The organism is Mesorhizobium sp. YR577 (genome assembly GCF_900116595.1).
In the GTDB taxonomy this organism is placed as follows: Bacteria; Pseudomonadota; Alphaproteobacteria; order Rhizobiales; family Rhizobiaceae; genus Mesorhizobium_M.
In genome coordinates, this window is sequence record NZ_FPBI01000033.1 from 1 (window position 1) to 53022 (window position 53022).

Below are 53022 nucleotides of genomic sequence, written 5' to 3' on the forward strand. Positions count from 1 at the left end.
CATAGCTCCAGACGCGTCCGCCCGTCGCCAGGATAAAGGCAGCATTGCGATCGACAGCCGCTTTGCGGATGGCGTCGAACAGGTGATTGCTCATGGGGTGAACTCCGTCGGAAATAGCCGGTGTTCGTCTCACACCATTTTCACGAGATTGACAATCTCCCGATGACCGCTCGCATCGGCCAATTCCAACTCTTCCAAGGCGGATGCGCAGCATCGATCTTGGCGTTTTCGCTGCGACCGGCTAGACGAAGCCGATGACCGATGCCCTTGTCGCAAGCACAACGCCCCCTGCAGAAATTCTAGCGGTTCTGTCGCTGCTCTGCCCGGAGGTCGTGCGTGACATCGAGCAGAACTGGGATGCGCCGGTTTCCGAATATGCCCGCCATCTGTGGCGACCCGTGGCCCGACCCGTATCCACTCCGGCAATCGCCGCCCGCTCGATCCTGCGCGAGGTGTTGCACGATCGTCTTGGCACGCTCATGCAGCCCGAGGAGGCCAGCAGGGCGCTTGACGAGTTCGAACAGAGGCCGGTGATCCAATCCGGCCTGCATTGCCTGCTTCTGATGGACCGGATCACCTTCGATGCCCTCCTGCTTGCCTGGCTCGGGGCGGTCGAAAACGGGCTGTCGGCCTTCGTCGGCTTCACGGGAACGACGATGACCATGGAGACAATCGGCCGGGAAGGGCCGGGCTGGCTCGATGTCGGCGGCGACAAGGTCAATCTGTTCGGCATGGGACGGCACAAGCTGTGCCGTAAAAGCGTGTGCGCGGCGGGGCCAGTCTCGCTGAACAGGCCGGCCCTCGAGGCAGCAGGTGACGAAACCGACGCCAGCCGCTGGCTCGGCACGCTGCTTGCCAGCGCCGACAAAGAATTCCCGACCGCCGCCGATGCGCTGACCAGCCTCAACCAGCATCTGGTGGCCGATTGGGATCGTTCGGCGACCGCCCGGCCGGTTTTCATCGACGACCGGCTTGCGGCTGTTGCCCTGGCCCGACATCTCGAAGACGACGACAGCATTCTCACAAAGCTGCTTACCAACCCCCAACGGCGCCAGCGCCTCGATCATGCCTTGCGGGAGGCCGCATCAGGTCCCTTCGGCAGATTTCTGCCCAATGCCACCGATTATTTCTGGGGCATCCGCGAAGAACGCGTGCGCAAACTCGTCATCGAGAATGGACGCCTGATCGAGCCCGAGCGGCCGAATGGCGTGTCGATCCCGCTTGAGCGGGAGCCTCTTCGGCAGGCGCTACTGGACGGCGTACTGTTGCCGAACCTGTTCCTGATGTTCCTCGTCCTTGCCATAGTGCCTCGCGTGCGGGTTCTGGGCGGCCTGCGGCAGGTTGGTTATGTCGCGCTGTTCCACTCGATTTTGCTGGCCACGCTCGACGAAAATGTGCCCGACGAGCGTGATCTGGCGGTAGAATTACGGGTTCGCGAAAACGCCTGGGGCATGCGGGTCATAGACGAGCAAATCTCCGTACGAGAGCAGCTTGCAAGCCTGCCGGCGGGGGAGCTTTTCCCCCAACTGCTCCGGCAATATCGTTCCCGGACGTTCGCCGAGGTGACGGACAATCTGAAACTGGTCCGGGAGAATGCGAGATGGCGCAAACTTGCCCGAAGCAAGGCAGCAGGAGAGTTCTAGAGCAATTCCAGGAAAAGTGTGTAACGGTTTTCCGTCCGGAATTGCGTAAAAACAAATACTTAGAGCGGTTCAACGATTCTATCAAAAACTGAACCGCTGTAAGCCGCCAGCCCTGCCTCAGGCAGGTGCCGGACTTGACGTCATCGGCTTCGAAACCGCCTGGATGCCGTTTTCGCGGAAGGCGCGATGCACGGCAACCATCACGGCGCGCCGGATCATAGTCTGCTTGCCGGCCTTGGCCTTGAATTTGGCGGTTATGACCAGCGTGCCGTCTTCGACCTCGGCAATGCCTTGGCTCTTGAACGGCTCCAGCAGGTCCTCGGCGACTTCCGGGTCCTCGGCGATCTCCTGGCCGATTTTCTTGAACAGCTTTCGGACAAGTTCGACATCGGTGTCGAAGGCGACGCGGAACATCAGCTTTTCGATCACCCAGTCGCGGCTGTAGTTCTGGATCTTGCCGATCTGGCCGTAAGGTATCGTTGCCAGCGCACCGCGCTGATGACGGAGCGAGACGGACCTGATCGAGATCTTCTCGACGGTGCCCTTGGCACCGGAGGTCTCGATATATTCGCCGAAGCGGAAAGCGTCGTCGATCAGGAAAAACAGCCCGGAAACGACATCCTTCACCAGCGTTTGCGAGCCGAAACCGACCGCCAGGCCAAAAACGCTGAGGCCGGTGATCAACGGCCAGACATTCACGCCGATGGTCACCAGCACGGAAAGCATGGCGAGCGCCAGAATGGTGGATTTGCCGACGCCGCTCAGCAGGGGCACGAGTGTGCCAAGCCGTGAGCGCGGGGCGCTCAGCGCTTCCGGGTTGGCGCCGACTGTTGGAACCTCGGCCAGCAGCGCCCGCCCGGTAATCGTGCCGATGACATTCCACAGGAAAGCCGTTCCCAAGGCGATCAGCGCCATATCGAACACATTGGTCGCGACCGATTGCAGGCCGAAGCCCAGCCCGACAGCCAGAGGCGTTGCCCAGACGGTTTCCAGAAGCGCAAGCATGATGACCAGAATGGCGAAGCGCGCCGTTTGCATACCCGCGGCCACCGCAATCGAGGTGTCTGGCGATTCCAACCCGCGCTGCGCCCAATGGCTGATCATCGTGTCCAGATGCGGCGTGGCGATGAAAATCAGTGCGGTCAAGAGAATGGCCGATCCCGGAATGGGCATCCCCAATGTCTGGGCGGCTTCGGTGGTGAAGAAGGTTACGATGAGGAACGCGATCACGATCGCCGGCCATGCCCTGGCGAGACGGCTTCGCCAATGGCTTCTCGGCCGCGAACCGGCTACCGCAACCACCATTGTGCGTTTGTTGCGCCAGACCGCGACCACAAACAGCAGGAAGGCCGGAATTCCGACCAATCCGCTACCGGTAAGGTCCATAAGACCCGGCCCGGCGCCCCAAAGATGCAGCGTCGTGATCAGCCCGATGCCGACAAGAGCCCAACCAATGGCAATCGACAGACCGCGCACCAGCGCTGCCATATGGTCCGACGGTTTAGGAAAAGCAGGCGGCATCGAAGCCATCAAAACATGTCTGACCGTGAAGAGCGTGATGCCGCCTGCAACGGTCAGGACGGTCCAGACCCGCAGGGTTCGCATCGCCAGGTCAGTGCGGCCGAGCAGGCGTGCAGCGATGAACCCGGCCAGAAGCGCCACGATTGCCGCCGCCACGCCGGCGAAAAATCTGCGCCAGAAACTTCTGTCGGCGGTTGCTCGCCGGAAGCGACGGCTGACCCAGATAAAGACACCAGCAACAAAGGCGACCACAAGAATGATCTGAAAAATCAACAGGAAAGGGGAGACGCCAGCGGCCGAAAACGCATCTCTCAACGATTGGATTTCCGCAGAAATGCCGCTCAGGGCAGTCATTCTGCTGTGGAGACCGGCGACCAGACGGTCGTCGATCTGCCCGACGCCGGTGATCATCGAGGTGACGTCCTTGGCAATCGCAGGCTCGCTATCCACGGCCCTCTCCCATCTTCAGCCTTCGACCGGGAGAGACCATATTCCATTTTCCCCTAATATCAGGTTGCGCCATCGCTTTTTTTGCCGATCGACCGGCCTCTCGGGCGCGTCCGAGATTCGGGTTGATCGAAGGGCTATTGCTCGCCTATGCTTCCCGTACAGTGATCAGGGCATGCGGGGGCGACGAGTGTTTTTCCCAAGAGGCAGCTTCTGGTCTGTCGGCAACAAACCGATCGGGCCATTTTCCGTGGTGACAGAGATGCCGGACACCTTACGTGAAACCCAGCGATTTTACCGCGTCAACGCAGTACTCGGCTCCCATGACCGCACGGCAGTGGATTTGAATGACGAACCGGGCTATATCGCCGCCCTCCGTGGCGACTTGCCCGGCGGCGGTGGCTCCCATCGCCCGTGACCATATTGCATCGGTGAGAGCGGTCCTGTCCGGCGCGCTCTCGCTATCGTCAATTGATAAATACAGGTTTAGGAGCCTGCGGGGCCGTCCATGGCCCTCAAGGGTGAGAATTTAAAGAGGTTCGATAATGACCCAGCGCGCACACGACGCACGAATTCTCATGTACAGCCACGATACTTTCGGGCTCGGCCATCTGCGGCGTTGCCGCACGATAGCGCATTCGCTCGTCGAGGATTTTCGCGGGCTTCAGGTGCTGATCATTTCTGGCGCGACCATTGCCGGCGCCTTCGACTACCGTGCCCGCGTCGACTTCGTGAAGATCCCCAGCGTCATCAAGCTGCGCAACGGCGAATACACCTCGCTGGAGAAGCATATCGACCTGCATGAGACGCTGAAGATGCGCCAGTCGATCATCCGCCACACTGCCGAAACCTTCCGGCCGGATATCTTCATCGTCGACAAGGAGCCGCTCGGGCTGCGCGGCGAGATCGAGGACACGCTGTCCTACCTCAAGACGCGCGGCACCACGCTTGTCCTGGGCCTGCGCGAGGTTATGGACGCGCCGCATTTGCTCGAGGCCGAATGGGCGCGCAAGGACGTGATGCGCAAGATCGGCCTGTTCTACGACAAGATCTGGGCCTATGGACCGCCGGAGTTCTACGATCCGCTGACAGGCCTGGATGTGCCGCCCACTGTGCGGGCCAAGATGAAATTCGTCGGATTCCTGCAACGGAGCCTGCAGCAGGACGAGATGCCCGGCCACCGGCCCGAGGGCGATTATATCCTTGTCACCACCGGCGGCGGTGGAGACGGCGCCGAGCTGATCCACAATGTCATCGACGCCTACCAGCAGGATCCGCAATTGCAGCACAAGGCCCTGATCGTGCTCGGGCCCTATATGCCGGCGCGCAAGCGCAGCAAGCTGCTGAAAAAGGGAGCCAAGATCCCTTACATCAAGATCATCGAGTTCGATAACCGCATGGAAGAACTGATCGCCGGGGCCAAGGCGGTGGTGGCCATGGGCGGCTACAACACCTATTGCGAAATCCTCTCCTTCGACAAGCCGGCGCTGATCGTGCCGCGCGTCAAGCCGCGCGAGGAGCAGCTCATACGCGCCCGCCGGGCGGCCGAACTCGGCCTGATCGAGATGCTTTTGCCGGAAGAGGCCGAGGATGCACAGCGTTTTGCCGATGTGTTGAAGGCGCTGCCTGGCCGTCCGCGCCCGTCGCAGAGCAATCCGGATCTGACGATGGAAGGACTGCCTCATATTTCCGAAATCGTGGCGGAACTGCTGGATCGGCGGGCGGGCCACCATCTTTCGGTCGTTGAAGGTGTGAACTGAGTTGCAGCACCGTAAGATCGTCGTGGTTCTGAAGGGGTATCCGCGCCTGTCGGAAACCTTTATCGCCCAGGAACTGCTCGGTCTGGAACGCGCCGGGCTCGAATTGGCGATCGTCGCGCTACGGCGGCCCACCGACGGCAAGCGGCATCCCGTGCATGACGAGATCCGGGCTCCCGTCCACTATCTGCCGGAATATCTGCATCAGGAGCCGTTGCGGGTGGCTCGCTCGCTGCTGGCCTGTCTTCCGCGGCCGGGCTTCTGGCGCGCGCTCCGGTCGCTGGCGGCGGACCTTCCCCGAGATTTCTCCCGCAACCGCGTGCGGCGCTTCGGGCAGGCGCTCGTGCTGGCCGCCGAATGGCCGGCAGACGCCGGCTGGCTGCATGCGCATTTCGTGCACACGCCGGCATCGGTCACGCGCTATGCAAGCCTGCTTCGCGGGCTGCCCTGGACCTGTTCGGCGCATGCAAAGGACATCTGGACATCGGCGGACTGGGATCTGGCAGACAAGCTTTCCTCGGCGCGCTGGACGGTTACCTGCACGAAAACCGGCTTCGACCATTTGAAGAAGCTCGCCAATGGCAGCTCGCCGGTGCATCTGAGCTATCACGGCCTCGACCTTGATCGTTTCGGCAGTTTCGGTGAGGCGCGCCGCGAGCGCGACGGCTCGTCGGCCGAAGAGCCGGTGGTCGTGCTCAGCGTCGGGCGCGCCGTCGAAAAGAAGGGCTATGATATCCTGCTGAATGCCCTGGCGCTGTTGCCCGGTGATCTGGCGTGGCGGTTCGAGCATATCGGCGGAGGCGAAGAACTCGTCCGGCTTAAGACGCTGGCGCAAAAACTTGGAATTGCCGACCGCGTTTCGTGGAAAGGCGCGCTTGCTCAGGAAGAGGTGCTGGAGCACTACCGCCGCAGCGATATCTTTGCACTGGCTTGCCGGATTACCGCCAATGGCGACCGTGACGGCCTGCCGAATGTTCTGGTAGAGGCTGCGAGCCAGCGGCTTGCCTGTGTTTCGACGGACGTTTCTGGCGTTCCTGAATTGCTGTCGCCCGAAGAGACCGGGTTGCTCGTCCCACCGGAAGATCCCGATGCCCTCGCCAGGGCACTGGAGCGGTTGATACGCGATCCTGTTCTGCGCGTCAGCCTCGGCGAAGCTGCGGAGCATAAAGTGCGCCACCACTTCGATCATGTTTCGAGCATCGATCAGCTCAAGGAACTGTTCGAACGGGAGTGGCAGGCGGCCGAATGAAACCATTGCGGGTCTTCTTCTATGTCCAGCACCTGCTGGGCATTGGCCATCTCGCACGCGCCAGCCGCATTGCGGCGGCACTTGCCGATGACGGTTTTGACGTGATCGTCGTTACCGGCGGAGCGCCGGTTGCTGGGTTTCCTGGGCCAAATGTCAAATCCGTGACCCTTCCGCCTGTGACCTCCGGCGATGAGGGATTTTCCGGGCTGGTCGACCTGGAGGGAAAGCCCATTGACGATGCCTTTAGGGAAAGGCGCTGTGAAATGCTCTTGCAGACGTTCCGGGAATGCCGGCCGGACATCGTCATCATCGAGGCATTTCCCTTCGGTCGTCGGCAGATGCGTTTCGAACTTCTGCCCCTGATCGAAGCTATCGATGCGACATCGCCCAAGCCATTGCTCGCGACGTCCGTCCGCGACATCCTTCAGGAGCGCGTCAAGCCGGGCAGAAACGAGGAAACGGTCGATCTCATCAATCGGCATTTCGACCTCGTATTGGTTCATGGCGATCCCACGTTCGCTACGATCGACAAGACATTCCCGCCGGCCGGCGCGATAGCGGCCAAGGTTGTCTATACTGGCCTCGTCGCCGCGCCGCCACCGCCCGCGACCTCCGAGAACTTCGACGTTCTGGTGTCGGTTGGGGGCGGGGCAGCAGGAAAGAGCCTTGTCAGGTCCACGGTCGCGGCGGCTCAAAAGGCCAACAATGGCTGGAAATGGTGCCTGGTCACCGGCCCCAACCTGCCAACGGGCGAGTTCGAGGCGATTACCCGCGAAGCGACGCCGGGCCTGTCCGTTTTCCGGTTCCGCGAGGACTTCGCCAGCCTATTGACCGGCGCGCGCCTGTCTGTATCGCAGGCGGGCTACAACACCGTGTGCGATGTCCTGCGCGCCGGTTGCCGCTCTCTGCTCGTTCCATTTGCCGCCGGCGGGGAAACCGAACAGACGGTTCGCGCCGAGATGCTCGAGGAACTCGGCCTTGCAACCGTGTTGACCGAGCAGGATCTGACGCCCGAAGGTCTGGTGCAAGCGATCCAGGCAGCGTTTGCCGGACCAGCACCTGCCGCACATCGCCTCGATCTGGAAGGTGCGCAGCGCACAGCGAAGATTCTGCGCGAAAGACTTGGGACTAAACCGACCCGATCAGCATGAAGCGGGTATAGTTCTTCGTCGGCAGTTCGCCGGAGAAACGCACTTCCTTCAACGCCGCCATAGCCTCGAAAGCGGCAAGCGAGGCAACGCAATTGATGTGCGTCGGCTCGCTGAAATAATCGTTCGATTGCAGCAGAACATTCGTGCCCTGCGGAAGGATAGCAAGCCAGGCAGGCAGATCGGCAATGTGCTCGCAGCTCGTATTGACCACCAGATCGGGCCGGTCACTAGCGTAATCGAGCGCGTACATATCGCCGGTCACGGCGCGGAAACGGTCACCTGCTTCGCGGTTGAGGGTTTTTGCGACAGCCGCAACGTCGGGATCGATATCGATGCTGTCGATCGCCGCGATATCGAAGCGGGCATCGTTGAAAAGCATCGCCGGCAGCACGCCATACCAGCCACCGAGAACCCATATGTGCCGATATCGGCCGCCGCAGGTCTCGAAAAGGCTGTCGCGCGCCCACATCTTGCAGGCGACCTGCTTGTGGTTGAAGGCGTTGGCGATATCGGCCTCGGGATGCTTGGAAATGACGCGTGCCAGTCCCGCGACTAGCGGGGAGGCGGCATAGGCCGCGATCCCACGCGTGAGATCGTAGGCTTGCTCGCGCCAGTCCGTGTTGGCATTGCCTGCTTGCGTGACATCCATCATATTCGTCTTGTATGTTGGGATTTCGGGCGACACAACGCAATCTTGCCTTCCGCAAGGCTGTTTGATTCGTGGATGTGATTATGCTGCAAGCCGCTTCGCCATTGCCCGGTGCCGGAGAGGGCCTCCTGCACCTGTCCGGGCCGTCGGCCTCCATCCGTCAGGTGCTCGCGGCGCATTTCGTCCGGGACTGCCCGCATGTGATCGAAATCGGCGGGCATGAACGACCAATCACCGGGTATCTGACGCATAAGCCTTTGTCCGTACTGTCGGTGGATCCGAAGACTGCGGCCTTCGAGGCGGACGAACTCAACGGCCATCCCTGTCGCGTGCGGCATGTTCCGCGCAAGTTCCAGGAAGTCTCTTACGACTACGCGCCGCACAGTTACGGTCTTGTCCTGCTCGGCTATTCCCTGAAGGCTTACGGAAGCCGTGAACCGCTTGGCCAGCTGCTTTTTTCGCTGATCGACAATGCCCGCGTCGTCGTCATCGACTATGCGCCAGAACTGGATCGCGCCGCCTCGCAGGTCCCATCCATCCTCGATCGCGAGACACTTTCAGTGCATTGCAGCTTCGAGCTTGTCCTTGGCGATGAAGAAATCGCCGATACGCCATTCGCCAAAAGACGCTTTTACGTCCTGCATCCTTCCAACTGAACGGTCCGCAGTCGCATATGGAACCCAGCCTAGCCCGCTATATCTGGACGCACACCCGGAAGCAGCAGCTCTGGATAGTGATGATCGTCTTGCTCTCGATGATCCCCTATTTCATGTCCTTCGACCTGCCGAAACTGATCGTCAACGGTCCTATCCAGGGTGGAGGTTTTGAACAGCCGGGCGCGACCCAGCCGTTTATGAAGCTGCATTACGACATTCCCTTCATCGGGGATGTCCAGTTTTTCGATGGTTTCCAGCTCGGCCGCGAGGCGACGCTGTTTGCGCTCAGCATGGTCTTCCTGCTGCTGGTCGTCGTCAACGGCCTGTTCAAGCTCTACATCAATACCTACAAGGGCCGCCTCGGCGAGCGCATGCTGCGGCGCATTCGCTTCGAGCTGGTCGATCGTGTGCTGCGGTTTCCGCCGTTTTACTTCAAGCGGGTGAAATCCGCCGAGGTGGCGACCATGGTGAAGGACGAGGTGGAGCCGCTTGGCGGCTTTATCGGCGATGCCTTCATCCAGCCGGTGCTGCTCGGTGGCCAGGCGCTGACCGCCATGCTGTTCATCATGGTCCAGAACTTCTGGCTCGGAATGATAGCTGCAGTGATCGTTGGCATTCAGATCATTCTTATCCCGCGCATGCGGCGCCGGCTGATCGTCCTCAGCCGCGAACGGCAACTGACGGCGCGCGCGCTTTCGGGCCGCGTCGGTGAAATCGTCGATGGCATTGGCGCGGTCCATATTCACGACACGTCGAACTACGAACGCGCCGACATAGCTGCCCGGCTCGGCCGCATCTTCAAAATCCGCTACGACCTTTACCAGTGGAAGTTCATGGTAAAGTTCCTCAATAATTTCCTCGCCCAGATCACGCCTTTCCTGTTTTACATGATCGGCGGCTATCTCGTCATTCAGGGGCGGCTGGATGTCGGCCAGCTCGTGGCGGTGATCAGCGCCTACAAGGATCTGCCTGGCCCGATGAAAGAACTGATTGACTGGGATCAAGCGCGTCAGGACGTCCAGGTCAAATACCAGCAGGTGGTCGAGCAGTTCACGGTTGATGGTCTCATCCCGCCGCAAATCGAGGCCCTGACGATCGAAGATCCCGGCCCGATGACCAAACCCATTTCGGCAGTCAGCCTGTCCATGACCGACGATGGCGGTGCAATGCTGCTTGACCGTGTATCCCTCCAGGTCAAGCCGGGCGAGACGTTGGCGCTGGTCAGTTCCGCGACGGGTGGAGCCGAGGCGCTTGCGGAAGCTCTCGCGCGGCTTAACCGGCCGGAGAACGGAAGGGTCGTTTCGGGCACCGACGATCTGCTTGAACTTCCCGAAGCCGTGACCGGCCGGCGCATGTCTTACGCCTCGTCGGATGTTTTCCTGTTCCATGCAAGCCTTCGCGAGAACCTTCTCTACGGGCTGAAACATGCGCCGCTTACGCCAGTGACCTATGACGGCAGTGCCGCGGTCCAGCGTCGCTGGGACGTCGATGAAGCGAGCCGGTCGGGCAATCCCGATTTCGACATCCGCAGCGACTGGATCGACTACGCTTCCGCTGGCGCTACCGGCCCGCAGGACCTCTTCGAGGCTGTGCGCCGGGTGCTCGACGCGGTCCTTTTGTCGCGCGATATCCTGGATCTAGGCCTTCGCTCTTCGGTCGACGGCACGCGTCATACGGAGCTCGCCGGCCGGATCGTCGAATTGCGTGCAGCACTTCGCAGCCGGCTGGAACAGGAAGGATTGAGCGGGCTGGTGGTTCCGTTCGAACCGGGCGCCTACAACAAGGAAGCGACGATCGGCGAGAACCTGCTCTTCGGCGCCGCCGCCGGCCCCAAGCTGGCCGACAGGGCGCTTGCGGCCAATCCGTATTTCGCTTCCGTGCTGAGGCAGGCAAGTCTCGACCGCACGCTCTATGAAATGGGTCTGGAGATCGCCGAACAGGCGATCGAGCTGTTCGCCGACCTGCCACCCGATCATCCGTTCTTCCAGCAACTCGCCTTCATGACCCCCGAAGAGATTCCGGCCTACGAAACCCTGTTGCAGCGGCTCAAGAACCGCCCCTACGAAGCGGTATCGGAAAGCGACCGCGCCATGATCGTCACCTTGAGCTTTGCCTATATCGAACCCCGGCACCGCTTCGGCTTGCTGACCGAAGAACTGATGGGCAAGATCGTGGCGGCGCGCAACCGGTTCTACGAAAATCTGCCGCCCGAGCTGCAAGATGCGATCGAGCGGTATGATCCGGCCAAATACATTGCCGCGGCCACCGTCATGGACAACGTTCTGTTCGGGCGTGTGGGCAACAATCATCCCGATGCGCCGGAGCGCATACGCTCCATCGTCTACGACATTCTGGACAAGCTCGGCCTATACAACGAAGTCCTGGATGTCGGCCTGGACTTCAACGTGGGGTCCGGCGGCAGGCGTCTGACCGGCGGACAAAGGCAGAAGCTTGACGTTGCCCGGGCCCTGCTTAAGCGTCCGGATTTTCTCATTCTCAACCGTCCGCTTTCGGCTCTGGACCAACGCATGCAGGAACAAGTGCTGCGCAATGTGCTTGAAGAGGCTAGACGTGACGACCATTCACCGGCGATTGTCTGGGTCGTGACAAATCCGGCAATGGGCATGATGTTTGACCGCGTTGCCGTCTTCGATGCGGGTCAATTGGTGGAAGACGGAACACACGAGACACTTTTGGCAGGAAACGGTATCTTCAAGGAACTGCTGTCATAAAGGTCTGGCAAACGCGAATTTTGGGGAAGGTTTGCGACGATGCTGCTCAAGGATGAAGTTGGAATGCTGCAACGCGTTCCCCTGTTTTCCGGCGTCGAGCCGGCAAAGCTGAAGCTGCTCGCCTTCACATCAGATCGCGTCACCTACGGCGCCGGCCAGATTCTTTTCCGGCAGGGCGACGAGGGAGACGCCGCCTATGTCATCCTTTCGGGCACAGCCGATATTCTAGTCGAGTCCGACGCCGGTCCGATCAAGGTCGCCGAGCTGGAACCCAATTCGATTGTTGGCGAGATCGCAATATTGTGCAACGTTTCCCGCACGGCCACCGTAAGGGCGGCGGTTCCGCTGGAAGTCCTTCGAATTCGCAAGGATCATTTCCTGCGACTTATGAAGGAGTTCCCTGAAATGACGATCGAAATACTGCGCGTTCTGGCCGATCGCCTGAGCCATACGACAGCGGAACTGATCGACGCGCGAAGCGCCAAATAGCGAATGATGCTCGCTCAATCCTCAATGCGCCATAGCTATGGCACATGCCTCTTAATCAGGAGATCCCCTGAAGAAAACCTGTCTCGCCTAGCAGCAGTTGTTTGGCTACTATGGCCGATGGGGACTGCGAAGGGGTAGCATGGACGACGACGTTTTCCTGGTCAGGTTTTGGGGCGTGCGCGGCAGCATTGCGGTATCCGGGCCAGAGTTCTCGCGCTACGGCGGAAATACTATCTGCGTCGAGATGCGGTGCGGTGGGCATACGCTCCTGTTCGACGCCGGCTCTGGACTGCGGCCTGCCGGCGAAGCGCTTCGGGCAGCGGGCGTGACCGATTTCGACCTGCTTTTCACCCATTGCCACTATGACCACATCATAGGGCTGCCGTTTTTCTCGCCGGTCTATGACCGCAGCGTCAAGGTTACGCTTTGGTCGGGGCATCTCGCAGGGCGCATGACAACGCGGCAGATGGTCAACGAATTCATGCAGCCGCCATGGTTTCCAGCCAAGCTCGACATCTGCAAGGCAAGTCTCGACTGCCGGGATTTCGTCTCCGGAGACGTGCTACGGCCCCGGGAAGGCATCGTGGTCACAACCGGCAGCCTCAACCATCCCGGAGGCTGCATAGGCTATCGTATCGAATGGGGCGGTCGTATCGTGGCGGTGATTACCGACACCGAACATGAGCCCGGCAAGCTCGATCAGTCCATTCTTGGCCTTATCCAGGATGCCGATCTCGTCATCTATGATTGCACTTACACCGAAGACGAGATGGAGCGCCGCCGCGGTTACGGGCACTCGACCTGGCAACAGGGCGTCAAGCTGTGCGAAGCGGCGGGTGCGCGCGGTCTTGCGCTTTTCCATCACGATCCGACGCGCACCGACGAGGAGCTGGACGCGATCGAAAAGCAGGCCAAGGACAGGTTTGCCGGGGCGTTTGCTGCCCGCGACGGCCAGACACTGGAGCTCCCTGCTTCGAGGCGAGGTCGAAAATAACTATTCTTTTCCGCCCGTTGTGCGGCGCTCGATAAGCATGCTTACGGGAAGCCATCTGCACGCGCGGCTGCGACCGGTCACTTCGAAGAGCTGCTCCAGGAAAACCCAGGCAGCCTCGTCGTGCACGAGATGATGCGTGAGCAGGCCGACCGGTTCGCCGCCATCGTACCCCTGCTGCAATCGCGCGACGATCTCCTGAACAAGCTGAGCGTGATCCCGGCAGCCACGCGTGCCGTGCCAATCCATGATGTCGACATTGCTGTTGATCACGCGGATAGGGGCCGGTTTCGGTGGTCCGTAGACGGACAGTGCGGTGAAACCGATCGAACCGAGGTTATCTATCAGGCCTGCGTCTATCCTGTTCCACGGCGGCACCAGCATCGGAACGGCGCGCTCGCCGTGAAGCCGGATTATCCGCGATAATCCGCCTGCCAATTCGTCAAGCACCGCCCCGAGCGGTCGATGTGCCCCGAGCTCCTGTTTTTTCTGGTCCTTTGGCCCATGATTTTGGTGCGCCCAGCCATGGACGGCGACTGCGGCATGCTCGGAGTGGCTGAGCCGGTCGGCAAGCCTTCCATCAGTGGCGGCCGGAATGACGGCCAGCGTCACCGGAACTGCGAAGTCGCCGGAGACGTCCAGCAACCAGTCAAGCGCGGGCGTCGGCTCCACGGCGTCGTCGTCCCGCAGCCAGAACTCCGCCGTGTGACCGGTGCCTTCCCAGCGCGTGAGTTCTTCGCGCAAGGGCTGCCAGATCGAATCCGTGGTCATGATGGGGACACTTTCGCAAGCAGTTCGGCTAGGCGCGTCGCTGCCATGTCGAGGGAGCGTTCGTCAAGCACGAAGCGCCAGGCAGCCTGGCTGAGGAGGGCTCTCTCGTCCTCTTGTGTCAAAAGCCTTTCGATAGCCGCTGCAAATGCCGGTACGTCACCAGGCGGCGTAAGAAAGCTGGTCTCGCCATGCCGCACGACCTCCGGCACGCCTGCAATGTCCTGCGCCACGACGGGAAGGCCGGCAGCCTGTGCTTCGAGATAAGCGACGCCATAGGCTTCGCCAAACCCCGGCCAGACGTAGATACCTCCGCCATAGAGGACCCCCGGCACGGCGGTTGGCTCGATTGCGCCGAGCCATTCAATGCGCTCGGCCGGCAGACCGGCGAACAGCGCCGCAACATCAGCGCGCGCTGGCCCGTCTCCGACGACCGACAAGGTCCATGGCAGATGCGCAATCAGGCCGAGCGCTTTCGCCAGCATGCCATAGCTTTCAAGCTTGTCGCCAGGGCGCATCATGGCGACGGTGACGAGTCGAGCCGGCGCGCTCGGTGGCGGCGTTTTTAGGAATGCCGACGTGTCGATGAAGGGGGCGAGCATACTAAGGGTGGCGTTGGGAATTGCTTCGGCCAGCCCCTGATGGTCCCGGCGGGTGAAGCAGATGTTCAACGCCGCCTGCTCGACTGATTGCGCCACCAGCGCCTGCGTTTCGGCCCAAAGGCCGCTATTGCGGCGGTTCGAATAGGAAGCTTCAGCCGTCACATAGGGAATGGCGAAGACGGAGGCCAGTTCGGGGCCGATCAGGTCGGGCGCCTTGTAATAGGGGTGGTAGGAAAACCACAGGTCGGGCCGGCCATCCCGCGCCCATAGTTTGCTCAGCCGCGCGATTTCCCCTTGGGCTTCGGTTCTCAGCTTATCGAAATTGTCCTGCACCGGTTCGCGCAGAAAGCCGCGCAATTCGGAAACTATTTCGACGCTGTGGCCGTAGCTATGGAGCGCTTTCACAAGCATCCGCGCCATCTGGCGGTCACCGGAGGCAACGGGATGATTGGGCGACTTCAGGGGTGCGTAGAAGGCAATTCGCATCGCCGGACCCTATCATCGGAAAGCCTGTGCAAGTCAATTTCGAAGCGTGATCGACTTCACTCTTACGCGGGGGAAATGTGGTATTTGATACACATGGAAACAGCTGCCGAAACTGATCCCTTTGTCGACACCCTGCCGGTTTTCACCGAGTTCGAAGGCGTTGCCGATGTCGGCAACTATCGGCCGCTTCCCGACGACTGGGCGCTTGCGACGGCAGATATCGTTGCCTCGACCGACGCAGTCTCTGCCGGCGGTTACAAAGCGGTCAACATGGCCGGCGCCAGCGTGATATCGGCCTTGCTGAACGCGCTCGGCCGCCGCGATCTTCCCTTCATATTCGGCGGCGACGGTGCGATGGTTGCGTTTCCGGCCTCCAAACTGGAGATCACCAGAAATGCCCTGGCGGCGGTGCAGGCGTGGGTTGCCGACGAATTGAACCTGACCTTGCGCGCGGCGATCGTGCCGGTCAGCGATATCCGGGCGCACGGGCTGGACGTGCGCGTTGCAAGGTTCCAGCCTTCCGAGGAGGTTTTCTACGCCATGTTCGCCGGCGGTGGCAGCAGTTGGGCGGAAGCCGAAATGAAGGCGGGACGCTACCGCATCGAACCCGCGGCCGCGGGAACCCGCCCGGATCTTACGGGCCTTTCATGCCGCTGGGATCCGATCGAGGCCAGGCATGGCGAAATCGTCTCGATCATTGCCATTCCCGGTGCTTCGCGCGACATGCAGGCCTTTCAGACCCTGGTGTCCGACATCATCGCCCTGACTGGCGGAGAGGAGCGCGGCGGGCATCCCGTTCCGGTGGAAGGCCCCGAATTCAGCTTCCCCCCGCCGGGTCTCGATTTGGAAGCGCGCGCTATAGCGCCCGTGGGCAAGCGGTGGCTGGCCAAACTGTGGGTCGTCTTCCTGATGACGCTTACGACCGTCGCCATAAAGCTCGGCCGCAAGGTCGGAACGTTCGATCCCGATCTCTACAAGCGCCAGGTGGCGAGCAATTCCGATTTCCGCAAATTCGACGATGGCTTGAAGATGACTATCGACGTGGATCGGGACGTCTTGCAAAGGATTGAGGACCGGCTGAAACAGGCGGAAAAGGCAGGCGTGTGCAGCTACGGCCTGCACCGGCAGAAATCGGCCCTGATGACCTGCATCGTCGCATCACCGCTGCAGCGCGACCATGTCCACTTCGTCGATGGCGCTGCCGGCGGCTACGCGATGGCTGCCGCCGGCCTGAAGGCAAAGCTGGCAGGCTGACTTCGGCTTGCGGAAATCCGATTTCCGCAATATGCCTCGCCGGTAGCTCCTGGGACGAGCGTGGCATCGCCATGGTGGCGGCGGCTTGTCCGGGCAGGAAAGCAGATTTTTGGACACCTCCGGATCGACATATCATCTCCTTCTTGAACGGATTTCGGCACGCACTGCGTCGGTCGCCGTGATCGGGCTGGGCTATGTCGGGCTGCCGCTGGCGATCGCTGTCGCACGCGCCGGCTTCCCGGCTGTCGGCTTCGACATCGAAGCACAGAAGGTCGAAAGCCTGAACGGCGGCCAGTCCTATATCGAGGCGGTGACGTCGCAGGCGCTCGCCGAACAGGTGGCAGGCGGGCGGTTCCGCGCGACGGCGGACTTCGCTGAGCTTGCCGGCTGCGACATCATCATCATCTGCGTGCCCACACCGCTGACCAGGCACCGCGAACCGGACCTCTCCTTCGTCAGGAACACGGCAAGCACCATCGCCAGGCATCTGCGGCGTGGCCAGTTGATCGTGCTGGAATCGACCACCTATCCCGGCACCACCGACGACGTGATAAGGCCAATCCTGGAAGAGACCGGACTGAAGTCGAAGGTCGATTTCTTTCTCGGGTTTTCGCCGGAGCGCGAAGATCCCGGCAACCGCAATTTCGAGGTTGCGACCATTCCCAAGGTTGTTGCAGGCGACGGTCCCGAAGCGGCGCACGCGGTCCAGGCGTTCTACCAGAGCGTCGTCAGGACAATCGTGCCGGTCTCCTCCACGGCGACTGCCGAGGCGGTCAAGCTCACGGAAAACATCTTCCGTTCCGTCAACATCGCTCTCGTCAACGAGCTGAAGGTCGTCTATGGCGCGATGGGTATCGACATCTGGGAGGTCATTGAGGCGGCCAAGAGCAAGCCCTTCGGCTATATGCCTTTCTATCCCGGCCCGGGGCTGGGCGGGCATTGCGTGCCGATCGATCCGTTCTACCTGACGTGGAAGGCACGCGAATACGAATTGCCGACCCGCTTCATCGAACTGGCGGCCGAAATCAACACCGCCATGCCGCGCCACGTGGTTGACGTCCTGGCAAAGGCACTCGACCGTCGCTGCGGCAAGGCGTTGAGCCGCTCGCGCGTCCTAATCGTCGGTCTCGCCTACAAGAAGAATGTTCCTGACATTCGCGAGAGCCCGTCTCTCCGGCTCATCGAGCTGATCGAGGAGTGGGGCGGCAAGGCGGAGTTTCACGACCCGTATGTCGCCGAAATCCCAGCCACACGCGAGCACATGGCCATCAAGGGGCGGCGTTCGGTCGAGCTGAGCGCTGAAGCTTTGGAGGGGTTTGACGCAATTGTGATCGCAACCGATCATGATGCGGTCGACTATCAGGCAATCGCCGACAACGCCCCGTTGATCGTCGACACACGCAATGTTTTTGGGCGTCTCGGCTTGGCTTCCGACAGCGTTGTGAAGGCCTGATCCCAGCTGCGTCGATGATTTTTTTTCGCCTTTTGTCAGCATCGAGATTGCACTCTGCCTGGCGCCTCACCACATGAAGCTCAGACGGATAGATGCGGTTTTGCCTGCGCCTTGCCCACGCAAGGACAGCCATTCGGGAAATTCTTCGCTGGCTTTGCCCCCAAGCCGGCTTCATTAACTTCGATGGTCTTATGCTTGGCTTCAATGGCCGGTCGTCGCGTCTTTTTGGATCAGAAGAAGAGGGCCTGCCTGTGAATAGTTTTGACGTGGGCTTTGGAAACAGCATGAGCACAGCGCAATCCGAAATTTCCACCATTCTCATGGACAAGGTTGCCGACTGGCTGACGCAATCGGCGCTGGCGGGCAACGACCTTGAAACATTGGTGAAGGGCTTTTGTGAGCGGTTGGCGGCTGCCGGCCTGCCGCTGGTGCGGGTGCATCTGAGTTTCTCGATGCTCCACCCGCTCTACGATGCACTGGGTTTCACCTGGCTTCGAGGGCAGGGCATGGAAGTCGAAGGCTTCCGCAAGAAGGGCGGCGGGCCGAACGACAGGTTCCTGACCAGTCCGTATTATCACTTGCTTAGCAACAAGCTCGACCACCTGCGGCGTCGGATCGACCCGTCCGTACCGTCGGAGTTTCCTGTATTCGACGAGCTCAAGCTGATGGGCGTCACCGATTACATGGCTTTTGTCCATCCCTTCAGCAGCAACGCCAATCAGGGCATGATCGGATCGTGGGCGACCGACAGTACGGCAGGCTTCAGCGACAGCATGATTTCGGCGCTGCTGCGCATCCAGAACCATCTTGCCGTCGCCAGCAAGATGGCGGTGCTCACTAAGCTCGCCGACAACATGATGACCACCTATCTCGGCGGCGATGCCGGCAAGCGCGTGCTGAACGGCCAGATCAAGCGCGGCGAGGGCGATACGATCCGGGCCGCATTGGTCATGGCCGATATGCGCGGGTCTTCCAGGCTTGCCGAGACCTCCGGCCGCGAGATCTACATCGACACGCTGAACCAGTTTTTCGATGCCATCGCAGCACCGTTCAACCGCAGCGGCGGGCAGATCATGAGTTTCATGGGGGATGGCTTCCTCGCCGTCTACCCCTGTGAAAGGCACCGCTCGCAATCCGAGATCGCCTGCCAGGCTGCTCTCGCGGCCGCGCATAAGGCCACTGCGCGCATGGCGGATCTCAACCTGCGCAGAAAGAGCGAAGGCCTGAGCGACATCAACTTTGGCATCGGCCTGCACGTCGGCAATGTGATGTTCGGCAATGTCGGGCTTACCGACCGGCTCACATTCTCTGCCTTCGGCTCAGCAGTGAACGAGGTCCAGCGCCTCCAGACCCTGACCAAGAAATATCCGCACAGCGTGCTGGCCAGCAAGGATTTCGCCAGCTACTGCGGCGCTAACGGCTGGCTGACGCTCGGCAAGGAGGAACTGGCGGGCATCAAGCAGAAGCTGACGGTGCTTTCACCCGACCTTTCCGAAGCTCTTTTGGCCGACGAAGATGGCGCGCTGGAGCCGATCTACGACCGTATTTCGGATGCCGAGCAGGTCATGCTGCTTCATCGCGATGCCAACCGTTTGTCGGCTGCTGATCTGAAGAAGCTCCAATAACCGCTGCTATTTGACCCGAACGCCCTTTGGTATGCAGCCAAGTTGCCGGTTCCGTAACGGAACCGGCGGCTGTTTCGAATCCATGTTGCTCTAAACCGGCAATGCGCTAGTCTCGCCTTTCTGGGACCTGCCGCCAACAAGGCAGGCCCTCGGAGTGGGGCCGTGTGCGTATGAATTCGGGCGTTGATCTGCTGCGGATCGAGGATCTTGGCATCTCTTTTGCCATTGTCGGGGGGCCGTTGCATGCCGTCAGGCGGGCAAATCTGCGCGTCCTGCCCGGCAAGGTCACCGCCCTTGTCGGCGAGTCCGGTTCCGGAAAATCGGTCATCAGCCAGGCCGTGATGGGCATTCTGCCAAAGACGGCCCATACCCGCGGTCGTATCCTGTTTTCCGATCCTGAAAAGCCCGGCACCACGCAGGATATCCTGCAGATGCCACGCGACGGGCCTGAAATCAGGGCGCTGAGGGGCAGCCGCATCGGCAAAATCTTCCAGGAGCCGATGACGTCCCTGTCGCCCCTGCATACGATCGGCAACCAGGTCAGTGAATCCCTGCAGATTCACACGCCGATGCCCGCGGCGGAGCGCAAAATCCGCACCGAGGAGATGCTTGGCCTCGTCGGCTTTCCCAATCCGAAGCGGGCCTATGACATGTATCCCTTCGAGCTCTCGGGCGGACTGCGCCAGCGCGCGATGATCGCCATGGCGCTGATCTGCAAGCCCGCTTTGCTGATAGCCGACGAACCGACGACGGCGCTCGACGTGACCATCCAGGCGCAGATCCTGCAGTTGCTGCGCGAGCTTCAAACCAAGCTGAACATGGCGATGCTGCTGATCACGCATGATCTCGGCGTGGTCGCCAATGTCGCCGATGAAGTGGTGGTCATCTACCACGGCGAGATCATGGAGGCGGGACCTGTCGAGGCGATATTCCGCCACCCCGGCCACCCTTATTTGAAGGGCCTGATGGCGGCGGTCCCGCATTTCGACCTGAAGCCGGGCGAAAGGCTAAAGGCGCTGCGCGAGGTGCCGGTGAATGTCGAGAATCTGCTCGGCAAGCAGACGGCGCCGGTCTCGAAGGGGGCGGACGACGTCCTGCTGACGGTGCGGGACCTGAGCAAATCATTCACCATCCGCAAATCGGGCTGGTTTGGTGGCGAGCAGAGTTCGGTCCGTGCCGTGGACGGTGTGAGTTTCGACATAAGGCGCGGCGAGTGTCTCGGTCTGGTCGGCGAAAGCGGCTCCGGCAAGACAACCGTCAGCAAGATCCTCATGCGGGCTGTCACGCCTGACAGCGGCTCGGTCATCTTCAACGGCCGCGACGGGCCGATCGACGTGCTGAAGGCCGAGGGAGACGCGCTGCGCACGCTGCGCGCCAAAATCCAGATGGTCTTCCAGGACCCGGTTTCGTCGCTGTCGCCGCGCATGACGGTTGAGAACATCCTGAGCGAGCCGCTGGAAATTCATGAACGCGGCGATTCTGCTTCCCGTCTCGCAACGGTCAAGAGCCTGATGCAGGCGATCGGGCTCGACCCGCGTTTCATCAAACGCTATCCGCACAGTTTTTCCGGTGGCCAGCGCCAGCGCATCGGCATTGCGCGTGCGCTTGCGCTGGGGCCTGAACTGCTGATCTGCGACGAGCCCGTGTCAGCGCTCGACGTTTCCGTCCAGGCGCAGATCCTGAACCTGCTGAAGGATCTCCAGAAAGAGCTGGGCCTGACCTACCTGTTCATATCCCACAATCTGGCGGTGGTGGATTATATGGCCGACCGCATCGCGGTGATGTGCGGCGGCCGCATCGTCGAGCTTGCACCGCGCGAAATCCTGCTTCGGAAGCCGATCCACCCCTATACGCGTTCGCTGGTTGCCGCCGTGCCGTTCCCCGATCTCGACAGGCCGATGGACTTCAAGACGCTGAAGATAAGCGGCGCATCGGATGCCACCGCATGGGGGCCGCAATTCCGCGAAGAAGGCGACGAGGATGTGCTGTTGCCGCTCGATCTCGGCGGCGGCCATCTCGTGCTTGCCCGGCGCACCGCTGACGTCAAGGAGTTACGCCCTTGATCACCCGGCGCATCGCCCTTGGCCTCATGGCGTCGGCATTTCTGCCGGGCACGCTACGCGCCGCCGATCTGGAACCGGAATTTCTTCAAGAGCTGTTAAAGGCCAGAGCGTTGCCTGCGCTCGCCGAACGCCTGCCGAAGAGCCCGCGTTTGGTGAACATCGCAGCCATGGGCCGGCAACCCGGCCAGTATGGGGGCACGTTGCGCACGATCATCGGCAGCCAAAAAGATATCCGGCTGATGACGATCTACGGCTATGCCCGGCTGGTCGGCTATGACGAAAAGCTCAACCTGCAGCCCGACATCCTCGAAAGCTTCGACGTCACCGATGACCGCGTCTTCACCTTCAAGATCCGGGAAGGGCACAAATGGTCCGACGGCAGCCTGCTGACGCCGGAGGATTTTCGCTATTGCTGGGAAGATGTGTGGCTGAACGATGAGCTTTCGCAGGGCGGTTTGGCATCGGCTCTGGTGGCAGACGGCAAGCCGCCGCGCTTCGAGATCATCGATCCCCTGACCGTTCGCTACAGCTGGGAGGCACCGAATCCGGATTTCCTGCCCAAACTCGCGGCTGCCTCGCCGCTGCCACTAGTCCTGCCCGCTGCCTATCTCAAGCAGTTCCACAAGAAATATCAGGATCCGCAAAGACTGGCCGGCCTGATGAAGGAAAACCGGGCCAAGAAGTGGACGCTCCTGCATATCCGCATGGCTCGGCAATACCGCCCCGAGAACCCGGAGCTGCCGACGCTCGATCCCTGGCAGAACCGGACCAAGCCGCCGGCCGAACAGTTCATCTTCGACCGCAATCCCTTCTTTCACCGCGTCGATGAGAATGGCCGGCAACTGCCCTATGTCGACCGGTTTATCATGAATGTGAGTTCGTCGGCGATCATTTCCGCCAAGACGGGCGCCGGCGAGACAGACCTGCAGGCAATGGGAATAGACTTCACCGACTACACCTTCCTGAAGGACGCGGAGAAGCGCTATCCGGTAAAGGTCCATCTGTGGAAGCGCACGCAAGGATCGCGGCTGGCGCTGCTGCCCAACCTGAATTGCGCCGACCAGGTGTGGCGGCAGTTGCTGCGTGACGTCCGCGTGCGCCGCGCGCTTTCGCTCGCCATCGACAGGCGCGAGATCAACATGGCGGTGTTTTACGGACTGGCACAGGAAAGCGCCGATACGGTCCTGCCGGAAAGTCCGCTCTTTCGGCCGGAATTCGCCAAAGCCTGGGTTGCCCACGATCCGGACCAGGCCAACGCCCTGCTCGATGAGGCCGGGCTCAAGACACTTGACGACGATGGTCTGCGGCTACTTCCCGACGGACGCCCGGCGCAGATCATGGTGGAGACGGCTGGCGAAAGCACGCTGGAAACCGACGCGCTCGAACTCATCACCGATCACTGGCGCAAGATCGGCGTTGCCCTGTTCATCCGCACCTCGCAACGCGACATCTTCCGCAGCCGCGCGCTTGGCGGCCAGATCATGATGTCGATGTGGTCGGGCATCGACAATGGCGTGCCGACCGCCGATATGAACCCGAGCCAGCTCGCTCCCACCATCGATGACCAGCTGCAATGGCCGCTCTGGGGCGCGCATTACCTGTCTCACGGCAAGCTCGGTGAAGCCCCCGATCTTCCGCCGGTGGTCGAATTGATGGCGCTTCTCAGGCGCTGGAATGCGTCGACCGAAACCTCCGAGCGCGCCGAAATCTGGAATTCAATGTTGTCGATCTACACTGACCAGGTGTTTTCGATCGGCACTGTCAATGCGACGCTCCAACCGGTTCTGGCGTCATCGCGGCTGCGCAACCTGCCTGAAAAGGCGCTCTACGGCTTCGACCCGACTTCCTATTTCGGTGTCTACATGCCGGATACATTCTGGCTTGGAGACTCCTGAGCGTGCTGCGATATATTGTCTGGCGCATCGCCGTGATGGTTCCGACGCTGCTGATCATATCGGCGCTGGTGTTCACGATCATCGAACTGCCGCCGGGCGACTATTTCGACAGCTATGTCGCCGAGCTTCGGGCCCAGGGCGAGGGGGTGGATTCCGATCGCATTGAGATGATGCGCAAGGAATACGGTTTCGACAAGCCGCCCATCATTCGCTACTTCTACTGGGTCGGCGGAATGCTGCAGGGCGACTTCGGCTATTCCTTCGAATACGAGCTGCCGGTTCGCGACGTCGTCGGTGACCGAATGTGGCTGACCGTGCTGGTTTCCTTCGTCACGATCATGTTCACCTGGCTCATCGCCTTTCCGATCGGCATGTACTCCGCTACCCATCAATACAGCTGGGGCGATTACGGGCTGACCTTTCTCGGCCTACTCGGGCTTGCTATTCCGAACTTCATGCTGGCGCTTATCCTGATGTACTTCGCCAACATCTGGTTCGGCACGTCCATCGGCCATCTCATGGACCAACAATATCTCGGCCAGCCGATGAGTTGGGACAAGGCGAAATCGATCCTCGCCCATCTGTGGATCCCGGTTCTCATCATCGGCACCGGCGGCACGGCAAGCATGATCCGGCGGCTGCGCGCCAATCTGCTGGACGAGCTGCACAAGCAATATGTCGTGACGGCGCGCGCCAAGGGCCTCAGTCCGTTCAAGACGCTGGTCAAGTATCCGCTGCGCATGGCGCTGAATTTCTTCATATCAGATATCGGTTCCATCCTGCCCGCAATCATCTCCGGCGCAGAAATCACGGCGATCGTGCTGTCGCTGGAAACGACAGGCCCGATGCTGATCAAGGCGCTGCAAAGCCAGGACATGTATCTGGCGGGGTCGTTCCTGATGTTCCTCGCCTTCCTGACGGTCATCGGCGTCCTGATCTCGGACCTAGCGCTGGCGCTGCTTGATCCACGAATTCGTTTGCAGGGCGGCAGCACCAAATGAACACGCATTCGCCGCTTCCCGCCCCGGGCGCTCCACTCCAGCACTACGTCTCGACCGCACCTTTCGACCCGCAGTCCGTCGAGGCGATGACGCCGGAGCAGGCGAAGGTCTTTCAGGCGTCGCAGTTGCGCCTGATGTGGTGGAAGTTCAGGAAGCACCGGCTCGCCGTCGTTTCGGGCGTGTTCCTTCTGGCGCTCTATCTCGTCATCATGTTCTGCGAGTTCCTTGCGCCCTACAATCTGCATACGCGCAACATGGACTATATCTATGCACCGCCGCAGCGCGTGCATTTGTTCCATAACGGGCAGTTCGTCGGGCCGTTCGTCTATGGCCGGCAGATGACGCTGGACATGGACACGCTCAAGCGCAACTACACCGATAATCAGGATGAGGTTCAGCCGATCCGCTTCTTCTGCAGGGGCGACAGCTACAGGTTCTGGGGTCTTATCGAGGGCGACAGCCACTTGGTCTGCCCCGCCGAAAACGGCCAGCTCTTTCTGGCCGGCACGGACAGGCTGGGCCGGGACGTGCTGTCGCGCATCATCTATGGCGCGCGCATTTCGCTGACCATCGGCCTCGTCGGCATCAGCTTCAGCTTTGTCCTTGGCATCGTCATCGGCGGGCTGGCCGGTTACCACGGCGGCATTTTCGACCTGATCGTGCAGCGGATAATCGAAGTCCTGCAGTCGATCCCGAGCATTCCCCTATGGCTGTCGCTGGCGGCGATCATGCCGATAACCTGGAGCCCGATCCTGATCTATTTCGGCATCACGGTCATCCTCGGCCTGCTCGACTGGACCGGACTGGCGCGTGCCGTGCGTTCGAAACTTCTGGCCTTGCGCGAGGAGGACTACGTGCTGGCCGCGCAGTTGATGGGCGCGAAAAGCAGCCGCATCATCGGGCGTCATCTCATTCCCGGCTTCATGTCGCATTTGATCGCGACGGCGACGATTTCCATACCTGGCATGATCCTCGGCGAGACGGCGCTGAGCTTTCTCGGCCTGGGGCTGAGGGCGCCCATAACCAGCTGGGGCATCCTGCTCACCGAGGCGCGCAGCGTCAGCGTGATTGCGTTCTATCCATGGCTGCTCCTGCCGATGGTGCCGGTCATCCTCGTCATCCTGGCGTTCAACTTCCTCGGCGACGGCCTGCGGGATGCGGCCGACCCCTACAAGTGAGGTCGGCTACTCGGCTGCGCGCTGCGCTGCCGACTGCACTCCGTTTGGCTTGACGGAATCGCCACGCCCGATGGCGTAATAGAGGAGGCCATGTTTGCGCACCTGCACGGGATCGTAGAGATTGCGGCCGTCGACGATCACCGGGTTGAGCAGATTTGCCTTCAGCCAGCCGAAATCGGCGACGCGGAACTGCTTCCATTCGGTGCAGATCACAAGCGCATCTGCGTCCTTGGCGGCGTCCTGAGGGCTCGCCGCAAGAACCAGATCCGACCGCTCGCCATAATGGCGGTGGGCTTCCTTCATGGCTTCCGGATCATAGGCCCTTACTTTGGCACCAGCGGCCCACAGCGCCTCCATGAGAACCCGGCTTGGGGCTTCGCGCATGTCGTCGGTGTTCGGCTTGAAGGCCAATCCCCACAGGGCAATCGTCCGGCCCTGCAAATCGCCATCGAAGGCCTGGGACAGTTTTCCGAAAAGAACATGCTTCTGCGTGTCGTTCACACGCTCGACCGCTTCCAGCAAATTTGCCGCGAAGCCAATGGAACGCGCCGTTCTTGCCAGGGCGCGCACGTCCTTGGGAAAACATGAGCCGCCATAGCCGCAGCCGGGATAGATGAACTGGTAGCCGATGCGCGGATCGGAGCCGATGCCATGGCGTACCTCCTCGATATCGGCGCCCAGCCTTTCGGCGATGTTTGCCATCTCGTTCATGAAGCTGATCTTCGTCGCCAGCATCGCGTTGGCGGCGTATTTTGTCAGTTCCGCCGAGCGCACATCCATGCTCATCAGCTTGTCATGGTTGCGGTTGTAAGGCGCATAGCAGTCGTGCAGCGTCTTCAGGACGGATTCCGAATTCGTGCCGATAATGATGCGGGCAGGGCGGGTGAAATCCTCGATCGCACTGCCCTCCTTCAGGAATTCCGGGTTGGAGCAGACATCGAAGGGATGATCCACGCCCCGCGCCTTCAAGGTGCTGGCAATGACGTCCGCGACCATGTCGGCGGTGCCGACCGGCACGGTCGACTTGCCGATGACGATCTTGTGACCGTCGATGTGTTCGCCGATTGTCCTGGCCACGGCCAGCACATGGCTGAGATCAGCCGAACCGTCGCCATTCGGCGGTGTGCCGACGGCGATGAAGATCAGTTCGGCAAATTTGATACCGTCCGGTGCATCGGTCGAGAACCGCAGCCGCCCGTTCTGGGCATTGCGGGCAACCATTTCCTTGAGGCCGGGCTCGAAGATTGGTACTTGGCCCCGCTTAAGAAGGGCGATCCGATCCTCGTCGATATCGATGCATAGCACATCGTGGCCGACATCGGCGAAGCAGGCGGCGGTGACCAGACCGACATAGCCGGTTCCGAAAATGCTCAATTTCATGAGTTCGTTCCTTGAACATGGGGCACTTTGGCCCGCCAAAGGCCGCCATGATCCTCGGCGGCAGCCTGTTCGGTTATTGCAATGTTCATCGTTCGCTTCTATCCGGTCGGTCAAGCAAGAGTTGGATCGGGGGTTTAACACATCGCCATGACAAAACATGACGAGATTCGGGCATCGCGATGAAGGTACTTTTGACGGGTGCGGCGGGGTTCGTCGGCTATCACGTCGCCCGGCGTTTTCTCGACCGGGGCGACAAGGTTCTCGGGCTCGACAATCTCAACGACTACTATGCCGTCAAGCTCAAGCACGACAGGCTTCAACATATTGAATCCCATAAAGGATTTCGCTTTCGAGAACTCGATGTCGCGCGGCGCGACCTTGGCGAAGCCATCGGACCGGAAGGCGCCGATGTCGACGTGATCGTCCATCTCGCTGCACAGGCCGGCGTCCGCTATTCCGTGACAAATCCTTACGCCTATGTCGATGCCAATGTGACAGGGCAGGTCGCGCTTTTCGAGCTGGCGGGACAGCTGCCGAAGCGCCCGCCGATCGTCTATGCAAGCTCCTCGTCCGTCTATGGCGCCAACGACAAGGTGCCGTTCGCGGAAGCGGACCGCACCGACAGCCCGGTTTCCATATATGCGGCGACCAAAAAGGCCGGCGAGCTGCTGGCGCACGTTTACGCCGACATGCATGGCATCCACTCTACGGGCCTGCGTCTGTTCACGGTCTATGGCCGCTATGGCCGCCCGGACATGGCGCCGTGGCTGTTCACCGACGCGATCCTGCAAGGCAAGCCTATTTCCGTCTTCAACAATGGCGAGATGCAGCGCGATTTCACCCATGTCAGCGACATCGTCGCCGGCGTCGTCGCTGCGGCGGATCGCGTCGTCTCTAACCCGGAAGAAACCGCGCCGGTCTACAATCTCGGCAACAATGCGCCGGTGAAATTGCTCGACTTCATCGCCGCGATCGAAAAGGCTGCCGGGCGTCAGGCGATCATGGAGATGAAGCCGAAGCCCGCCGGCGACGTGCTGCGGACATTTGCCGACATCCGGCTCGCCGAACGCGACCTTGGTTTCCAACCGAAAACCGCGCTGGAAGACGGCATGGCCGATTTCGTCGACTGGTTCAGGACATACAACCGCTCATGAGCCGTCTCGACAGTTTCATCCGCCGAATGACCGCGCAGCGCGACATTCTCAATCATGTCTGCATCGAGGTGGCAAAGATGGAGGGGCCGGTGTTGGAGCTCGGCCTCGGCAATGGCCGGACCTTCAACCATTTGCGCGAGCGCCTGCCCGGACGCCGGATCGTGGCCTTCGACCGCAAGCTTGCCGCACACGCCAGCTCCATTCCCGACGCTGAAAACCTCGTGCTCGGCGAAATTCGCGAGACGGCGAGCACTTTCGTCGGCATCGAAGCAGCGCTCGTTCATGCCGATATCGGCACCGGCTATGAAGACCGCGACGCCGTCACCCTCACCTGGCTTCCAGATCTTTCCGCCCGCCTCCTTCGCGTCGGCGGTATGGCGGTCAGCGGCCTGCCGCTCGAACATCAGCAATTGCAGCAGCTTCCGCCGCCGCCTTCGGTGCCGGCCGATCGCTATTTTATCTATCGGCGCGTGTGAGCCGCCCAAGCCTTCATGGGATTGTATAGACTGCGATCTCCCGCTCGATGCCGCGCAGCGAGACGTCATGCGGTACCGGCGTCAACGCGTTCCTGTGCAGCAGGTCGGCGGTTAGATTGTCATCGACAACAGCGCCGGTGACGAAGATCGCCTGTGCGTTGGCAAGGTTCTGCACGCGCGAGGCGATGTTGACCGTCTGGCCGAAATAGTCCTGCCGCTCATTCATCGACACGGCGATGCAAGGCCCCGCATGGACGCCGATCTTGAGCAGCAGGTCCTCGCGGCCGCTCTTGTCGTTCAGCGCGCGCATGGCATCGCGCATTCTGAGGGCCGCCGCGATAGCCCGGTCTGGAGTCGGGAAAGTCGCCATAACCGCGTCGCCGATCGTCTTCACCACCGCGCCGGCTTCCGCCGCCACAATTTCCTGCAGGACCTGGAAATGCGCGCGCACCATATCGAAGGCGGAAAGGTCGCCGACCCGTTCGTAAAGCTCGGTCGATCCGCGCAGATCGGTGAACAGGAATGTCAGGCTGGTGATCTTCAGGCGCTGATCGACGTCGAGTGTGTCGGTCCGATAAAGGTCGCGGAAAGTCTGATTAGAGAGCAGGCGCTTGGCCGTCAGGAACGGCCGCCGCTTGCCCAGCAAGCAGTGCAGCTCGTTGCCGGCAACGCAGACTGTCGGCAGGACACGCGTGTCCGTGCGGTTCTCGAGTGCGATGCGCAGCGGCCCCGGCTGCATCTCCAGCATCTGGCTCTGGATATGGTCGCGGTCGAAGACCAGGGAGAGGTTTCGGCGTTCCTTTGTCGGCTCGCCTTTGACATCGATGAACTGCGCCGAATGCGTAACCGGCTCGAAAACGATGACGAACTCGGCAGGAAGCTGGATGGTCAGCACGCCCTTCTCACCCGGCTCCAGCTCGACATCCTCCAGCGCGAAGCTGGCCATGGCCTCCTCGAAATTTTCCTCGGGCAGGTCTACGCCGGACGCCCAGTAGATCTGGCGGAAATACTCTATTACCGACAGTTGCTCGGGATTGTGCGCGGCGATCCGGCGAACCCTCGGGCTGACGGTGAATGTCACTTCCACCATCTCATCGAGCGTCGGCGCATAGCCTTCCGAGCAGAGCGCGCAGGTGTATTCCTCCTTTCGCACGGTTTTCAGCGTGGCGTTGCTGTCGAGCACGCCGCCGCAGCCTGGGCACAGCACGTTCCAGGAAATGTCGAATATGCCTACCCGCGCCGCATGGAGAAACGCGCCGATAACCCGTTCTTCGTCGAGGCCGTACTTGGCGGCGAAGGCTGGCGCATTGATACGGCAAAGTGCGCGATCCTCGCCTTCGGCAATGGTTCGCTTAATTGCATCGATCGCCTGCGGATCGACATCGCTCGATTGCCGCAGAAGTGAGAACAGGTCCTGAACTTCATTCATCGTGCCGGCTCCGGATAATGTGCCCCCGGAACGTGTCCGTCGACCGATGCCCTGGTCGCGGTCCTCTATTTTACTGCGAATCGGACCATCCGGCCATTCGAATAGATGAGCCTGCTGACAGCTGAATTTCAATTCGGTGCATTTCCAGCAGGCGCGGGTGGTTCTATGCTGACAGCGGGGGCATAAATCGTTGGGAATTTTCCCATGCAGACATCCGACAACCCGCCATTTCCCGCGGCCCTGCGTCTTTTCTCGGCTGCTGTCGTCATCGTCCTGATCGTCGGTGCCGGTCTATTCTTTGCACCCACTCTGGTTAAAGCCCGCTGGCCATGGGCCGTCACCCCGTTCAACGCCCGCTTCCTCGGCGGCTTCTACACCACCGAAATGGTGGTGATGGCGGCGCTGCTGGTGTGGAACCGCTGGTCGCCCGGCCGGCTCGTGCTGGTCATGGCCTTCATCTTCACCGTCATCGTGTCGGTCGCTTCATTCATCAACCTCGGCTACTTCGATTTCGCGCGCAAAGCGCCCTGGCTGTGGTTTGTCGTCTATCTGGCCTCGGTTGCAGTTTCAGGCTGGTTCCTGTGGCGGTCCAGAACCCGCCCTTCGGCCAAGGGCGTAACCTTGAACACCGCATGGCGCGGCTACATGCCGGTAGAATCGGCGATCCTTGCGCTCTATGGCGCCGGCCTGCTGTTGTTTCCCCTAACATTCAGCAGCTTCTGGCCATGGCCAATCGACGCCTTCCACGCGCAGGTCTACAGCGCCATCTTCCTCGCCGGTGCGGGCGGGATTTATCTCGTCTGGAGAAGCGCGCCGCGCGAGGAACTGCTGGTACTTGGCCTGGCGCAACTCCTGATCGGCCTGTTTGCCATCGTCGGCCTCGCCATCACCGATGCTGCCGTACATAAGATAAACTGGTCCGCGCCGGGAACATTGTGCTGGCTCGCCCTATTCGGCTGGATCGGCATCAGCGGCGTCTGCAAACTCTACACAGCCTCCAGGTATTCCAGCCCGCAATCGGCGTCATAGATTGCCAAGGCGACTGGATTTTGCGGCGATGTCCTGCGCATTGTGAAGACCTGATTTTCGCCAGCATCCAGGACGCCATGACCACCGCGACATCTCCATCTTCCGAAAAACTGCAGCCGCAGCTGCGGGCCGTCCGGCCAAGCGACGCTGAAGCGCTCTGCGCAATCTTCAACATGCCCGGCTTTCGCTGGGGCACGCTTCGGATGCCGTTCGAGATGATCGAGCAGGTCGAGCGGCGCATCGCCAAGTCCGGCCAGGAAACCACCTGGATCGTCGCGGAAGTGGATGGCAAGGTCGTCGGCGATGGCCGTCTCATCGTGCAGAGCTCCCCGCGCCGCGCTCATATCGGCGAGATCAATATCGGTCTTGATGACGCCTTTGTCGGCAAGGGCATAGGCTCAGCGATACTGGGGGCCTTGCTCGATGTTGCCGACAACTGGCGCGCCCTCAAGCGGGTCGAACTGACCGTCTATGCCGACAACGAGCCGGCCATCCGGCTCTACACGCGCCACGGCTTCGAGATCGAAGGCCGGCATGTGAAGGCTGGCTTTACCGACGGGCAGTACCACGACCTCCTGGCCATGGCCCGGCTGCGGTTCTGAATCCACCGACATAACTGTTTAGTTAAACTAACAATTCGTCCTGAGTTTCTAAATTGTGCTAATTTGGCGAGCCTCTTAAGGTCCACCCATAAGCAGCGCGTGAAAAGCTGCCTGCGCAGGCGATCCGGCAATCGCATGTGCGGAGGAAACAGAGCCGGCAAGCATCAGTCCAGATAGCGGGCAGCGTCTTTGGCGCCGGGCCCGACATGAAAGTCGTGACCTGAACGGCAAGCGGCGCGGTGCCCGTTTGCCGGAGCGTTGAAACGCGCCCGCAACCGACCATCAACTCAATCCTCCCAAGGACCAAACCATGAATCTTTCGACCTTGCTCCAAGCCCGCGCCGCCAAAGGCCGCCCCGTCCGCGTTGGCCTGATCGGCGCCGGCAAATTCGGCTCGATGGTGCTCGCACAGGCGCAGCGCATCGAAGGCTTCCATATGGTTGCGGTTGCCGACCTCAATGTCGGCAAGGCGCGCGAGTCATTCGATCGCGTCGGCTGGCCGAAGGAGCGCTACTCCGCCACCAGCGCGGCGGACGCGGTGAAGAACGGCACCACATTCGTCACCGACGATGTCAACACACTGCTCGCCTGCGGTGAGATCGAATGCGTCATCGAGGCGACCGGCCATCCTCTCGCCGGCGCCCGCCATGCCCTCAGTGCCATCGAGCACAATAAGCATGTCGTCATGGTCAATGTCGAAGCCGACGTCATGGTCGGGCCGATCCTGGCCGAGAAGGCGCGCGCCAAGGGCCTTGTCTACTCCATGGCCTATGGCGATCAGCCGGCGCTGATCTGCGAGCTGGTCGACTGGGCCCGCGCCACCGGTTTCGAGATTACGGCTGCCGGCAAGGGCATGAATTTCGAGCCGCGCTACCGCTATTCCACACCGGACACCGTGTGGGGTTTCTTCGGCTGGACCGAGGAGGAGGTCGCCAAGGGCGACTTCAATCCGAAGATGTACAATTCCTTCACCGACGGCACCAAGGCGGCGATCGAAATGGCAGCGGTGGCCAACGGTACCGGTCTCGACTGCCCGGATGATGGCCTCGCCTTCCCGCCTTCGGGCCTGCACGATCTGGCGAAGGTGTTCCGCCCAGCCGCTGACGGTGGTCGTATGGCCCGCTCGGGTCTGGTTGATATCGCCGCCAGCCAGGAGCCGGACGGTCGCGAGGTGTTCAACAACATCCGCTACGGTGTCTTCGTCACCTTCAAGGCGCACAATGAATATGCCCGTGCCTGCTTCAAGCAGTATGGCCTGCTGACCGACCCATCCGGCTGGTATGCCTCAATGTGGCGTCCGTTCCACATCATCGGGCTGGAAACCTCCGTCAGCGTGCTTTCGGCGGTCCTGCGTGGCGAAGCCACCGGTACCTCGAAGGAATTCCGCGGTGATGCCGTCGCCACCGCCAAGAAGGACATGCAACCCGGCGAAATGCTCGACGGCGAGGGCGGTTTTGCCGTATGGGCCAATGCCATCCCGGCGACCCGCAGCCTCGAACTTCGCGCCCTGCCGATCGGCCTGGCCCATAATGTGAAGCTCAAGCGACCGATCAAGAAGGATCAGATCGTCAGCTTTGACGATGTCGAATTGGTCGACGATCTCGACGTGGTCAAGCTTCGCCGGGACATGGAAGACAACTTCCGGCCGGGCAAGAGCGTCGCGGCCTGAAGCAGGATGGGAGGATCGAAAGTGAATACGGCAAAGGCATTCGTCGTCATCGCGGAATTCCAGGTGAAGCCTGGAAAGATGGATGCCTTTATCGAGGCGGCTCTCGACGATGCGCGCCATTCGGTGGCCGACGAGCCCGGATGCCGTCAGTTCGACGTCATCCGGCCGGAGGGCTCCGACGATACGGTCGTCTTCTATGAAGTCTATGACAGCCGCGCCGATTTCGACGCCCATCTGGAAACGCCGCATCTGGGCCGCTTCCGCGAGGCCTTTCCACCTCTCATCGTGACGGAGCGTCCTGTGCGCTTTTGTGAACGGCAGCATCCATGATGCAGACCGGACGCAGGATCGGCTTCGTCGGCACCGGCATCATGGGCGGGCATATGGCGCGCCGGCTGGCCGAGGCCGGTTTCACTGTCACGGCATGGAACCGTACGGCGCAGAAGGCTGAGGCTCTGAAGGGGCAGGGTGTTTCGATCAGCGCCTCGGCCGTCGACGCCGCGCGGGACGCCGATGCCGTCATCTGCATGCTGAGTTCCGGCCCGGTCTGCGACGCGGTTCTGCTGGGGCAGGGCGGTGTCATCGCGGCAATGAAGCCAGGCTCGACCCTGATCGTCATGAGCTCCATTCCCGTCGAAACCGCGCAGGCTCAGGCGGTTGCTGCCGCAGAGTCCAAAGTCCGCTACATCGACGCGCCGGTTTCCGGCGGTGAGAAGGGCGCGCGCGAAGGCACGCTTGCCATCATGGCCGGAGGCGATACGGAGACAGTCGAGGCAACGCGGCCGCTGTTTGCGCCGCTTGGCCGCCTCACCCGTGTCGGCCCTGTGGGCACCGGCGAACTCACCAAGCTCGCCAACCAGTTGATCGTCGCATCCAACATCTGCGCTGTCGCCGAAGCACTCACCCTAGCCAAACGCGGCGGCGCAGACCCGGCCCGCGTGCGCGAGGCGCTGCTCGGCGGCTTCGCCGATTCCACGGTGCTGAAGCAGCACGCGCTACGCATGGTCGAGAGCGACTTCCAGCCCGGCGGCCCCGCCAAATATCAGGTCAAGGATACTTCGACCGCACTCTCCCTTGCTCGCGCGCATGGGCTGACATTGCCGGTGGCGGAGAATGTGGACCGCCTCTTCCAGGCGATGGTGGACAATGGCGACGGCGACCTCGACCACAGCGCCGTTATCCTGGAACTGGAACGCATCAATTCCGGTGGAGGCACTCGCCCCGCCGAATAGGACATCTGAAGACAAGTGGAGGAGAATAAAATGAAGCACCTTTCGATACGCGGCCTGCTGACTGCAGCCGCAATGTTCGTCGCAACCGCAGCTCACGCCGGCGCGACGCTGACGCTGTCTACGCCCGATCCCGACGGTTCGGAGATCACGGTTGCGGCAAACAAATTTGCCGAACTGGTCGCCGCCAAGACCAATGGCGAGGTCACGGTAAAAGTATTCCCGAACGGAACCCTCTACGGCGGCGATCCATCGGCTGCGGTGAAGCAGCTGGCCGGCGGCTCGCTCGACATGCTGGTTCTGGCGACATCGCTCTATGCCAATTTCAACCCGAAATTCTCGGCCATCTCGATCCCCTATCTGTTCGACGATGAGGCGCAGCTGCGCACCTATCTGGCGGGAGAGCAGGGTCAGGAGCTTATTTCCGATCTTAACAATATCGGCATCAAGGGCATCAACCTGTGGACGCGCCCCTTCCGCCAGATGACCAATTCGCGCCATGCGATCGAGAAGCCCGCCGATCTCGCCGGCATGAAGTTCCGCGTGCCCAACAATCCGCTCTGGGTCGAGTTCTTCAAGAAACTGGGTGCGGCCCCGACGCCGATGGCCTTCGCCGAAGTTTACAACGCCTTGCAGTTGAAGGTCGTCGACGGCCAGGAAAACCCGATCAACGTGCCGGTCAGCGCCAAGTTCTACGAGGTGCAGAAATACGTCTCGATCACCAATCACATGGCCGATGGCTGGGTGTTGGGCATCAACCCAGCCAAATATGAAGCGCTGAGCGACGCGGAGAAGGCGGCAATCACCGAGGCCGCCAAGGAAGCGGAGGCCTGGAAGGTCGAGAACGACGCGGCAACGGCCGAATCCTCGATCGCCGAGCTCGAAAAGCACGGTATGCAGACCAACCGCCTGACGTCCGAGCAGCAGCAGGCATTCGTCGCCGTGTCGAAGGAACTGTTCCCGGTCTTCGCCGGCCTCGTCAAGGACCAGGCCTTCTTCGACAAGACGGTCGCGGCGGTCGGCAAGCAGTAGTAAACCCGGTTGACCGGACCTGCCAACAGGCGGGTCCGGAAAGGGAGGAGGCGTCATGGCCCACAACACATCCACTTTCGGCAAGATCGTCACGCTGTTGACCGACGTGGCCGCCGGGGTTGCCGTCTTCGGCGTTCTCGTCGTCGTGCTCCTGCAGGTGTCCAGCCGCCTCCTCGGCGTACCGGTTTCATGGACCGAGGAGGCCACCCGCTATCTCTTCGTCTGGATGATCTTCCTCGGTCTGTCCGCCGGCTTCCGCACCGTCGAGACCGCGCGCGTCACCGTCTTCATAGGTGCCGTGCCTAGGCTGTTCCGGCGCTTGGCGGTGCCGATCTATGTCATTTCCTCCGTCCTGTTTTTCATCCTCATGGGCTGGACCGGCATCACGTTGGTCAAGCAGCAGCTGATGATGAACGAGACCGCGGCAACCCTCGCGGTTCCCATGTGGGTCATCGGTATCATCATGCCGGTTTCGGCAGTGCTCGCTATCCTTGCCATCATCGAATCGCTCCGCACACGGCGTGACCTGATTGCCCTGCCCGAAGACGCGTTCCCGGCAATCCGCAGCGAAGACGCTGACGTCATCACCAACGCAGGAAAATCGTCATGAGTATCGCATTGCTCGTCATCTTCCTGCTGCTTTCGGCACTTGGCGTTCCGCTCGCCGTTGCGCTTGGGCTCGCCAGCGTCGCCGCCATGCTAATGTTCACCTCGACGCCGATCGACCTCCTGTCGCAGAGCATGTTCTCGGCGATGAATTCCTTCCTCCTCGTCGCCGTACCGTTGTTCATCCTCGTCGGCGTGCTTATGGAGCGCGGCCGCGTTGCCGAAAAACTGTTCGACTTCGCCGGCGCCATGGTCGGCTGGATGCCGGGTGGGCTCGGCCACGTCAATGTGGTCTCCTCGGTCATCTTTGGCGGCGTCTCGGGCTCCTCGGTCGCCGACATCGCCTCCATCGGCGCCATCGAGATCAAGGCCATGGAGCGCCACGGCTTTCCCAAGGGCTATGCCGTCGGCATGACGCTTTGCACTTCCACGCTGTCGTCCATCATCCCGCCATCGATCCTCGTCGTCATCGCCGGGTCGATCGCCAATGTCTCGATCGGCACGCTGCTGGTGGCAGGCCTGATCCCTGGCCTGTTCATCGCCTTCATGTTCATGGTGTTCAATCACTTCTACGCCGTGCGCCATGGCTACAACCCGCCGACGCCGTTCAACCTGCGCCTTGTGATCACCACCGGCCTTGCCGCCATCCTGCCGATGCTGACACCGGTCATCCTGCTCATCGGTATCGTCGACGGCTATTTCACGCCGACGGAGGCAGCCGCGATCGCCGTGCTCTACACGCTGTTCCTGGCGGTGGTGCTCTACCGCACCATCCCGCTCAGGGAATTGCCCGGCATCTTCATGGAAACGGCGCGCGTCTCCGGCACCATCCTGTTCATCGCCGCCACCGCCAAGCTCGGCGCATGGGTCTTCACCTATGACGGCCTGCCGGCGCAGGTCGCGACCTTCCTCAGCCATATCAGCAACGGGCCGACCACGACGCTGGTGCTGATCTTCCTGTTCCTGATCGTCGTTGGCATGTTCATGGATGCGATCGCCGCGATGTTCATCCTCATTCCGGTGCTGATGCCGCCGGCCGTCTCGATGGGGGTCGACCCTATGCACTTCCTCATCGTTATGGTCATCACGCTGACGCTCGGGCTCGTCACGCCGCCGGTAGGCGTCTGCCTCTTCGCAGTAGCGCAAGTGGCAAAAATGTCGATCGAGGATGTGGTGAAAGGCTCGCTTGCTCCGATGTCGGTGCTGGTCGCGGCAATCCTGGCGCTGGTGCTGTTCCCGGTGCTGACGCTCGGACCAATCCGCTTGCTCGGGCTTTACTAGACCGGTTATGACCATCGGCATGAAGAACGCAGTTGCCGCCAGATCGGATTTCCTTGTCGTCATGGGCATAGCCGGCACCGGCAAGACGGAAATCGCCAGCCGTCTTGCCGAAGCCCTAGCCTGCCAATGGATCGAGGCTGACAGGCTGCACAGTGCGGAAAATGTCGAACGCATGCGGCAGGGCATCGGCCTTACCGACGAGCAGCGCTGGCCATGGCTCGCCGCCATCTGCGATGCCGCCCTTGCAGAGCCGGGCCGCCCAGTGGTCATCGCCTGTTCGGCGCTGAGACGGCGCTATCGAGACTTCATGCGCGACCGGCTCGGCCCCGTCCGGTTCCTGTTTCTCGAAGGATCGGCAGCACTGATCGAGCAGAGGCTTGGAGCGCGCAAGAGCCACTTCGCCACCACCTCGCTGCTGGCGAGCCAACTTGCAACGCTGGAGCCGCCGACTGACGAGGAGAACCCAGTCCGTCTCGATATTGCACTGACGCCGGCCGAAATCGTTGCGCAGACCGTAGCCGTCTTGCGTGCCGAGTAGGTACTCGCGGACAATTAGGCGGCGGGTAGGTTCCGCGCCTGCCACGCGCTGCCCTCGCTACGCAGCCAGTCGAGGAAAAGCCGCACCTTCTTCTGCCGCAGATGGTCGCGCGGACAGACGATCCATTGCGTGATCAGCCGCACCTGCGGCGGCGCCTTGACGGGGCAGACCAGCCGCCCGCTCGCCAGTTCGCTTTCCATCATCAACGTGCTTTCCAGCGCGATGCCCATGCCGTCCACGGCTGCATCAATCGCCATATGGCTGCGGTCGAACAGCACACGGCGCCAGCGCTCCTTTGGGTCCACGCCGGCGAGTGAAAACCAGCGTCCCCATTGCGCCTGCGACTTCACCGAATGGATCAGCCGGTGGCTCGGCAGGTCGGCTGCATCCAGGCTACCCGCCGCCGCATAATGTGGCGCGCAGGCCGGCAAAAACTCCTCCTCCGCCACGCCTTCGACGAACAGGCCCGGCCAGCGCCCGTCGCCGTGACGGATCTCGACATCGACGAGTTCACGGTTGAAATCAGTCGGCTCGTTGGTGCCATCAAGCCTCATCTCGAGATCCGGATGATTGTCCAGAAACGAGCCGAGGCGAGGCAGCAGCCACTTGGCCGAAAATGTTGGTGTGGCGCGCACGGTCAGCGCAGTGATCGAGCGATAGCCGCGAATGGTGTTCGTCGCCTCGGCAATGCCTTCGATCTCGTCGGTGATGGTGGCGAAATAGCGCTCGCCCGCCTCAGTCAGCACGATGCCGCGGCCCATCTTGGTCATTAGCGTCACACCGAGCTGCACCTCCAGCGCCTGGATCTGCTGGCTGACCGCCGAGGGCGTGACGCTCAGCTCTTCCGCAGCCTTGGAAATACTGCCGGCGCGCGCGGCGGTATGAAACACCCAGATCGCTCTGATCGGTATCTGCATGATTGAACCGTTTAGCCTGACTAACGTTTTTTCAACGATAGCGGATTTTCGCTAATGTGATAGCTGAAGGTTTCGTGCCGCCGTTGAGGCCGGGACTAGCGGTAACAGTTGTGAGGTTCTCAAGCTCTCGTCCCCATTGACTATTGGCGAAGGCAGAACATGCAGTTCGTCGACCTTGGCAATTAGCGGTGACAATCGTGAAATCGTCATCCCGGGAACCGGAGTGAAGCGCAGGTTAGGCGCGGCCCGGTCCTGACGCTGATACATTCTGCACCGTTGCGTTCTTCTTTGAGGCTCCGGCATGGATCCCCGGGTCTCCGCCCTTCGCTTCGCTCGTGCTGCGACCCGAGGATGACGAGGTGGTGGGTGTCGCAGCCAATCGCAAACGTTGTTGCTGGCCAAAGACGCAACAGCCGCGAGCCAGCGTTGTCGATTAGCTAGAGCCAAACACGCAATTCGTCATCCTCGGGTCGCAGCACGAGCGAAGCGAAGGGCGTGGGTCGCTCTTGCGACGGGGATCCATGCCGGGACATCAATGAAGTTCACTGCGGTGCAGAACCATCCGGCATTATGGAGCAAATGCCACAACAGTTCGTCTGCCAATCGAACCATGATGAGAATCTGCCGATAACCGAGATTCAGCAGACGCCACCGATCTGAGGCTATCGCGTTGCTATTGCTGAAAATCACGCACATCAAAGTAGTGATGAAGACGCTTCACCAGGAATAGTGAGTGTCGATCCCGTTCGGAATTTGGTTCGGCTGAGCATTCATTCGCTGATGCCGTTAACGAAGCCGCTTTAGCTGAACAAACATTGCTTACCCGCACTAGATTCCGATCACCCGCACCTTGTATCAGCCTGGCCGTGAGGCCGCGTTGCCGATGAGCAAACATGAGTGGCGCAAGGGAACGGCCACGGTGGAATTAAGTTTTAAGTTGTCGGTTGACAACTTATGTGGTGGGAGATATCTGTGTGGCACGGAATAGGCATCCAAAGAAGGAGGTCGAGAATGTCCTGCAGGAGCTTGAGGTGCCCGCAGCCGACAGAGGATTGTCGCTGCGGGCAATACTGTCAGATGACAGTCAATTCGACACCACAGAATGCGGCGAGCCATGCCGCAAAGCTCCGGAGCAAGGCAATGGCCTGCACGAGCCCGCTAAAGAAGGAAAAGGAAGAAGACAATGGCTGAGCAGTTCGAGTTTGAGCTCGTTTTCGGTTTGCCGGAAGGCGAATACGATTCCTTTGATCTGTCGGATGCTGTCTTCGAAGCTGGTTTTGAAGATGCTGTCATCGGAACGGGCAACCCACGTCTTCTTGGCGTTGAACTCGAGGTCGAAGGCGATGATGCGGAGGCCATTATGGTTGCCGCAGCCAAGGCAATCATGAAAAATCTCCCTGCAGGCACGGAACTTCGAGAAGCACGGCCTGACTTGGTGAGCCAGGGAGAGGTTGCTGAGAAGCTTGGCGTTTCGAAGCAATCACTTCAGAAAAGAGAGATGCCTCTGCCGGTCATGGGTGGACTCTATCGTATCGACGAAGTCGAAGATCTTCTCGCCAGGGCGGAGAAGTCCGCAAAGCGGAAACCTCGCTTCAACATTAGCAACGTCAGAAAATGGTTTCTTGCTGGCCGTGCGGCTCGCCGTTTGAACGCTCGTATTGCCATGAAAACACTCGATGTTCACTCGCTTGAAGCTGTCGAACCCTGATAGACCTCGAACAGCAGTCGATTTCGCTCTCAAGGCCTTCATCGGCAATGAACTGCTACGCCATATCGAGCGATGTGAGCGGACGACCAGCGCGTCTCAGGATATCAAGAGCGAGATGCCTGTTGTTTCTGCCCTTGAGAAGCTCAGTCACGCGTTTATTGGCGGCATCGAGCGATGCCGCACCGCGCTTTGCAGGCGATTGAACTCGGGTGATAGGTCGGGTCATAGGATCTGATCACAGTCTCGAATGCTGTTCTCTGACCCTCGAGCGCTGCGATCTCAGCTCGCAGTTCCTGCACTTTTGCGGTGATTTCGGCCAGCCGCGCCTTCAACTCCGCGACAATAGCCGCCATTCGCAATACTCCAGTTTTCAGGTCCTAGAGTATCGCCGATGGCTTCAGGGGAATCTTGTGGCACTTGCTCCATAATGCCGGAACCATCGAAGATGAAGCTTGCGAAGTGGAGGAAAGATTTCCACCCAATTTCCACTCAACCCATTGTTTCCATTCACCCCACACATTTTTTCACGCCCAATCTTTCCCCACCCTCAAACCACTCCTCCATAATCCCCCCATCGCTCCTGCGGGACCGGGTCTGGAACCGGGATCAAGGGGGAGTGGCGGTGACCTCCCGCCCTGGTGTGGTAGCCAGGGACCCGAGGGCCCGACACAGGCCGGCGTGGAACGAGCACGGCGCAAATGCCACTGCCCAAAACCATGCGGAGAAGCCGCGGCGTCTTGTCCATGGAATGTACATGGAGCGGGCGTTGTGACCGGCCAACTTCGGGACAGGTTAGGAACGGTCCGCGCAGCGGACGAAAAGCCAACGATTTGGCTTTTCGAGTGACTAACGAGCGGGGCGCGGAAGTCGCGCCACGTACTAAACATTAGGAAGGCACGGCCAGGCGCCCCGCTTCCCAATCTTTGACAATGGCCAGACGGTGAAAACCGGGCGTGGCGATAGAGAAACTGCGCCTGCGTTTTCTCCCCCCTTGAGGGGGAGATGGCGCGAAGCGCCAGAGGGGGTCGTTTATGCCGTACTGAACGTCGAGCACTGCCGCAACGACCCCACCCGGCGGCTTGCCGTCGCCCTCCCCTCAAGGGGGAGGGAGACGCTGCGTCTCCACCCAGGTTCGTTCTGCTCGCACCTGCAACATTTTTAAGACGATATTCTCGCCTTTGCGAAATGCGCAAAAAACAGTCCTTTGCTTAAACGGCGGGCATTCCAGACGATATGGGCAAGGCTTCGCGACAGGCGCGGCCCTCCAATTCCGGCAACAGGTTTCAACAGGAATCCATCATGACCGCATTCGCAAAAACCCGGCTACGATTGTTCTCGCAAGCCATTTCCCGCCGTGCAGCTCTCGCGGCATTGCTCGCCGCCGGGGTCGCTTTCGTGAATATCGCCACGCCGTCGCCGTCCTTCGCCGAGGACAAGAAATCGATCAAAGTCGGCATCATCAGCGGTGAGGATGAGGACGTCTGGCGCGTCGTCACAGAACAGGCCGCCAAGAACGGCCTGACGATCGAGACGGTCGTATTCAACGATTACACCCAGCCCAACGAAGCGCTGGAACGCGGCGAGATCGACGCCAACGCCTTCCAGCATCAGCCCTATCTCGACAACCAGATCAAGACCCAGGGCTACCACATCGTTTCGGTCGGCTACACCGGCGTCTGGCCGATCGGCCTTTACTCCAAGAAGTTCACCAAGATCGCCGACCTTCCGGAGGGTGCGGTGATCGGCGTGCCGAACGATCCGTCCAACGAGGGCCGCGCGCTTCGCGTGCTGCAGAACGAGGGCGTTATCAAGCTCAAGGACGGCACCGGCATTCTGGCGACGATCGCCGACATCACCGAGAACCCGAAGAAGGTGAACATCAAGGAACTTGATGCCGGCATCGTCGGACGTTCGGTGGAAGACCTCGACGCCGCCGTGGTGAACACCGACTGGGCGCTGAAGAGCGGCCTTACGCCGGAAAACCGTATTGCCCAGGAGCCGGTCGCCGACAATCCCTACCGCAACTTCATCGCCGTGAAGGCCGGCAGCGAGAACGAGCCATGGGTCAAGGGGCTGGTTGCCTCGTATCAGAACGAGGCCGTGAAGGCCGAGTTCGACCGCGTCTACAAGGGCACCGGCATCAGCGCCTATTGACGCTTGCCGAAGCGCCTTTGTTCCAATCATGAGGCTGCCCGCGGCTCAGGCTGCGGGCAGTCTCGTTCTGCGTTTTGCAGCCAGATTCCCGGCTGTCGGGAAAGGAACCCGAAATGACCCAGCACTTTGCCATCACTGAGGCCGGTGATCTGCCGGCGAAGGGCGATCCGCCGGCGCCTGAGCAGGTCGTTCGCCTGGTCGACGTCAAACGCCGGTTCGGCATGACGCCGGCCATCGACGACATATCGCTCTCCGTCGGCAAGGGCGAGGTTCTGGGCATCATCGGCCGCAGCGGTGCCGGCAAGTCGACGCTGATCCGCTGCCTTAACGGTCTGGAACGCCCCGATTCCGGCCAGATATTTATCGAGGGCCGGGATATTGCCCAGCTTGGCGAGCGCGATCTACAGCCGCTGCGCCGTCGCATCGGCATGATCTTCCAGCATTTCAATCTTCTCTCGGCGAAAACCGTCGAGGACAATGTGGCGCTGCCGCTGAAGATAGAAGGGCGCTCCAAGGCCGAGCGTCGCAAGCGTGCCGCCGAGCTTCTCGAACTGGTCGGCCTTTCGGAGAAAACCAAAGCCTATCCGGCATCACTCTCCGGCGGCCAGAAGCAGCGCGTCGGCATTGCCCGCGCGCTCGCGGCACGGCCGGCTTTGCTCCTGTCGGACGAGGCGACTTCGGCGCTGGATCCCGAGACGACGCGGTCCATTCTAGCACTGCTCAAGGACATAAACCGGCAACTCGGACTGACCGTCCTGCTGGTCACGCATGAGATGGAAGTGGTCCGCAGCATTGCCGACCGCGTTGCGGTGATCGATGCCGGCCGGATTGTAGAGGAGGGGCCTGTCTGGTCGGTCTTTGCCGATCCGAAGTCGCACATCACTCAGAGCCTGCTCGGGGGCATCCGCCCGCAACTGCCGGCGGAGATTTCTGTGTTGCTGAAGCCGGCCGGCAAGGAAGCGATCTTGCGGATCGATGTTGCCGGGGAGGCGGCGCGAAGCCCGCTGCTTTCCGATCTGGCCGCCGCGGTACCGGGTTCTTTCCGGCTGATCCATGGCGGCGTCGATCATGTCCAGCGCCAGCCAGTGGCGAGCCTGTTTCTCGGCGTGCCCGCGATCGAGGCTGATCATGTCGCCAAAATTGTCGAATTCCTGAAGACCCGCAATGCCCGGGTGGAGGTGCTTGGTTATGTCACCGGTAATGATTGATCTACTGCTTCGCTCGCTGTGGGAGACGGTGTTGATGACCGCCGCTTCCGGTGTCATCTCGCTCGTCGTCGGCCTGCCACTGGGCCTGGCTCTTGTCGCCACAGACCGTGGCGGCATTGCCGAGAACTTGTGGGTCAACCGCGTCCTTGGAACGGTCATCAATGGTTTCCGATCCGTGCCGTTCATCATCCTGCTCGTGGCGCTGATACCGGTCACAAGGCTGATTGTCGGCACTTCGATCGGCACCTGGGCGGCGATCGTACCGCTCTCCATTGCCGCAACGCCGTACTATGCCCGCATCGCCGAAGTGTCGCTGCGTGAGGTCGATCGCGGGTTGATCGAGGCGGCGCGCGCCATGGGCGGCAACCGCTGGACCATCATCCGTGAAGTGCTGGTGCCGGAAGCGCTTCCGGGCATTGTCGCTGGTTTTACGGTAACCTTGGTGACGCTCGTCGGGGCATCAGCCATGGCCGGCGCGATCGGCGCCGGAGGATTGGGCGACCTCGCCATCCGCTACGGCTATCAGCGCTTCGAGACGAATATCATGATCGCGGTCGTGGTCGTGCTGATCGTCATGGTCTGCGCCATCCAGTGGGTCGGCGACCGCCTGGTCGCCTATCTCGACCACAAGGCGTGAGGCCAATCAGCGAAATGCATCAGGAATCTTGAGCCGATTGCGGCGGCCATCGGAACTCAGACGCCTGTCGCAGGTGCTGGCGCAGCATCGCTTCTGCCCATTCCATGTCGCCCGCCTCCACCGCGTCGAGAATGGCCAGATGCTCACGGCAGGATTGCTCGATGCGTTCGACCGGAAGCTCGAGGAATACGCCCGATTCGTGCATGCGCCGGAGATTGTTCTGCTGCCGCACGGCGTCCACCAGGAACCGGTTTCCCGAACAGGCGGCCAGGCTTTCGTGGAACGACGCATTCACGCGAAACCACTCGTCGCCGCCTGTGCTGGCCTGAGGGTCCTTCAGGATGCGCTCATGCGCACGGCGGACCTGTCCCAGATGTTCGGGGTCGGCATTGAACGCCGGCGCCCGCAATGCAGCGCACTCGACGACGATGCGAAATTCGTAGCTCTCGCGATAAGCCTGGTCGCCGACCAGCGAGTCGACGAAGCGCCAGCCATGCCCGGGTAGGCGCTGCGCCAGTCCCTCTGCTGCAAAACGCATCAGCAGCTTGCGCACGATGCCTCGCGAAACGCCATAGCGCGGCATCAGTTCGGCTTCTGACACATCTTGCGGAAGCTCCCCCGATGCCCGCTCGCGCATCATTTGTCGATACAAAACTTCAATCGGCGAACTCGGCAGCAGCTCGTGGATATCTATGCCCGAGATGTCCAAGGCGATGCGAAGCCCACGCTTTTCCGTCGGCTGCAGCACGCCTTTTTCCACCAGCATGTCGAGCGCGGCACTGATCGGAGACCGCGACACGCCGAAAGCGCGGGCGAGTTCCGGCGCCGAGATCCGGGTGCCGATGCCCAGCTCGAAATCGCGGATTCGCTCAAGGATACGCCGCGCCAGATCGATCTGAAGCGGGCTCGGGCCTTCCGCGTGTTCGTGCTCATCACTCGTTGTCTCGTCCATGAGGTCTCCCGTGCGAAGCGCATTATAGACGTAACACAACGCAACGCGAACCCCTAAAACCATGTGAATTTGTGCTTTTCATTTAATCAAAATGCACTATGCTAATTTGAAACGCGACTGCCGAGGCTTTATTTGATGACTGACATTGCCCCTTTCCCTCTCGTTGAAGTCCGGGGAACGCCAAGCGAGCGCGGGCGTATGTATGGCGAAGAGGCGCGTGAGCGCGTCAGGCTTTCCGCCAGCCTCTACGAGGAGCAATTGCGTCGGCTCGGTTTCAGCTCTGAAGACGTATCCCGGCTCGTCACGATATTCCTGCCGAACATCAAGGAATGGGCGCCCGATCTGGTTGAGGAAATGGAGGGAATTGCAGCCGGCGCGGCTGTCGATCTCACCTCCGTCGTGCTCGTCAATGCGCGAACAGAGGTGCTTCAACTGGCGCGCCGTGAAAAAGGCGTCGGCGACGACGAGCCGGATGGCTGTACCGGCGCTGTCATCCTGCCTGAAGCGACACGGGATGGCGCACTCATCCATGGCCAGAACTGGGACTGGAAGGCCGAATGCGCCGACACCTCGATCGTGCTGAGAATCCTGCGCGACGACGGCCCCGATGTCCTGACCTTCACGGAAGCCGGCGGCCTGGCGCGCAGCGGCTTCAATTCGGCCGGCATAACGGTAACGGCCAACTATCTCGAATCCGATCGTGACTATCGCGAAATTGGCATCCCCTTGCCGTTCATCCGCCGGCGTGCGTTGGAGGCGCAGCATTTCGCCCTGGCGCTTCGCGTCGTCGCGATTACGCCGAAATCCGGCTCGAACAACATGATGGTCAGCACGGCCGAAGGCTATGCGGTTGATCTGGAATGTGCGCCGGACGAGGCTTTTCCGATCTATCCCAAGAACGGGATGATCGTGCACGCCAATCACTGGCAAAGCCAGGTGGCGCTTGCGAAGCTCAAGGAGACGGGTCTAGCCAGCGTGCCGGACAGTCTTTATCGCGATCACCGCATCGAAAAACTTCTATCTGCGCGCAACGGCGACATCGTCGCAGATGATTTGAAGAACGCGCTGTTCGACGATTTTGCAGCACCCTTTTGCGTGTGCCGTGCGCCGATGAAGAAGGAGGGCGGCAACCTCTCCGCCACCGTTGCGATGATCGTCTGCGAGCCTGCGAAAGGCATGATGGAAATTGCACCGCTGCCGGCAATCAATCGTGCATTCACCGGCTATGATTTGAAGATGGATGAAGCGCTGCTCGTCAGGCTTTCCAGCACAAGTGGTCTTGCAAATGGCGTCGCCGCCAAACACGGGGAGAAACGATGGTCCGCTTCCTCCTGAGCCGGATCGCTACGGCGATCCCGACCCTGCTGATCGTGTCGATCACGGTATTTGCTCTCATACGGCTTATTCCGGGTGACCCCGCGACATTGATGCTGGGTGATCTCGCGCAACCGGGACAGGTCGAGGCATTGCGCCGTCAGATGAGCCTCGATCAGCCCGTTGTCGTTCAATATCTGATCTGGCTCGGCAATGTCGTTTCGGGCGACTTCGGCCAGTCGATCTCTACGCACCAGGCAGTCCTGCCGCTTATTCTTGAGCGCTTTTCCGTGTCGGCAACGATCGTTCTTCTTGCCGTCTTTCTAGCTTCGCTGATCGCTGTACCTGCGGGCATGTTCGCCGCCTGGCGGCAGGACCGTTTCAGTGACATCGCGGTCATCGCGACATCGACGCTGCTCTTGTCGATCCCGAGTTTCTGGCTCGGCCTCATGATGCTCATGGTATTCGGGCTCTGGCTGGGTTGGCTGCCTGTGGTCGGTTATGTTCCCTTCGGGCGCGACTTCACCGGCGCGCTGCTCTACACCATCATGCCCGTTGCCACGCTGGTCATGGTTGAATCCGGCTCGATCGCCCGCATGGCCCGAGCAAGCACGATCGAAGTTGCGCGGCTGGACTACATCACCCATGCACGCGCCAAGGGCCTGTCGGAACCAGCCGTCATGTGGCGGCACGCCTTCAAGAACGCCTTTGCGCCGACATGGACTCTTATTGGCCTTATTCTGGGCAGCCTGCTCGCCAATATTGCCGTCATCGAAACCGTCTTCACCATACCCGGTCTCGGACGGCTGCTGGTCGATGGAATCTATGCCCGAGACTATCCCGTCGTGCAGGGCTGCATGCTGTTCATCGCCTTCATCTATGTTGTGGTCAATCTGGCCGTCGATCTCGTCTATCCGCTTCTTGATCCGAGGGTCACGACATGATCGCTCGCGTTATGAAACAGCCGCGGATGCGCTTCAACGGTCTGGTCGGCGGCATCGTCGTAGCGCTGCTTCTGTTCGTCGCGATCGCCGGGCCCTGGTTTGCACCTTACGATCCGCTCAAGCTTGACCTTCTGTCGCGCCTAAAGGGGCCGTCGCCGGCCCATCTGCTAGGTGCCGATGAATTCGGGCGCGATGTCCTAAGCCGGCTAATTTATGGTGCGCGCACCAGCGCCTGGATCGCATTCTCCACTGTCGCCTTTGCCATTTTCTTCGGCGTGATCGTTGGCGTCATCGCCGGGTTTTTGCGGGGCTGGATCGATCGCATTTTGATGACGTTCAATGATGCGCTGCTGGCGTTTCCCGGCCTGCTCCTGGCACTGGGCTTCATGGCGGTGTTCGGCGCGAGCCGCAACGGTATCATCATAGCACTCGGTCTTGCCTATCTGCCGGTGGTGGTGCGCGTCGTTCGCGGCGCGGTGCTATCCATTCGCGAGCGGGAATTCGTTGAGGCATCGCGCGTCATGGGCAATAGAGAGATCATCACGATGGCGCGGCATGTCTTACCCAATTGCGTGGCACCCATTACCGTCTTGGCGACCACCATGTTCGGCTGGATCATTCTTTCGGAAAGCGCATTAAGCTTCCTTGGCCTGGGCGTGCCGCCGCCGGCGCCGAGTTGGGGCAACATGCTGGCAACGGCGCGGCCTTATATCAGCCAGTCGCCGCATCTCATCATCCTGCCCGGCCTGTGCATCTCGATCACGCTTCTCGGCGTAAACATGCTGGGCGACGCAATCCGCGACCGCCTTGACCCTAAGATGCAGAGCTGACCATGACACCGCAATCAGACGTGCCGTCGCCGATCCTCGCCGTCGACAATCTCTCGGTACAAATCGGCCCGGACGGAGGCAAGGTTGTTGACGGCTTGAGTTTCTCGATCGCGCCCGGCGATATGCTGGCTCTGGTCGGTGAATCTGGTTCGGGTAAGACAATGGCCGCGCGCGCCGTTCTTGGATTGCTCCCGCCACCGCTAATAGTGACGCCGGACAGCAGCATCCGCTTTCGCGATACGGAGCTTCCACGCCTGCCACCAGCGGCCATGCGCAAGATACGCGGCGCGCGGATCGGCATGGTATTCCAGGAACCGATGGTCTCCCTCAATCCATCGATGACCGTCGGCGACCAGATGGCGGAGGGCCTACTTCTGCACCACCGGCTTGGGAAGGCCGAAATTAGGGATCGTTGCCTGGCGATGCTGGAACGCATCCGAATTCATGAGCCGGCGAAATGCCTGGCGGCTTTCCCGCATGAGTTCTCCGGCGGCATGCGTCAGCGCATCATGCTGGCCTCGGTGATGCTGCTGAAGCCTGATCTTCTGATCGCCGACGAGCCCACGACGGCGCTCGACACGCTGGTTCAGCGCGATGTGCTCAACCTGATGGTAGAGCTGACGACCGAGAACCAGACCAGCGTCCTGCTCATCAGTCATGATCTCGGCATGGTGTCTCATTACGTCCGCAACGTCGTGGTTATGCACAAGGGCGTTGCCGTCGAGCAGGGTGAAAGCACGCAAGTGCTGCATGGCCCGAAACACGAGTATACGAAGCGCCTTGTCGATGCCCTGCCACGCCGTTCCGCTGGCGGTGCTCGCGCGGATCACGCAGGCGAGCCATTGATCGAACTCAGGAATATCGTCATCGATTATCCAGGCCGTGACGGGCTTTTCAAGAAGACAGAAGGCAAGCGCGCGGTGCATGGGGTGGACCTGACGATAGGAAAGGGCGAGACGCTGGCGCTGGTCGGCGCATCGGGTTCCGGCAAGACCACGCTTGGCCGCGCGATCGTCGGTCTCGTGCAGCCTTCCAGTGGGACGATAGAATTTCGCGGTCAATCGCTGCTCGATCAAGGTGCAGCCGCCCAGCGCCGCGAGATGCAGATCATCTTCCAGGATCCATACTCCTCGCTCGATCCGCGCCAGCGCGTCGAGGATATCGTCGGTGAACCCTTGAAGCTGGACCCGACGTTGGATCGCCGCCAGCGAGCCGAGCGTGTGAAGGAGGTCTTCTCCGAAGTCGGTCTCGGGCCGGAGTTCGCGCGTCGCCTGCCGCACCAGCTTTCCGGCGGCCAGCGCCAGCGCGTCGCCATTGCGCGGGCGATCGTGAGGCGGCCCGCTTTCGTCGTCGCGGACGAACCTGTCTCGGCTCTCGATATGACGGTTCAGAAGCAGATCCTGAAGCTGATCCGCGGCTTGCAGGAGCGTCACGGCTTTGCCTGCCTGTTCGTCTCGCACGATCTCGGCGCCGTGGAGCAGGTCGCCGACCGCGTCGCCGTCATGGAGAATGGGCGCATCGTCGAGATCGGCCGCCGCGATGAAGTCTTCGACGATCCGAAGCACGAGTATACGAAGCGGCTTCTGGATGCGGCGATGCTGCTCGACCGGAAATTTGTGGGTGTGGATGTAGTCGCCCAGCACCGCCATCCAGGTGATCGGCACCGCGCCGGTGGCGACCATGCGGCGCACGGCCATGTCATGCGCCTCAGCGTGACACCGCCCGAGGCGTCGGTGACGATGAAGACGTCATAGCCCTCGGCCAGCGCCTGGATCGCCGGCATGGCCAGGCAGATCTCGGTATAGAGCGCCGCCGGGACGAGTTGCTTGCGGCCGCTCTTCTTGACGATGTCGGTGACGTTCGGATCTTCCCAGGTGTTGATGAAGGTGCGGTTGATCACCTTCTGGTCCGGAACGGGTGCTGTCACGTTGTTTTACTAAAGCCAGGCGAAGGCCTTGCGGTTGAAATCAAGCCACCGCGCCGGTCACAGCCCTCCACAGCGCCATTGCGCGGATACGATGAATGTGGGTGGTGAGGGCGGAGTGCCTGTGGTGGGACGGGACGAAAAGATTTCTAATTGCCGAAAAGACGGAGATGAACCGTTGCAGTCCGCCGGCGGATCGAAAGCCTTGCATCAACCGTTCTCGTTTTCGAAGCGGTAAGTCGTGCCGATCCTGTCCCAGTTGCTGAAGGCCGAAATGGCCGAGCGCGAGGTTCGCTCCATAGCCTATCACATGAAGGCTGCCCGCTTCCCTGCCTACAAGGATCTCTCCGGCTTCAACTTCGCCGCCAGCGAGATCAATGAAGCAACCGTGCGTCAATTACACCGATGCGAGTTCATGGACTGAGTACAGAACATCGTGCTCGTCGGCGGGCCGGGCACAGGAAAAACACATGTCGCGACCGCCCTTGGTGTCCAAGCGATCGAGCACCATCGCCGAAAGGTCCGCTTCTTCTCCACGATCGAATTGGTCAACGCGCTCGAGCAAGAGAAGGCTAAGGGCAAGGCGGGGCAAATCGCAGAGACCTTGGTCCGCCTCGATCTGTTGATCCTGGACGAGCTTGGATATCTGCCGTTCAGCGCCTCAGGCGGAGCGCTGCTCTTCCACCTGCTCAGCAAGCTCTACGAGCGGACCAGCGTCGTTATCACCACAAACCTCAGCTTCAGCGAATGGGCAACGGTCTTCGGCGACGCTAAGATGACGACCGCGCTGCTCGACCGCCTGACCCACCGTTGTCATATCCTGGAAACCGGGAACGACAGCTTCCGCTTCAAAGCCAGTTCGGCCGCCGCAGCCCAAAAGAGAGGAGAAAAAGCCAATCCCTTGACCAAACCCTGATCAGAAAACCATACTCAGAGGTGGCTCACTTCTCGGTGGAAAAACCGGCTCAGTTCCGAGTGGAAACCAACAGGGAGACGTTAAAGCGAGGCGGCGGATCGAAATTCGCGTCAGGAAACGTTCCGAGCCGGAAACACAACCGGTAACGACCGAACTTTGAGCCACCTACGGTCGACCCAATAGGAGAGTTGCGCATCTGCAATGTTCACGTTTCGTGCGCCGAAAGTCGCATAAGATGCACGAGGGAACCATCACAAAGTAGAGGCGAGTCCATTTTTGATCGCCATTCCGACTAAATATCAGGTGACGTCCCGGGACGTGGTGTAGCTGGTAGCGCGGTGGTCATCGGCGCTTTCCGGTAGGGTCTGGTTGTCGACACCAACCCGTTCCTGGAAGGACCACCGATGACCGACGACATGATGAACCTGCGCACGCTCGTGGAGAAGAGCGCGGATGCCGATCTTTTGCGTGAGATGATCGGCTTCGCGGCCGAGCGGCTGATGGAGATGGAGGTGGGTGCCGCGACCGGCGCTGCCTATGGCGAGAAGAATCCGCTCTGGACAGCGCAGCACAACGGCTACCGCGACCGGGACTGGGAGACACGGGCGGGGACCGTCGAGCTGCGCATCCCGAAGCTCAGCAAAGGCTCTTACTTCCCAGGCTTTCTCGAGCCGCGCCGCATGGCCGAGAAGGCGCTGACGGCCGTCATCCAGGAGGCCTATGTCCAGGGGATATCGACGCGCTCGGTCGACGACCTGGTCAAGGCGATGGGCATGTCGGGGATATCGAAGAGCCAGGTCTCGCGGCTCTGCGAGGAGATCGACGGCAAGGTGAAGGCTTTCCTCGAACGGCCGATCGAGGGCGACTGGCCGTATCTGTGGATCGACGCCCCCTACCTGAAGGTCCGCCGGGGCGGACGCATCGTCTCCGTTGCCGTCATCGTCGCCGTAGGCGTCAACACCGACGGCCGCCGCGAGGTGCTGGGCATGGAGATCGGCACCTCCGAGGCAGAGCCGATCTGGACGGAGTTCCTGCGCAAGCTCACCAGACGCGGCCTGCGCGGCGTGAAGCTGGTTGTCTCCGATGCACACGAGGGACTGAAAGCGGCCGTCACAAAGGTTCTCTCGGCCACATGGCAGCGCTGCCGCGTCCACTTCATGAGGAACGTGCTGGCGCATGCCGGCAAGAGCGGGCGCCGCGTCGTCTCGGCCTTCATCGCCACCGCCTTCGTCCAGGAGACGCCCGAGGCAGCCAGCGCCCAGTGGCGCGCCGTGGCTGATCAGATCCGGCCGAAGGTCCCGAAGCTCGCCGCCATCCTCGACGACGCCGAACCCGATGTGCTCGCCTACATGACCTTCCCGAAGGAGCATCGGGCAAAGCTGCATTCGACGGATGAGATCGACAAGCGCTTTCTTTCCGGTTGTGATATCATTTCCTAGCGTGGGCGACCTCGTGGCGAAGCGCGGCGCACCGGTTGAAAGCG

The 53022-nt window shown here is 61.0% G+C and carries 42 protein-coding genes and 4 pseudogenes; 36 read left to right on the top strand and 10 right to left on the bottom strand.

The features are described from left to right. Positions 1-254: 254 nt before the first annotated feature. Positions 255-1643, top strand: coding sequence for a hypothetical protein (locus BM413_RS29065; protein ID WP_091918344.1), 1389 nt, complete (start codon positions 255-257; stop codon positions 1641-1643). Between the two features lie 117 nt (positions 1644-1760). On the opposite strand, the gene BM413_RS29070 is transcribed toward BM413_RS29065, so the two are convergent. After that, positions 1761-3614: a mechanosensitive ion channel family protein gene (locus tag BM413_RS29070; protein ID WP_244538087.1), complete on the bottom strand. Its 1854-nt coding sequence runs from the start codon at positions 3612-3614 to the stop codon at positions 1761-1763. Positions 3615-4156: 542 nt separating this feature from the next. On the opposite strand from BM413_RS29070, the gene BM413_RS29075 reads away from it, so the two are divergent. From BM413_RS29075 to BM413_RS29085, 3 genes are read left to right on the top strand one after another with little or no spacing between them, the layout of a single operon-like run. Further along, positions 4157-5371 carry a glycosyltransferase family protein gene (locus BM413_RS29075; RefSeq protein WP_091918345.1) on the top strand — a complete coding sequence of 405 codons (1215 nt, stop codon included), beginning with the start codon at positions 4157-4159 and terminating at the stop codon, positions 5369-5371. 1 nt (position 5372) lies between these two features. Then, a complete protein-coding gene (locus BM413_RS29080) occupies positions 5373-6617 on the top strand; it encodes a glycosyltransferase (RefSeq protein ID WP_091918346.1) in 1245 nt (414 codons plus the stop codon). After that, positions 6614-7768, top strand: coding sequence for a glycosyltransferase family protein (locus BM413_RS29085; protein ID WP_091918347.1), 1155 nt, complete (start codon positions 6614-6616; stop codon positions 7766-7768). The genes BM413_RS29080 and BM413_RS29085 overlap by 4 nt, the downstream gene beginning before the upstream one ends. Here the strand turns inward: BM413_RS29085 and BM413_RS29090 are convergent. After that, on the bottom strand, positions 7746-8420 hold the full coding sequence (locus BM413_RS29090; RefSeq protein ID WP_175544485.1) for a class I SAM-dependent methyltransferase: 675 nt from the start codon (positions 8418-8420) through the stop codon (positions 7746-7748). The genes BM413_RS29085 and BM413_RS29090 overlap by 23 nt on opposite strands. 80 nt (positions 8421-8500) lie before the next feature. Between BM413_RS29090 and BM413_RS29095 the strand changes: the two genes are divergently transcribed. The 4 genes from BM413_RS29095 to BM413_RS29110 all read left to right on the top strand — a co-directional run bounded on the left by BM413_RS29095 (position 8501) and on the right by BM413_RS29110 (position 13288). Further along, positions 8501-9073 (top strand): hypothetical protein, encoded by a 573-nt coding sequence (locus BM413_RS29095; RefSeq protein ID WP_091918349.1) that lies wholly within the window; start codon positions 8501-8503, stop codon positions 9071-9073. A gap of 17 nt (positions 9074-9090) precedes the next feature. Beyond that, on the top strand, positions 9091-11805 hold the full coding sequence (locus BM413_RS29100) for an ABC transporter transmembrane domain-containing protein (RefSeq protein WP_091918350.1): 2715 nt from the start codon (positions 9091-9093) through the stop codon (positions 11803-11805). A gap of 39 nt (positions 11806-11844) precedes the next feature. Next, positions 11845-12294 (top strand): cyclic nucleotide-binding domain-containing protein, encoded by a 450-nt coding sequence (locus BM413_RS29105; protein WP_091918351.1) that lies wholly within the window; start codon positions 11845-11847, stop codon positions 12292-12294. Between the two features lie 139 nt (positions 12295-12433). Then, positions 12434-13288 carry an MBL fold metallo-hydrolase gene (locus tag BM413_RS29110; protein ID WP_091918352.1) on the top strand — a complete coding sequence of 285 codons (855 nt, stop codon included), beginning with the start codon at positions 12434-12436 and terminating at the stop codon, positions 13286-13288. Here the strand turns inward: BM413_RS29110 and BM413_RS29115 are convergent, their stop codons facing one another. Both BM413_RS29115 and BM413_RS29120 read right to left on the bottom strand, forming a co-directional pair. Beyond that, positions 13289-14056, bottom strand: a complete 768-nt coding sequence (locus BM413_RS29115; protein WP_091918353.1) for a polysaccharide deacetylase family protein — start codon at positions 14054-14056, stop codon at positions 13289-13291. Next, a complete protein-coding gene (locus tag BM413_RS29120) occupies positions 14053-15141 on the bottom strand; it encodes a glycosyltransferase family 4 protein (RefSeq protein ID WP_091918354.1) in 1089 nt (362 codons plus the stop codon). Before BM413_RS29120 ends, BM413_RS29115 begins: the two co-directional genes overlap by 4 nt. 93 nt (positions 15142-15234) lie before the next feature. Between BM413_RS29120 and BM413_RS29125 the strand changes: the two genes are divergently transcribed. From BM413_RS29125 to BM413_RS29155, 7 genes are all read left to right on the top strand, one after another. Further along, a complete protein-coding gene (locus BM413_RS29125; protein ID WP_244538088.1) occupies positions 15235-16395 on the top strand; it encodes a DUF3095 domain-containing protein in 1161 nt (386 codons plus the stop codon). A gap of 109 nt (positions 16396-16504) precedes the next feature. Then, a complete protein-coding gene (locus BM413_RS29130) occupies positions 16505-17848 on the top strand; it encodes a nucleotide sugar dehydrogenase (protein WP_091918356.1) in 1344 nt (447 codons plus the stop codon). Between the two features lie 284 nt (positions 17849-18132). Then, complete coding sequence (locus BM413_RS29135) at positions 18133-19473, top strand: adenylate/guanylate cyclase domain-containing protein (protein WP_091918357.1); 1341 nt, start codon at positions 18133-18135, stop codon at positions 19471-19473. A 170-nt stretch (positions 19474-19643) separates the two neighbouring features. Further along, positions 19644-21536 carry an ABC transporter ATP-binding protein gene (locus tag BM413_RS29140; RefSeq protein WP_091918358.1) on the top strand — a complete coding sequence of 631 codons (1893 nt, stop codon included), beginning with the start codon at positions 19644-19646 and terminating at the stop codon, positions 21534-21536. Then, complete coding sequence (locus tag BM413_RS29145; protein ID WP_091918359.1) at positions 21533-23431, top strand: ABC transporter substrate-binding protein; 1899 nt, start codon at positions 21533-21535, stop codon at positions 23429-23431. Before BM413_RS29140 ends, BM413_RS29145 begins: the two co-directional genes overlap by 4 nt. Before the next feature lie 2 nt (positions 23432-23433). Further along, a complete protein-coding gene (locus BM413_RS29150) occupies positions 23434-24432 on the top strand; it encodes an ABC transporter permease (RefSeq protein WP_091918360.1) in 999 nt (332 codons plus the stop codon). Then, entirely contained in the window at positions 24429-25610 is a 1182-nt protein-coding gene (locus tag BM413_RS29155; protein ID WP_091918361.1) for an ABC transporter permease, read from the top strand. Before BM413_RS29150 ends, BM413_RS29155 begins: the two co-directional genes overlap by 4 nt. A gap of 6 nt (positions 25611-25616) precedes the next feature. Here the strand turns inward: BM413_RS29155 and BM413_RS29160 are convergent, their stop codons facing one another. Further along, entirely contained in the window at positions 25617-26990 is a 1374-nt protein-coding gene (locus BM413_RS29160) for a UDP-glucose dehydrogenase family protein (RefSeq protein WP_091918362.1), read from the bottom strand. Positions 26991-27169: 179 nt separating this feature from the next. On the opposite strand from BM413_RS29160, the gene BM413_RS29165 reads away from it, so the two are divergent. After that, positions 27170-28144 carry an NAD-dependent epimerase/dehydratase family protein gene (locus BM413_RS29165; protein WP_091918363.1) on the top strand — a complete coding sequence of 325 codons (975 nt, stop codon included), beginning with the start codon at positions 27170-27172 and terminating at the stop codon, positions 28142-28144. Further along, positions 28141-28620 carry a class I SAM-dependent methyltransferase gene (locus tag BM413_RS29170; protein ID WP_091918364.1) on the top strand — a complete coding sequence of 160 codons (480 nt, stop codon included), beginning with the start codon at positions 28141-28143 and terminating at the stop codon, positions 28618-28620. The genes BM413_RS29165 and BM413_RS29170 overlap by 4 nt, the downstream gene beginning before the upstream one ends. Before the next feature lie 13 nt (positions 28621-28633). On the opposite strand, the gene BM413_RS29175 is transcribed toward BM413_RS29170, so the two are convergent. Next, on the bottom strand, positions 28634-30049 hold the full coding sequence (locus BM413_RS29175) for an adenylate/guanylate cyclase domain-containing protein (protein WP_091918365.1): 1416 nt from the start codon (positions 30047-30049) through the stop codon (positions 28634-28636). Positions 30050-30253: 204 nt separating this feature from the next. Between BM413_RS29175 and BM413_RS29180 the strand changes: the two genes are divergently transcribed. The 9 genes from BM413_RS29180 (at position 30254) to BM413_RS29220 (ending at position 38035) form a co-directional block, all read left to right on the top strand. Continuing rightward, the gene (locus tag BM413_RS29180) at positions 30254-31078 is read left to right on the top strand and encodes a hypothetical protein (protein ID WP_091918366.1); all 825 of its coding nucleotides are present in this window, start codon (positions 30254-30256) and stop codon (positions 31076-31078) included. Positions 31079-31155: 77 nt separating this feature from the next. Further along, on the top strand, positions 31156-31680 hold the full coding sequence (locus BM413_RS29185; protein ID WP_091918367.1) for a GNAT family N-acetyltransferase: 525 nt from the start codon (positions 31156-31158) through the stop codon (positions 31678-31680). A 310-nt stretch (positions 31681-31990) separates the two neighbouring features. Next, entirely contained in the window at positions 31991-33349 is a 1359-nt protein-coding gene (locus tag BM413_RS29190; protein WP_091918368.1) for an NAD(P)H-dependent oxidoreductase, read from the top strand. A 6-nt stretch (positions 33350-33355) separates the two neighbouring features. Beyond that, positions 33356-33679 (top strand): putative quinol monooxygenase, encoded by a 324-nt coding sequence (locus BM413_RS29195; RefSeq protein ID WP_091918369.1) that lies wholly within the window; start codon positions 33356-33358, stop codon positions 33677-33679. Beyond that, complete coding sequence (locus BM413_RS29200) at positions 33679-34581, top strand: NAD(P)-dependent oxidoreductase (protein WP_091918383.1); 903 nt, start codon at positions 33679-33681, stop codon at positions 34579-34581. Before BM413_RS29195 ends, BM413_RS29200 begins: the two co-directional genes overlap by 1 nt. Positions 34582-34611: 30 nt before the next feature. Continuing rightward, positions 34612-35610 (top strand): DctP family TRAP transporter solute-binding subunit, encoded by a 999-nt coding sequence (locus BM413_RS29205; protein WP_091918370.1) that lies wholly within the window; start codon positions 34612-34614, stop codon positions 35608-35610. Between the two features lie 55 nt (positions 35611-35665). Next, positions 35666-36220 (top strand): TRAP transporter small permease, encoded by a 555-nt coding sequence (locus BM413_RS29210; RefSeq protein ID WP_091918371.1) that lies wholly within the window; start codon positions 35666-35668, stop codon positions 36218-36220. Then, on the top strand, positions 36217-37497 hold the full coding sequence (locus tag BM413_RS29215; RefSeq protein WP_091918372.1) for a TRAP transporter large permease: 1281 nt from the start codon (positions 36217-36219) through the stop codon (positions 37495-37497). The genes BM413_RS29210 and BM413_RS29215 overlap by 4 nt, the downstream gene beginning before the upstream one ends. 19 nt (positions 37498-37516) lie before the next feature. Beyond that, positions 37517-38035 carry a gluconokinase gene (locus BM413_RS29220; RefSeq protein ID WP_091918384.1) on the top strand — a complete coding sequence of 173 codons (519 nt, stop codon included), beginning with the start codon at positions 37517-37519 and terminating at the stop codon, positions 38033-38035. A gap of 14 nt (positions 38036-38049) precedes the next feature. Here the strand turns inward: BM413_RS29220 and BM413_RS29225 are convergent, their stop codons facing one another. Continuing rightward, positions 38050-38952: a LysR substrate-binding domain-containing protein gene (locus BM413_RS29225; RefSeq protein ID WP_091918373.1), complete on the bottom strand. Its 903-nt coding sequence runs from the start codon at positions 38950-38952 to the stop codon at positions 38050-38052. A gap of 1183 nt (positions 38953-40135) precedes the next feature. Here BM413_RS29225 and BM413_RS29230 point away from each other — a divergent pair. The 4 genes from BM413_RS29230 to BM413_RS29250 all read left to right on the top strand — a co-directional run bounded on the left by BM413_RS29230 (position 40136) and on the right by BM413_RS29250 (position 44659). Continuing rightward, positions 40136-40660 carry a hypothetical protein gene (locus BM413_RS29230; protein WP_091918374.1) on the top strand — a complete coding sequence of 175 codons (525 nt, stop codon included), beginning with the start codon at positions 40136-40138 and terminating at the stop codon, positions 40658-40660. Positions 40661-41959: 1299 nt separating this feature from the next. Next, complete coding sequence (locus tag BM413_RS29240; RefSeq protein ID WP_091918385.1) at positions 41960-42814, top strand: MetQ/NlpA family lipoprotein; 855 nt, start codon at positions 41960-41962, stop codon at positions 42812-42814. A gap of 113 nt (positions 42815-42927) precedes the next feature. Beyond that, complete coding sequence (locus BM413_RS29245; protein WP_091918376.1) at positions 42928-44022, top strand: methionine ABC transporter ATP-binding protein; 1095 nt, start codon at positions 42928-42930, stop codon at positions 44020-44022. Next, the gene (locus tag BM413_RS29250) at positions 44003-44659 is read left to right on the top strand and encodes a methionine ABC transporter permease (RefSeq protein ID WP_091918377.1); all 657 of its coding nucleotides are present in this window, start codon (positions 44003-44005) and stop codon (positions 44657-44659) included. Before BM413_RS29245 ends, BM413_RS29250 begins: the two co-directional genes overlap by 20 nt. A gap of 19 nt (positions 44660-44678) precedes the next feature. Here BM413_RS29250 and BM413_RS29255 read toward each other — a convergent pair whose 3' ends face one another. After that, on the bottom strand, positions 44679-45611 hold the full coding sequence (locus tag BM413_RS29255; RefSeq protein WP_175544486.1) for a GntR family transcriptional regulator: 933 nt from the start codon (positions 45609-45611) through the stop codon (positions 44679-44681). A gap of 135 nt (positions 45612-45746) precedes the next feature. On the opposite strand from BM413_RS29255, the gene BM413_RS29260 reads away from it, so the two are divergent. Genes BM413_RS29260 through BM413_RS29275 form a run of 4 tightly spaced genes read left to right on the top strand, consistent with a single transcriptional unit; the run spans position 45747 to position 50453 of the window. After that, complete coding sequence (locus BM413_RS29260; RefSeq protein WP_091918379.1) at positions 45747-46946, top strand: C45 family autoproteolytic acyltransferase/hydrolase; 1200 nt, start codon at positions 45747-45749, stop codon at positions 46944-46946. After that, complete coding sequence (locus BM413_RS29265) at positions 46928-47869, top strand: ABC transporter permease (RefSeq protein ID WP_091918380.1); 942 nt, start codon at positions 46928-46930, stop codon at positions 47867-47869. The genes BM413_RS29260 and BM413_RS29265 overlap by 19 nt, the downstream gene beginning before the upstream one ends. Then, a complete protein-coding gene (locus BM413_RS29270; protein ID WP_091918381.1) occupies positions 47866-48699 on the top strand; it encodes an ABC transporter permease in 834 nt (277 codons plus the stop codon). The genes BM413_RS29265 and BM413_RS29270 overlap by 4 nt, the downstream gene beginning before the upstream one ends. 2 nt (positions 48700-48701) lie before the next feature. Then, a complete protein-coding gene (locus BM413_RS29275) occupies positions 48702-50453 on the top strand; it encodes an ABC transporter ATP-binding protein (protein ID WP_244538089.1) in 1752 nt (583 codons plus the stop codon). Positions 50454-50467: 14 nt separating this feature from the next. Here BM413_RS29275 and BM413_RS33880 read toward each other — a convergent pair. Both BM413_RS33880 and BM413_RS29285 read right to left on the bottom strand, forming a co-directional pair. Beyond that, positions 50468-50626: pseudogene (locus tag BM413_RS33880) on the bottom strand (hydrolase); the annotation flags it as partial. Positions 50627-50666: 40 nt separating this feature from the next. After that, positions 50667-50876 (bottom strand): annotated as a pseudogene (locus BM413_RS29285) (IS6 family transposase); the annotation flags it as partial. On the opposite strand from BM413_RS29285, the pseudogene istB reads away from it, so the two are divergent. Both istB and BM413_RS29295 read left to right on the top strand, forming a co-directional pair. Next, positions 50865-51539: pseudogene (istB, locus tag BM413_RS29290) on the top strand (IS21-like element helper ATPase IstB); the annotation flags it as partial. The pseudogenes BM413_RS29285 and istB overlap by 12 nt on opposite strands. 404 nt (positions 51540-51943) lie before the next feature. Further along, a pseudogene (locus BM413_RS29295) lies at positions 51944-52942 on the top strand (IS256 family transposase); the annotation flags it as partial. Positions 52943-53022: the final 80 nt, after the last annotated feature.

Bases quoted from the DNA above. Each gene is read 5' to 3' on its own strand.
- BM413_RS29265 (WP_091918380.1), top strand. From the start codon at position 46,928: ATGGTCCGCTTCCTCCTGAGCCGGATCGCTACGGCGATCCCGACCCTG.
- BM413_RS29065 (WP_091918344.1), top strand. From the start codon at position 255: ATGACCGATGCCCTTGTCGCAAGCACAACGCCCCCTGCAGAAATTCTA.
- BM413_RS29110 (WP_091918352.1), top strand. From the start codon at position 12,434: ATGGACGACGACGTTTTCCTGGTCAGGTTTTGGGGCGTGCGCGGCAGC.
- BM413_RS29170 (WP_091918364.1), top strand. From the start codon at position 28,141: ATGAGCCGTCTCGACAGTTTCATCCGCCGAATGACCGCGCAGCGCGAC.
- BM413_RS29090 (WP_175544485.1), bottom strand. From the start codon at position 8,420: ATGATGGATGTCACGCAAGCAGGCAATGCCAACACGGACTGGCGCGAG.
- BM413_RS29215 (WP_091918372.1), top strand. From the start codon at position 36,217: ATGAGTATCGCATTGCTCGTCATCTTCCTGCTGCTTTCGGCACTTGGC.
- BM413_RS29225 (WP_091918373.1), bottom strand. From the start codon at position 38,952: ATGCAGATACCGATCAGAGCGATCTGGGTGTTTCATACCGCCGCGCGC.
- BM413_RS29190 (WP_091918368.1), top strand. From the start codon at position 31,991: ATGAATCTTTCGACCTTGCTCCAAGCCCGCGCCGCCAAAGGCCGCCCC.
- BM413_RS29140 (WP_091918358.1), top strand. From the start codon at position 19,644: ATGAATTCGGGCGTTGATCTGCTGCGGATCGAGGATCTTGGCATCTCT.
- BM413_RS29125 (WP_244538088.1), top strand. From the start codon at position 15,235: ATGGAAACAGCTGCCGAAACTGATCCCTTTGTCGACACCCTGCCGGTT.
- BM413_RS29105 (WP_091918351.1), top strand. From the start codon at position 11,845: ATGCTGCTCAAGGATGAAGTTGGAATGCTGCAACGCGTTCCCCTGTTT.
- BM413_RS29100 (WP_091918350.1), top strand. From the start codon at position 9,091: ATGGAACCCAGCCTAGCCCGCTATATCTGGACGCACACCCGGAAGCAG.
- BM413_RS29270 (WP_091918381.1), top strand. From the start codon at position 47,866: ATGATCGCTCGCGTTATGAAACAGCCGCGGATGCGCTTCAACGGTCTG.
- BM413_RS29180 (WP_091918366.1), top strand. From the start codon at position 30,254: ATGCAGACATCCGACAACCCGCCATTTCCCGCGGCCCTGCGTCTTTTC.
- BM413_RS29245 (WP_091918376.1), top strand. From the start codon at position 42,928: ATGACCCAGCACTTTGCCATCACTGAGGCCGGTGATCTGCCGGCGAAG.
- BM413_RS29120 (WP_091918354.1), bottom strand. From the start codon at position 15,141: ATGCGAATTGCCTTCTACGCACCCCTGAAGTCGCCCAATCATCCCGTT.
- BM413_RS29095 (WP_091918349.1), top strand. From the start codon at position 8,501: ATGCTGCAAGCCGCTTCGCCATTGCCCGGTGCCGGAGAGGGCCTCCTG.
- BM413_RS29175 (WP_091918365.1), bottom strand. From the start codon at position 30,049: ATGAATGAAGTTCAGGACCTGTTCTCACTTCTGCGGCAATCGAGCGAT.
- BM413_RS29195 (WP_091918369.1), top strand. From the start codon at position 33,356: ATGGGAGGATCGAAAGTGAATACGGCAAAGGCATTCGTCGTCATCGCG.
- BM413_RS29210 (WP_091918371.1), top strand. From the start codon at position 35,666: ATGGCCCACAACACATCCACTTTCGGCAAGATCGTCACGCTGTTGACC.
- BM413_RS29260 (WP_091918379.1), top strand. From the start codon at position 45,747: ATGACTGACATTGCCCCTTTCCCTCTCGTTGAAGTCCGGGGAACGCCA.
- BM413_RS29255 (WP_175544486.1), bottom strand. From the start codon at position 45,611: ATGGACGAGACAACGAGTGATGAGCACGAACACGCGGAAGGCCCGAGC.
- BM413_RS29155 (WP_091918361.1), top strand. From the start codon at position 24,429: ATGAACACGCATTCGCCGCTTCCCGCCCCGGGCGCTCCACTCCAGCAC.
- BM413_RS29205 (WP_091918370.1), top strand. From the start codon at position 34,612: ATGAAGCACCTTTCGATACGCGGCCTGCTGACTGCAGCCGCAATGTTC.
- BM413_RS29160 (WP_091918362.1), bottom strand. From the start codon at position 26,990: ATGAAATTGAGCATTTTCGGAACCGGCTATGTCGGTCTGGTCACCGCC.
- BM413_RS29165 (WP_091918363.1), top strand. From the start codon at position 27,170: ATGAAGGTACTTTTGACGGGTGCGGCGGGGTTCGTCGGCTATCACGTC.
- BM413_RS29115 (WP_091918353.1), bottom strand. From the start codon at position 14,056: ATGACCACGGATTCGATCTGGCAGCCCTTGCGCGAAGAACTCACGCGC.
- BM413_RS29230 (WP_091918374.1), top strand. From the start codon at position 40,136: ATGGCTGAGCAGTTCGAGTTTGAGCTCGTTTTCGGTTTGCCGGAAGGC.
- BM413_RS29075 (WP_091918345.1), top strand. From the start codon at position 4,157: ATGACCCAGCGCGCACACGACGCACGAATTCTCATGTACAGCCACGAT.
- BM413_RS29200 (WP_091918383.1), top strand. From the start codon at position 33,679: ATGCAGACCGGACGCAGGATCGGCTTCGTCGGCACCGGCATCATGGGC.
- BM413_RS29250 (WP_091918377.1), top strand. From the start codon at position 44,003: ATGTCACCGGTAATGATTGATCTACTGCTTCGCTCGCTGTGGGAGACG.
- BM413_RS29185 (WP_091918367.1), top strand. From the start codon at position 31,156: ATGACCACCGCGACATCTCCATCTTCCGAAAAACTGCAGCCGCAGCTG.
- BM413_RS29220 (WP_091918384.1), top strand. From the start codon at position 37,517: ATGAAGAACGCAGTTGCCGCCAGATCGGATTTCCTTGTCGTCATGGGC.
- BM413_RS29085 (WP_091918347.1), top strand. From the start codon at position 6,614: ATGAAACCATTGCGGGTCTTCTTCTATGTCCAGCACCTGCTGGGCATT.
- BM413_RS29275 (WP_244538089.1), top strand. From the start codon at position 48,702: ATGACACCGCAATCAGACGTGCCGTCGCCGATCCTCGCCGTCGACAAT.
- BM413_RS29135 (WP_091918357.1), top strand. From the start codon at position 18,133: ATGAGCACAGCGCAATCCGAAATTTCCACCATTCTCATGGACAAGGTT.
- BM413_RS29240 (WP_091918385.1), top strand. From the start codon at position 41,960: ATGACCGCATTCGCAAAAACCCGGCTACGATTGTTCTCGCAAGCCATT.